At 72.3% G+C, this 57,671-nt stretch carries 44 protein-coding genes and 1 riboswitch (2 of these 45 only partly in view); of the genes, 24 read left to right on the plus strand and 20 right to left on the minus strand.

Annotation, left to right across the window (positions count from 1 at the left end; all coding sequences use genetic code 11):
• A protein-coding gene (locus ACIHCL_RS25905; protein ID WP_399865277.1) for a transglycosylase family protein crosses the window boundary here: on the minus strand, nucleotides 1-520 show its start. It extends 1,010 nt beyond the left edge of the window; 520 of the gene's 1,530 nt are visible here — the first part of the coding sequence; it begins with the start codon at nucleotides 518-520; its stop codon lies beyond the left edge, outside the window.
• Between the two features lie 468 nt (nucleotides 521-988).
• On the opposite strand from ACIHCL_RS25905, the gene gndA reads away from it, so the two are divergent.
• The 3 genes from gndA to ACIHCL_RS25920 all read left to right on the plus strand — a co-directional run bounded on the left by gndA (nucleotide 989) and on the right by ACIHCL_RS25920 (nucleotide 4,823).
• Nucleotides 989-2,431 (plus strand): NADP-dependent phosphogluconate dehydrogenase, encoded by a 1,443-nt coding sequence (gene gndA / locus ACIHCL_RS25910; protein ID WP_399865279.1) that lies wholly within the window; start codon nucleotides 989-991, stop codon nucleotides 2,429-2,431.
• Between the two features lie 506 nt (nucleotides 2,432-2,937).
• The gene (locus ACIHCL_RS25915) at nucleotides 2,938-4,026 is read left to right on the plus strand and encodes a Dyp-type peroxidase (protein ID WP_399865280.1); all 1,089 of its coding nucleotides are present in this window, start codon (nucleotides 2,938-2,940) and stop codon (nucleotides 4,024-4,026) included.
• Nucleotides 4,026-4,823, plus strand: coding sequence for a family 1 encapsulin nanocompartment shell protein (locus ACIHCL_RS25920; RefSeq protein ID WP_399865282.1), 798 nt, complete (start codon nucleotides 4,026-4,028; stop codon nucleotides 4,821-4,823). Before ACIHCL_RS25915 ends, ACIHCL_RS25920 begins: the two co-directional genes overlap by 1 nt.
• 339 nt (nucleotides 4,824-5,162) lie before the next feature.
• On the opposite strand, the gene ACIHCL_RS25925 is transcribed toward ACIHCL_RS25920, so the two are convergent.
• From ACIHCL_RS25925 to ACIHCL_RS25950, 6 genes are all read right to left on the minus strand, one after another.
• Nucleotides 5,163-5,399, minus strand: coding sequence for a hypothetical protein (locus tag ACIHCL_RS25925; protein ID WP_399865284.1), 237 nt, complete (start codon nucleotides 5,397-5,399; stop codon nucleotides 5,163-5,165).
• Nucleotides 5,400-5,524: 125 nt separating this feature from the next.
• Nucleotides 5,525-6,151: an aspartate/glutamate racemase family protein gene (locus tag ACIHCL_RS25930; protein ID WP_399865286.1), complete on the minus strand. Its 627-nt coding sequence runs from the start codon at nucleotides 6,149-6,151 to the stop codon at nucleotides 5,525-5,527.
• Nucleotides 6,152-6,217: 66 nt separating this feature from the next.
• A complete protein-coding gene (locus ACIHCL_RS25935; RefSeq protein WP_399865289.1) occupies nucleotides 6,218-6,577 on the minus strand; it encodes a GNAT family N-acetyltransferase in 360 nt (119 codons plus the stop codon).
• Nucleotides 6,578-6,606: 29 nt separating this feature from the next.
• On the minus strand, nucleotides 6,607-7,038 hold the full coding sequence (panD, locus tag ACIHCL_RS25940; RefSeq protein WP_399865291.1) for an aspartate 1-decarboxylase: 432 nt from the start codon (nucleotides 7,036-7,038) through the stop codon (nucleotides 6,607-6,609).
• A gap of 461 nt (nucleotides 7,039-7,499) precedes the next feature.
• Nucleotides 7,500-9,398 (minus strand): multicopper oxidase family protein, encoded by a 1,899-nt coding sequence (locus ACIHCL_RS25945; protein WP_399865292.1) that lies wholly within the window; start codon nucleotides 9,396-9,398, stop codon nucleotides 7,500-7,502.
• A 357-nt stretch (nucleotides 9,399-9,755) separates the two neighbouring features.
• Nucleotides 9,756-11,033, minus strand: a complete 1,278-nt coding sequence (locus ACIHCL_RS25950; RefSeq protein ID WP_399865295.1) for an ATP-binding protein — start codon at nucleotides 11,031-11,033, stop codon at nucleotides 9,756-9,758.
• A gap of 387 nt (nucleotides 11,034-11,420) precedes the next feature.
• Nucleotides 11,421-11,643, plus strand: a riboswitch (cobalamin riboswitch).
• A 168-nt stretch (nucleotides 11,644-11,811) separates the two neighbouring features.
• Between ACIHCL_RS25950 and metE the strand changes: the two genes are divergently transcribed.
• Both metE and thiI read left to right on the plus strand, forming a co-directional pair.
• Complete coding sequence (gene metE / locus ACIHCL_RS25955; protein WP_399865297.1) at nucleotides 11,812-14,130, plus strand: 5-methyltetrahydropteroyltriglutamate--homocysteine S-methyltransferase; 2,319 nt, start codon at nucleotides 11,812-11,814, stop codon at nucleotides 14,128-14,130.
• A gap of 459 nt (nucleotides 14,131-14,589) precedes the next feature.
• The gene (gene thiI / locus ACIHCL_RS25960) at nucleotides 14,590-15,867 is read left to right on the plus strand and encodes a tRNA uracil 4-sulfurtransferase ThiI (protein ID WP_399865300.1); all 1,278 of its coding nucleotides are present in this window, start codon (nucleotides 14,590-14,592) and stop codon (nucleotides 15,865-15,867) included.
• 354 nt (nucleotides 15,868-16,221) lie between these two features.
• Here the strand turns inward: thiI and hypB are convergent, their stop codons facing one another.
• Nucleotides 16,222-17,148: a hydrogenase nickel incorporation protein HypB gene (gene hypB, locus ACIHCL_RS25965; protein WP_399865301.1), complete on the minus strand. Its 927-nt coding sequence runs from the start codon at nucleotides 17,146-17,148 to the stop codon at nucleotides 16,222-16,224.
• Between the two features lie 4 nt (nucleotides 17,149-17,152).
• On the minus strand, nucleotides 17,153-17,482 hold the full coding sequence (locus tag ACIHCL_RS25970; RefSeq protein WP_399865302.1) for a hydrogenase maturation nickel metallochaperone HypA: 330 nt from the start codon (nucleotides 17,480-17,482) through the stop codon (nucleotides 17,153-17,155).
• 177 nt (nucleotides 17,483-17,659) lie between these two features.
• Here ACIHCL_RS25970 and ACIHCL_RS25975 point away from each other — a divergent pair, with 177 nt between their 5' ends.
• The 14 genes from ACIHCL_RS25975 (at nucleotide 17,660) to ACIHCL_RS26040 (ending at nucleotide 31,677) form a co-directional block, all read left to right on the plus strand.
• A complete protein-coding gene (locus ACIHCL_RS25975; RefSeq protein ID WP_399865304.1) occupies nucleotides 17,660-18,715 on the plus strand; it encodes a hydrogenase expression protein HypE in 1,056 nt (351 codons plus the stop codon).
• A 60-nt stretch (nucleotides 18,716-18,775) separates the two neighbouring features.
• Nucleotides 18,776-20,548, plus strand: coding sequence for a nickel-dependent hydrogenase large subunit (locus ACIHCL_RS25980; RefSeq protein WP_399865306.1), 1,773 nt, complete (start codon nucleotides 18,776-18,778; stop codon nucleotides 20,546-20,548).
• A gap of 1 nt (nucleotide 20,549) precedes the next feature.
• The gene (locus tag ACIHCL_RS25985) at nucleotides 20,550-21,563 is read left to right on the plus strand and encodes a NifU family protein (protein ID WP_399865307.1); all 1,014 of its coding nucleotides are present in this window, start codon (nucleotides 20,550-20,552) and stop codon (nucleotides 21,561-21,563) included.
• Complete coding sequence (locus ACIHCL_RS25990) at nucleotides 21,560-22,258, plus strand: DUF5947 family protein (protein WP_399865310.1); 699 nt, start codon at nucleotides 21,560-21,562, stop codon at nucleotides 22,256-22,258. The genes ACIHCL_RS25985 and ACIHCL_RS25990 overlap by 4 nt, the downstream gene beginning before the upstream one ends.
• The gene (locus tag ACIHCL_RS25995) at nucleotides 22,255-22,938 is read left to right on the plus strand and encodes a DUF6084 family protein (RefSeq protein WP_399865312.1); all 684 of its coding nucleotides are present in this window, start codon (nucleotides 22,255-22,257) and stop codon (nucleotides 22,936-22,938) included. The genes ACIHCL_RS25990 and ACIHCL_RS25995 overlap by 4 nt, the downstream gene beginning before the upstream one ends.
• The gene (locus ACIHCL_RS26000; protein WP_399865314.1) at nucleotides 22,935-24,401 is read left to right on the plus strand and encodes a hypothetical protein; all 1,467 of its coding nucleotides are present in this window, start codon (nucleotides 22,935-22,937) and stop codon (nucleotides 24,399-24,401) included. Before ACIHCL_RS25995 ends, ACIHCL_RS26000 begins: the two co-directional genes overlap by 4 nt.
• Nucleotides 24,398-24,517 (plus strand): DUF6893 family small protein, encoded by a 120-nt coding sequence (locus ACIHCL_RS26005; RefSeq protein WP_399865316.1) that lies wholly within the window; start codon nucleotides 24,398-24,400, stop codon nucleotides 24,515-24,517. The genes ACIHCL_RS26000 and ACIHCL_RS26005 overlap by 4 nt, the downstream gene beginning before the upstream one ends.
• A gap of 30 nt (nucleotides 24,518-24,547) precedes the next feature.
• Nucleotides 24,548-25,078, plus strand: a complete 531-nt coding sequence (locus ACIHCL_RS26010; RefSeq protein ID WP_399865318.1) for a hydrogenase maturation protease — start codon at nucleotides 24,548-24,550, stop codon at nucleotides 25,076-25,078.
• 2 nt (nucleotides 25,079-25,080) lie between these two features.
• Entirely contained in the window at nucleotides 25,081-27,663 is a 2,583-nt protein-coding gene (hypF, locus tag ACIHCL_RS26015) for a carbamoyltransferase HypF (RefSeq protein ID WP_399865320.1), read from the plus strand.
• Nucleotides 27,664-27,710: 47 nt separating this feature from the next.
• Entirely contained in the window at nucleotides 27,711-28,007 is a 297-nt protein-coding gene (locus ACIHCL_RS26020) for a HypC/HybG/HupF family hydrogenase formation chaperone (protein WP_399865322.1), read from the plus strand.
• Nucleotides 28,004-29,107: a hydrogenase formation protein HypD gene (gene hypD / locus ACIHCL_RS26025; RefSeq protein WP_399865323.1), complete on the plus strand. Its 1,104-nt coding sequence runs from the start codon at nucleotides 28,004-28,006 to the stop codon at nucleotides 29,105-29,107. Before ACIHCL_RS26020 ends, hypD begins: the two co-directional genes overlap by 4 nt.
• The gene (gene hypE, locus ACIHCL_RS26030) at nucleotides 29,104-30,204 is read left to right on the plus strand and encodes a hydrogenase expression/formation protein HypE (RefSeq protein WP_399865326.1); all 1,101 of its coding nucleotides are present in this window, start codon (nucleotides 29,104-29,106) and stop codon (nucleotides 30,202-30,204) included. The genes hypD and hypE overlap by 4 nt, the downstream gene beginning before the upstream one ends.
• On the plus strand, nucleotides 30,205-30,921 hold the full coding sequence (locus ACIHCL_RS26035) for a DUF6390 family protein (RefSeq protein WP_399865328.1): 717 nt from the start codon (nucleotides 30,205-30,207) through the stop codon (nucleotides 30,919-30,921).
• Nucleotides 30,922-31,023: 102 nt separating this feature from the next.
• Nucleotides 31,024-31,677 (plus strand): dienelactone hydrolase family protein, encoded by a 654-nt coding sequence (locus ACIHCL_RS26040; RefSeq protein ID WP_399865331.1) that lies wholly within the window; start codon nucleotides 31,024-31,026, stop codon nucleotides 31,675-31,677.
• Between the two features lie 181 nt (nucleotides 31,678-31,858).
• Here the strand turns inward: ACIHCL_RS26040 and ACIHCL_RS26045 are convergent, their stop codons facing one another.
• From ACIHCL_RS26045 to ACIHCL_RS26055, 3 genes are all read right to left on the minus strand, one after another.
• Nucleotides 31,859-33,181 (minus strand): MFS transporter, encoded by a 1,323-nt coding sequence (locus tag ACIHCL_RS26045; RefSeq protein WP_399865333.1) that lies wholly within the window; start codon nucleotides 33,179-33,181, stop codon nucleotides 31,859-31,861.
• A gap of 151 nt (nucleotides 33,182-33,332) precedes the next feature.
• Complete coding sequence (locus ACIHCL_RS26050; protein ID WP_399865335.1) at nucleotides 33,333-34,703, minus strand: 2-oxo acid dehydrogenase subunit E2; 1,371 nt, start codon at nucleotides 34,701-34,703, stop codon at nucleotides 33,333-33,335.
• A 38-nt stretch (nucleotides 34,704-34,741) separates the two neighbouring features.
• A complete protein-coding gene (locus ACIHCL_RS26055) occupies nucleotides 34,742-36,928 on the minus strand; it encodes a thiamine pyrophosphate-dependent enzyme (RefSeq protein ID WP_399865338.1) in 2,187 nt (728 codons plus the stop codon).
• A 344-nt stretch (nucleotides 36,929-37,272) separates the two neighbouring features.
• Between ACIHCL_RS26055 and ACIHCL_RS26060 the strand changes: the two genes are divergently transcribed.
• From ACIHCL_RS26060 to ACIHCL_RS26070, 3 genes are read left to right on the plus strand one after another with little or no spacing between them, the layout of a single operon-like run.
• A complete protein-coding gene (locus ACIHCL_RS26060; RefSeq protein ID WP_399865340.1) occupies nucleotides 37,273-38,052 on the plus strand; it encodes a GntR family transcriptional regulator in 780 nt (259 codons plus the stop codon).
• Nucleotides 37,982-38,791 (plus strand): SDR family NAD(P)-dependent oxidoreductase, encoded by an 810-nt coding sequence (locus ACIHCL_RS26065; RefSeq protein WP_399865342.1) that lies wholly within the window; start codon nucleotides 37,982-37,984, stop codon nucleotides 38,789-38,791. Before ACIHCL_RS26060 ends, ACIHCL_RS26065 begins: the two co-directional genes overlap by 71 nt.
• A 53-nt stretch (nucleotides 38,792-38,844) precedes the next feature.
• A complete protein-coding gene (locus ACIHCL_RS26070; protein WP_399865345.1) occupies nucleotides 38,845-39,648 on the plus strand; it encodes an SDR family NAD(P)-dependent oxidoreductase in 804 nt (267 codons plus the stop codon).
• Nucleotides 39,649-39,775: 127 nt separating this feature from the next.
• Here the strand turns inward: ACIHCL_RS26070 and ACIHCL_RS26075 are convergent, their stop codons facing one another.
• From ACIHCL_RS26075 to ACIHCL_RS26095, 5 genes are all read right to left on the minus strand, one after another.
• Complete coding sequence (locus ACIHCL_RS26075) at nucleotides 39,776-40,006, minus strand: phosphopantetheine-binding protein (protein WP_399865347.1); 231 nt, start codon at nucleotides 40,004-40,006, stop codon at nucleotides 39,776-39,778.
• Between the two features lie 5 nt (nucleotides 40,007-40,011).
• Nucleotides 40,012-40,644 (minus strand): isochorismatase family protein, encoded by a 633-nt coding sequence (locus tag ACIHCL_RS26080; RefSeq protein WP_399865349.1) that lies wholly within the window; start codon nucleotides 40,642-40,644, stop codon nucleotides 40,012-40,014.
• 11 nt (nucleotides 40,645-40,655) lie between these two features.
• A complete protein-coding gene (locus ACIHCL_RS26085; protein ID WP_399865448.1) occupies nucleotides 40,656-42,374 on the minus strand; it encodes a (2,3-dihydroxybenzoyl)adenylate synthase in 1,719 nt (572 codons plus the stop codon).
• A gap of 32 nt (nucleotides 42,375-42,406) precedes the next feature.
• The gene (locus ACIHCL_RS26090; RefSeq protein ID WP_399865352.1) at nucleotides 42,407-43,621 is read right to left on the minus strand and encodes an isochorismate synthase; all 1,215 of its coding nucleotides are present in this window, start codon (nucleotides 43,619-43,621) and stop codon (nucleotides 42,407-42,409) included.
• Nucleotides 43,622-43,767: 146 nt separating this feature from the next.
• Nucleotides 43,768-44,565 (minus strand): 2,3-dihydro-2,3-dihydroxybenzoate dehydrogenase, encoded by a 798-nt coding sequence (locus ACIHCL_RS26095; RefSeq protein ID WP_399865450.1) that lies wholly within the window; start codon nucleotides 44,563-44,565, stop codon nucleotides 43,768-43,770.
• A 209-nt stretch (nucleotides 44,566-44,774) separates the two neighbouring features.
• Between ACIHCL_RS26095 and fhuB the strand changes: the two genes are divergently transcribed.
• Together fhuB and fes are read left to right on the plus strand one after the other, a co-directional pair.
• The gene (gene fhuB, locus ACIHCL_RS26100) at nucleotides 44,775-47,090 is read left to right on the plus strand and encodes a Fe(3+)-hydroxamate ABC transporter permease FhuB (protein ID WP_399865354.1); all 2,316 of its coding nucleotides are present in this window, start codon (nucleotides 44,775-44,777) and stop codon (nucleotides 47,088-47,090) included.
• Between the two features lie 138 nt (nucleotides 47,091-47,228).
• Nucleotides 47,229-48,488, plus strand: a complete 1,260-nt coding sequence (gene fes / locus ACIHCL_RS26105; protein WP_399865357.1) for an enterochelin esterase — start codon at nucleotides 47,229-47,231, stop codon at nucleotides 48,486-48,488.
• Between the two features lie 139 nt (nucleotides 48,489-48,627).
• Here fes and ACIHCL_RS26110 read toward each other — a convergent pair whose 3' ends face one another.
• The 3 genes in view from ACIHCL_RS26110 to ACIHCL_RS26120 are tightly spaced (at most 53 nt apart) and all read right to left on the minus strand, a layout consistent with a single transcriptional unit that may run on beyond the window.
• On the minus strand, nucleotides 48,628-50,103 hold the full coding sequence (locus ACIHCL_RS26110; RefSeq protein WP_399865452.1) for a DHA2 family efflux MFS transporter permease subunit: 1,476 nt from the start codon (nucleotides 50,101-50,103) through the stop codon (nucleotides 48,628-48,630).
• A 53-nt stretch (nucleotides 50,104-50,156) separates the two neighbouring features.
• On the minus strand, nucleotides 50,157-50,369 hold the full coding sequence (locus tag ACIHCL_RS26115) for an MbtH family protein (RefSeq protein ID WP_399865360.1): 213 nt from the start codon (nucleotides 50,367-50,369) through the stop codon (nucleotides 50,157-50,159).
• Between the two features lie 7 nt (nucleotides 50,370-50,376).
• Nucleotides 50,377-57,671 carry the 3' portion of an amino acid adenylation domain-containing protein gene (locus ACIHCL_RS26120; RefSeq protein ID WP_399865363.1) on the minus strand. It continues 22 nt past the right edge of the window, so 7,295 of the gene's 7,317 nt are visible here — the last part of the coding sequence; its start codon lies beyond the right edge, outside the window; the stop codon is at nucleotides 50,377-50,379.

Genomic DNA, 57,671 nt, shown 5'->3' on the forward strand with positions numbered 1-57,671 from the left:
CGGGCACGGTGGTCGGCGTGGTCGGCGCGGAGGTCCGCTGCGCCGGGCGCTTCGGTTCCCCCGACTTCCCAGGAGCCTGTGCGCGAGCGCCGCCCACATGACTGCTCCGCTCCGACTGCGGGGCGATGTCGGGGCTCTTCCCGTCCGTGGTCAGCCCGGCCCGGGTCGAGCAGCGCGGCCAGGCGCCCGGCCCCTGCCCTTCGAGCACCTTCTCGGCGATGGCGATCTGCTCGTTCCTGGTGGCCAGGTCGGCGCGCGGGGCGTAGACCGTGCCGCCGTAGGCCGCCCAGGTCGACCGGGAGAACTGCAGCCCGCCGAAGTAGCCGTTGCCGCTGTTGATGTGCCAGTCGCCGGTGGCCTCGCAGGCGGCCACCTTCTCCCAGACATCCGGCGACGCGGCACCCGCCGGGGCGGCCGCGAGGAGCGGCAGCGCGAGACCCGCGCCACCGGCGGTGACGGTGAGCGAGGCACGGTTCAGCCGACTGGGCCGATATCTGCGGTGCCGTCCGTTCGCGGCCATGTTGTGGCTCCCCCACTGGCAGTAGGACACGTCGCAAGCGCCCAACTTATGTGCAGGCAAAGGTAGATGACAAGAGTGCCCGGAACGCCCCACCCGCCACTGCCGGTTGGTGGTGCCACACCCGTTCCGGGCGCGGACCGAGCGACCCTCCCGTCCCACCACGTCATCGAACAACCCGCGCCGAGCCGATGGAAACCACCGGGTGCGCAGCCGCCACCCCCCACTCGTTCGGTTGTGAGAACCGCACGTCCCGTCCGCCATCCCCACCGCAGCGCCCCGTCTTCTCCGTGCTGTGGCCGGGAAGGGCTGTCGCGAGCCGGTGCAACGTTCGGCCACGGCACCGGCCGCTGCAGGCATTTACCCAAATGCAGAGGAAGACCCGGACGGCCCACATCGAACGGGCCCTTCCGTCGCCCCGCGCCCATACTGGGAAGCCGGGTTCCCGACACGGATTGCTGGAGCACACTGATGAGCGGTACCGCGCAGATCGGCGTCACGGGGCTCGCGGTCATGGGCCGCAACCTCGCTCGCAACTTCGCCCGCAACGGCTTCCAGGTCGCGGTGCACAACCGGACGACTTCGAGGACGGAAGCCCTGGTCGAGGAGTTCGGCGACGAGGGTTCCTTCGTCGCCGCGCGTACGCCGCAGGAGTTCGTCGCGGCGCTGGAGCGTCCACGCCGGGTGTTCATCATGGTGAAGGCCGGCGATCCGACGGACGCCGTGATCCAGGAGTTCGCCCCGCTCCTCGAAGAAGGCGACGTCATCATCGACGGCGGCAACGCACACTTCGAGGACACCCGCCGCCGGGAAAGGCAACTGCGCGAGCGCGGCATCCACTTCGTGGGCGTCGGCATCTCCGGCGGTGAGGAGGGCGCGCTGCACGGACCGAGCATCATGCCGGGCGGCTCTGCGCGGTCCTACGAGTCGCTGGGGCCGATGCTGGAGAAGATCGCGGCGAAGGCACCCGACGGCAGCCCCTGCACCACCCACATCGGCCCCGACGGCGCGGGGCACTTCGTGAAGATGGTCCACAACGGCATCGAGTACGCCGACATGCAACTGATCGGGGAGGCGTACGAGCTGCTGCGCAGGGTGGCCGGCTACTCCCCCGCGCAGATCGCCGAGACGTTCCGCCGCTGGAACACCGGCCGTCTCGACTCCTATCTGATCGAGATCACCGCGGAGGTCCTCGCCCACACCGACGCGGTCACCGGAAGACCGTTCGTCGACATCGTGCAGGACCGAGCGGAGCAGAAGGGCACCGGCCGCTGGACGGTGCAGATCGCACTCGACCTCGGGGTTCCCGTCTCCGGGATCGCGGAGGCCGTCTTCGCCCGCTCGCTGTCCGGCCACACGGATCTGCGCGAGGCGGCGAGGGACCTGACCGGCCCGTCCGCCGCACCGCTCGACGAGGCGGCGGCCGCCGAATTCGCCGACCGGGTGGAGCAGGCCCTGTACGCGTCCAAGATCGTCTCGTACACGCAGGGTTTCCACCAGATCAGGGTGGGCAGCGAGACGTACGACTGGAACATCGGCCTCGGCGCGGTCGCGGGCATCTGGCGGGCCGGGTGCATCATCCGGGCCGCGTTCCTGGACCGGATCCGGGCGGCGTACGACGCCCGCCCCGACCTGCTGAGCCTGCTCTCCGACGAGCGGTTCGCCCAGGAGATCGGCGCGGCGCAGGGCGACTGGCGCTCGGTCGTCGCCGAGGCGGTCCGGCAGGGCGTGCCGACACCCGGGTTCGCCGCCGCGCTGGCGTACTACGACGGGCTGCGCGCGGACCGGCTGCCCGCCGCACTGACCCAGGGGCAGCGCGACTTCTTCGGTGCCCACACATACCGGCGCACGGACCGCCCGGGCTCCTTCCACACGCTCTGGAGCCAAGACCGGTCGGAGGTCGCGGCGGGCTGACTGGGAGCTCCCGCCCCACGGGCCGCTGCGACAACTCCGCACAACGACGCCCCGGGCCGCGCGGCGACGGTGCCCGACGGGGCGCCACACGATCCGACGCGACCGCTCCGTGCGACACACCGACACACGATGCGGCCGCTCCGTAAGACGGCTGTCCTGTACCGCGGCTGTCCTGTACGACGGCACGCCCGTCATGCGACGAGGGCGCGCCGCATGACGGCCGGGCGCTCCGGCGGGTGCGCCGTCACCCGTCCGGACGCCTCCGGGGTGCGGCACCGCCATGGGTGTGCGTAAGTGGCAGCGGACGACTCCGTGCGCACGGGTCCGAAGCCCCGCGCCCACGCGTCCCGTGAAGCCGGAACCTCATCCGCCGGAGGCACCCCGTATCCGCTCGTACGCCCGCGCCCGTAGCGGGCCGAAGCGCCACCGCCACGTCCACCGCCCGCCCTCCGTGCCGGCACCCGCTCCGGCGCGGCGGGAGCCGACCGCCCCGCCTGGAGCCCCGCATGCCCGATGCCCCGCCGGACCCCGCCGCCCAGCCCGTCGTCGCACCGCTGAGCAGCGCCGCCCTGATCCTGGTCGCCACGGTGGAACCGGGTGGTGAGGCCGTGGTGCGCGAGGTGCTGCCGGATCTTCCGGCGATCGCCCGCTCAATCGGGTTCCGGTTCCCCGATGCCCGGCTGGCCACCGTGACCGGTTTCGGCTCCGATGTCTGGGACCGGCTGTTCGCGGGGCCTCGGCCCGCCGGACTCCACCCGTTCCGGGAGCTGCGTGGTGCCCGGCACCACGCGCCCGCCACTCCGGGGGACCTGTTGTTCCACGTCCGGGCCGAGCGGATGGACGTGTGCTACGAGTGGGCGTCGCAGTTGCTCGACCGGCTCCGTCCGGCGGTGGGCGTGGTCGACGAGACCCAGGGGTTCCGCTACTTCGACCACCGGGATCTGCTCGGTTTCGTCGACGGCACCGAGAACCCGGTCGGCGCGGACGCCCGGTCGGCGGCCCTGGTCGGCGCCGAGGACCCCGACTTCGCCGGCGGAAGCTATGTGGTCGTGCAGAAGTACGTGCACGACCTGGCGGCCTGGAACAGGCTGAGCACCGAGGAGCAGGAGCGGGTCATCGGCCGTACCAAGTTCTCCGACGTCGAACTCCCCGACGAGGTCAAGCCCGCCGACTCGCACGTCGCCCTCAACACGATCACCGAACCGGACGGCACCTCCCGCGAGATCCTCCGCGCCAACATGCCGTTCGGCAGCTTCGGGCAAGGCGAGTTCGGTACGTACTTCATCGGGTACGCCGCGGACCCGGACGTGACCGAACGCATGCTCCGCAACATGTTCCTGGGCGATCCGCCCGGCGTGCACGACCGCATCCTCGACTTCTCGACGGCGGTGACCGGCACTCTGTTCTACGCCCCGGCCGCCGGGTTCTTCGACTCCCCGCCGCCGTCGCCCACGGCCGCCGCGACCGCGCACGGCGCACCGTCCGAAACGGTGCCCCGGCCGGTGCCCGCGCCGACGCACGCACAGGACCCGGCCGCGGTCCGGCCGGACGACGGATCGCTGCACATCGGCAGCCTGCAGGAAAGCGCCCAGTGATGAACAACCTCCACCGCGAACTCGCCCCCGTCACGGAAGCCGCCTGGGCCCAGATCGAGGAAGAGGCCCGGCGCACCTTCAGCCGCCATGTGGCGGGCCGTCGCGTCGTCGACGTCACCGAACCGGCCGGCCCGGAGCTGGCGGCCGTCGGCAGCGGTCATCTGCGCGAGATCGATCCGCCGACACCCGATGTGATCGCGCGGGTCCGTACCTCGATGCCCGTCATCGAGTGGCGGGTGCCGTTCACCGTGACCCGGGCGGCCGTGGACGACGTCGAGCGCGGTTCCGACGACAGCGACTGGCAGCCCGTCAAGGAAGCGGCCCGCACCTGCGCGTTCGCCGAGGACATGGCGATCATCGACGGGTACGCGTCGGGCGGCATCACCGGGCTGCGAGACGGCTCCTCGCACAGCCCGCTGGCTCTGCCGGCCGACGCCCGCGACTATCCGACCACCGTGAGCCAGGCACTGACCCAGCTCCGCCTGGCCGGTGTCGACGGTCCGTACCGGCTGCTGCTCGGCGCCGACGCCTTCACCGAGGCGACCGAGACCTCCGACCACGGGTATCCGGTGGCCACCCATCTGGCCCGGCTGCTCGACGACCGGATCCTGTGGGCACCCGCCGTCAAGGGCGGTGCGCTGCTGTCGACCCGCGGCGGCGACTTCGAGCTGCGCCTGGGCCAGGACCTCTCGATCGGCTACCAGGGCCACGACGCGACGGGCATCCGGCTCTATTTCCACCAGTCGTTCGTCTTCCGGATGCTGACCCCGGAGGCCGTGGTACCGATCATCGCCTGACGTGCCGGGCCGGGGGCCGGAACCAGCCGGCCCGGCCGTCGACGCGTTCGCGCAAACGGCCCGCCGCCGTGCGGAGCGGGCCGGTGCGGATCCGGGGGCCGCCGCGACTCGTACAGATCCGGGGCCGGGAGAGCGGCGCGCGGACCGGCCCCATGAGACACCGGACCGGGCTCGCACCAGGACGGCCATGGCTGCGGCCGGTCCGAGACCACCGCACACAGGTACGGGACACAGCCCGGACCGGGGCGGCGGTGGACACGCACCGGACCGGGTCCGCACAACCGGCCGTCGCGCTCCGGGCACCGGACGTCGGAACCCCTGATGGCCGGTGGCCGGGCATCACCCGGCGGTGGTCAGCCCGGCGGGCGCGGCGACGGCTCCGGTTCCGGCACGGGCTCGGGGTTCGGCGCGGGTGGCTGCGGGATCGGGTCGGGTGACGGGCCGGGCGGTACGGGCCCGGGCGGCGGCGGTGGCGGCTGCGGAGCCGGCGGCGGCTCGGGCATCGGCCCGGGGGTGGGCGCCGGTGGTACGGGGTCGGGGTACGGATTGGTCATCGCGGGTCTCCGAGCGGTTCATGGCGGTCTGCTTCCACCGTCCCTCGGAGCGGCCACCCGCGCCCGGTGAGCCCCTGCGTAAGGGTTCCGAATGACCCGTCCGGGTCGGCACCGGACACGGCGTGGCGATGTCCTGGCCTCGATGGTTCAGCACCCGGCGGCGGCTGCGGCGGCCAGGCCCGACCGGGGGCTGGACAGCACCGGGATCCGGGTGGTCGCGCGGGCGGCGGCGTCCGCCATGGACGCCTGTGCCAACACGATCACGTCGGCGTCCGCAACCGCGTCGGCCGCTGCCGCGACAAGATCCAGAAAGCCGGTGCGGTCACCGGCCGTGAAACGCTCCCAGGCTCCCGCCACCAGGACGGAACGCACGTCCACGCCCCGCTCCCCCGCTTCCTCGGCGAGCAGTCCGAGGGTCGGGGCCAGGGTCGCGGCCAGCGCGGCGAGCACCACCACCCGCCCCTCCCGCACGGCGGCCGCCGCCATCGGCCGGTCGACCCGCAGCACCGGAACGCCGACCCGCGCCGCAGCCGACTCGGCGACCCCGCCGATCGTCGAACAGGTGCAGAGCACGGCCGAGGCGCCCACGGCGACGGCATCCGAGAGCAGCCGATGTATCTCGTCCGACACCTCCTCGGGCCCGGACTCCCGAGCCCTGATCAGCAGGTCCTCGTGCACGAGATGGCGCAGGACGAGCCCGGGATGGTCCGCGTCGCGGAGGGCGTCGAAGACCGGGACATGGACCGGGGAGGTGTGCAGGAGCGCGAGCGTCACCTGCCGGACGGTACGGCCCCGCGCAAGGGGCCGGCAACCGTCGCGGACCGGTGACCGATGGGCCGACTACAGCTCGGGGTGCGCCTGGAGCTGCTCCTTCGCCCGCTCGACGAGTTCGGCCGACGGAACGGGCGCCAGGTCGGGGTGGCGCAGCGCCCACTTCGCCGCGTACGAGCAGAGCGGGACGACCGGAACCTCTTCCCTGGCCGCCATGACATAGAACTCCTGCACGAGGGCGCCGGCGACGCCCTTGCCCTCGTGGCCGGATTCGACGGCGGTGTGCACGGCGACGAGCGCGGCCGGCTCTCCGTCCATCACGAAGTACGCGATGACTCCGGTGGCTTCGCCGTTCTCGTACGCGAGCAGCTTCCCGCTCGCACGGTCGTCGCGGATCTCGATGTCGGCCCGGCTGGTTCGTTCTGCCACGGCGGACTCTCCCTCGGTGGTGGGACGATTCACGCTCGGCGCCGCGCGGGGACCGCGTGCGGACTCCGCTCGGTGGCGGCACCCGGCACGGGCTCGGAGGCATCGGCGCCGAGCCCGACGATACGGTTGCCCGCGTCGACATGCACGATGCGCGGGGTCAACGCACGCGCCTCGGCGTCGTCGACCTGCGCGTAGCTGATGAGAATGACCAGGTCACCGGGGTGTACCAGGTGCGCGGCGGCGCCGTTGACGCCGATGACACCGGAGCCGCGTTCCCCCTCGATGACGTACGTCTCCAGCCGGGCGCCGTTGTCGATGTCGACGATGTGCACCAGCTCGCCGGGAAGCAAGTCCGCGGCCTCCATCAGGTCGGCATCGATGGTGACGGAACCGACGTAGTGCAGGTCGGCGTGGGTCACAGTGGCCCGGTGAATCTTGGACTTGAACATGGTACGCATCATCGAGGTACTCCCGGTTCAGGCTCCCTGCCTGCGTTTTTGCAGGTCAAGGGCAGTGTCCCTACCTTACAACGAGTCCCGTGCCCGGGCAGCGGCGTTCCCCAGGATTTCCAGGACTCATGCTGACCACTCACCAACCTTTCTGACGCATCATCAGGCGATTGCAGGAGAGTTTCGCCCGCCCTTGCCGACGGGTCCACGGTCGACGACCGTAGTTGATGACTATTCGGCTCGGTGGCCTTCGTCGGTCAGCCTCCGGCGGCGATGGCCCGGGGATCGGACCGACCGAACCGGGCTGGGATCGGTGGAAGGACGATCGGGCGACGATGACGATGAAGCACGTGCCCTGGGGTGTCGGGTGCGTCGGGTGCGTCGGGTGCGTCGGGTGCGTCGGGTGCGTCGGGTGCGTCGCGAGTGTGCTCGCGTGATCCCCGGCATCGCCCGGAGCAGCGAAACCGCCGCCGTCATCCGACCGTGAGGGGGCGCATCATCTCGTTGTCCTCGTGTTCCAGCATGTGACAGTGCCAGACGTACCGGCCCGGCCGGTCGAACGTCGCTTTCAGCCGTGTGACGGCGCCGGGGTGCGCGACCACGGTGTCCTTGAAGCCCCTCTCCCACGCTTCGGGGGGTTGCGCGGGACGACCAGCCATCCGTCGGCCGAGGACCTGGAACTGCACCTCGTGGATATGGATCGGGTGGGCGTCCGTCGTGAAGTTGTGGATCTCCCAGATCTCGGTCGCCCCCAGCGCCGGATTCTCGGTGACGGGGTCGTGCCAGTGCATCGGCACGGCGGCGCCCTTCGCGTCCAGGGTGCCGAGCAGCATCTCCCGGGAAGCGACATGCGGCAGCGTGGCCGAACTCTGCTCGCTGAGGGAGACCTGCCGGACTCGGCCCGCCTCTCCCAGCGGTTCGAACGGCGGCAGCGTCAACTGTGCGGGAGGTACGGTCGTGTCCCGCGTCGTGAGGGTTCCTGTCTCGAACTTCATGATCTGCCCGGTGGTGGCCGGGTCCGCCGGGGAGAAGTCCGTCCCCGCCTTCCCGCCCTGGAACGCCTTGTCGGGCCCCTCGTTGACGAGATACAGCTCCGTTCCGGCCGGAACGGAGGTGAAGTCGACGATGACATCGGCGCGTTCGGCGGGGGCGATGAGCAGTTGGCCGAGTTGGACCGGCGACGGGAGGAAGCCGCCTTCGCTGCCGATCTGCCAGAACGGGAGGGCCGAGGGCGCGGGCCTGCGCGCGAGTGGGTGGGTGACGATCTTCAGGATCAGGTAGCGCGCATTGCACCCGTTGAGGATCCGGAAACGGTATCGGCGGGGCTCGATCCGGAGGAACGGCCAGGTCCTCCCGTTGGTCACCATCGTGTTGCCGAAGAACTCCGGGTTCCAGATCGGGGAAATGTCGCTGTGCGGGATGTACGGTCCGCCGAATCCGTCGAAGGCACTGCGTCCGGACGGGTAGGAGAGGCTGCCGTCGGCATGGAACGAACGGTCCTGGATGACGACGGGTATCTCGTAGTACTTCTGCCCGGGCGGATCGCCTGGCCGGGGGGCCGGTCCGGGCAGCACCCCCTCGGGAAGGTCCGCGTGGCCCCCTCGCAGGAGGTAGAACCCGGCCAGCCCCGCATAGACGTTCAGGCGTGTGATGCCCATGGCGTGATCGTGGAACCAGAAGGTCGAGGCCCGCTCCGCATTGGCGTACTGGAACACGGCTTCGCCCCGGTTCCAGACCTCTCCGTAGCGTTCTTCGAACTTTTCCTTGAACTCCTCGTAGAAGGAACCGACTTCGGTATATCCGGCAGGAAGGTCGAGCGCGTCGGGAAGGTACCAGGCTTCGGTGTACCCGTCGCTCTCCTCCCTGTTCTTTCCGCCGTGCAGATGCGTCACGATCGGCACCGGGCCGGTGTACGGTCCGGGCGTCGAGCGGAACGTGGGACGCGCGTCCCGGCCCCGGGTTCCGCCCGGAGGGTTCGCCCAGTGCAGTGTGGGGTCGACCGGCAGCAGGTGCGGCAGATACCGGCCGTCACGGCCCCGCAACTGGTTCTGCCACCTGACCCGCACGGGCGTTCCCGACCGGGCCTCGATGGTGAAAGCGGGGTAGTGGAAGGAACCGGGATGCCCGGTGGAGCCGTATCCCCACACGGTTGTCGCGGGCAGGCCGGGCGGCAGCACCTGCTGTTGGAACTGCCGCACACCGATGGTGTAGTGGTCGACGGGAGCGCCTACCGCGCCGCGGACCGTCGGCATGGCGGGCGGGACGACGAGGGGTGCGACGTACTTGCCCACCTTCCGCGGGTCGAGGACGCTCCTGTCGGGCGCCACCCACAGCCGTGGTGGGGCGGTGGCGGCGGGAAGGAGCGCGACCATTCCGCCGACCGTTGTCTGAACGAACCTGCGTCTCGTGACCACCCGTATCCTCCGGTACTCGTCGGATCGGCTCCTTCACCGCCGCTTTCTCGGCCCGGCCCCGCGGCCCCCGAACCACCGGCTCGTGCCAGGCCACATCAGGCTGCCGCAGGCGGCCCGGACACGCGCTGCCGGAATACTCCGGGCGAAGGAACTTCCGGGCACCGTCAACGCCCTTCGGCAGGCTGTGAGGCTTGCCCCGCACGGCCTCGTCCCACCGATCGGGCCTCGGCGAGTGCATGCGGCGCGACTGGCCCGATGAAGTGACCACCGGGTCGTGCCGCGATCCGTCATCGGTGGCCCGACTCTCCGGCGGCCTCAGAACCGGCTGTGCTTCTCGATGTCTTCCGTGAACTCCTCGATCGCCCGTGCGGTGAGCGTGGGCCGTGTGTCGGCGATGGCGGCCAGGTAGTCCTCGGTGGTCGCCGGTCGGCCCTGACGGTGCACGACTTCCCGCTCGAACGCCGTCTGCGCTCCCTTGCGCGCCGCGAACTCGATGTCGGCCGGGGTGAACAACTCGCTGGCCGCCACCAGTTGGGCCAGGTCGACCCAGCCGTCCGCGTTCCCGAGATAGCGGGCCCAGATCGCCGCGCGGGCGGTCGGGTCGGGGGGCCCGATGGGGATGACGCAGTCGAACCGGCCGGGGCGCAGGAAGGCCGCGTCGAGGGAGCGCACCGAGTTGGTGGCACAGGCCAGCAGGCGGGAGTCCTGCTCGCGGAAGACGGGGATGAGTTTGAGCAGTTCGTTGGTCACCCCGTGGCCGGGATCGACCGCCTTTCCGGAGCGCGCGCCGGCGATTTCCTCGACCTCGTCGATGAAGAGCAGCACCGAGTCCAGTTCCGCCAGTTCCGCGAAGGTCTCCCGCAGTGCCGCGGCCAGCCCGTCGCCCGTGTCGGCCGCGAGCCGGGACGGGAAGAGCTCCACGAACGGCCAGCCGAGCCGTGAGGCGACCGATTTGGCGAAACTCGTCTTCCCGGTCCCGGGCGGGCCGAAGAGAATGATGGCCTTGGGCGGCACCACGCCGTAGCGGTCGGCCAGTGCCGGTTCCTCGAGCGGAAGCACCACACGGCGTTCGACGACCTGCTTCTCCCGGTCCATGCCGGCCATGGCGTCCCAGAGGTCCCCCGGCAGCATGCGCCCGCCCAACGCCGCCAGGACATCGGTGTTCGCGGCTCCGGGCGGTTCGATCTTCTCGTAGTAGGTCAGGTCGTCGCGGAGCCGGTATCCGGCGTTCTCCAGAGCCTTCGTCCCGGTGGCACCCGCGGGCAGCAGTGCGCTGACATGGCGGACGCCCTGTGCGTGCAGGCGCCGCTCCAACTCCGTGAGCAGTGCACTGCCGGCCCCTCGCTCACGCCAGTGGGAGGCCAGGGCGACGAGGAGGACCCATCCTCGTCCCCCGTGCGCCTGAGCCACGGCCATGCCCACGAGTTCGTCGCCGACCACCGCGACCACCGACGGCTGGCCGGCCTTGGCCGCGGCCATCACCTCGGACACCGGAAAGACCGGGTCCCGGCAGGCCGAACGGGACTGGTCCCAGACCTGGATCGCCTGGTCGAGATCGCCCTCGTGATAGTCGCGCAGATGCCAAGCGGGCATCGCCACCACCTCATCCGGCCCAGAGGTGCCATTGTCCCCTGCCCGGGCCGGGCCTGCTCATCGGCCGCGGATCCGGTGGCGCGGACGCCTACGGACCGGGTACAGGTCGTCACGGCGGGACTCGCCCGCGCGCCTCCCGCACCCCGGTCCGCCCGGCATGGAACGCTCGCACGCACGGCCGCACCGGGTGGCGTGCGGCCCCCGGCGGTGCCCTCGGCGGTGGTGGCGGCAGCCGCCGCGCCGACGGCCGGGGGGCGACGGCCCGCGTCTCGGGTGCGGGTGGAAGGGCGAGCGCCGCCTCCCGCCGCGTGGTGTCCCGGGCTCCGGGTGTCCCACTTCACCATCCGGATGCTGGACATGGCGCCTTCCTCCCGTGCGACACCCCGTAAGCTGCCCGGTGCAGCTGGTTCACCCCGTCCGCCAGGCGGGGTGTCGCAAGAGGGAACCCGGTGGGAATCTGGGACTGCCCCGCAGCGGTGAGCGGGAACGACCGCCGTCATACGCACTGGACCCGATGCAGAGGGTCCGGGAAGCGACGGCCAGTAGGTGTCCTCGCACGACGAGGACGTGCCCGCGAGTCCGAAGACCTGCCAACTGCCCGCGCGCGAACGACTCGTGCGTGGACATCCCGGTGACCTCGAGGGCGGGTCGGCGTACATACCAGACGGGACGACCGTGCCTATGCCGCGCGGGGTCGTCGTGGTCAGGTTCGTCATTCCCTTCGCGCTCTCGTCCCGTCTCCGGGATCTCAGGGATTCATCTCGCGAAGGAGATCTCCGTGACAGCGAAGTCCGCAGCCGCGGCAGCACGGGCCACCGTGTACGGCTACCCCCGCCAGGGTCGGAACCGTGAACTGAAGAAGGCGATCGAGGGCTACTGGAAGGGCAGCGTCACCGCCGACGCCCTCCGTGCCACCACCGCCGAACTGCGCCGCACCAACTGGCAGCAGCTCGCCGACGCAGGCATCCATGAGGTGCCCACCGGCGACTTCTCGTACTACGACCACGTCCTCGACACCACCGTCATGGTCGGCGCGATCCCCGAACGCCACCGCGCCGCCGTCGAGACCGACGCCCTGGACGGCTACTTCGCCATGGCTCGCGGCACACAGGACGTGGCCCCGCTGGAAATGACCAAGTGGTTCGACACCAACTACCATTATCTGGTACCGGAGTTGGGGCCGCACACGGTGTTCACCGCCGATGCGTCCAAGCAGGTGGCGGAACTCGGCGAGGCTCTGGCGCTCGGCCTCGCCGCACGGCCCGTGCTCGTCGGCCCGGTCACCTACCTTCTGCTCGCCAAGCCCGCCCCGGGCGTGCCGGCGGACTTCGACCCGCTCACCCTGCTGGACCGGCTGCTCCCGGTGTACGCCGAGGTCCTCGCCGACCTGCGCGCGGCTGGTGCCGAGTGGGTGCAGCTCGACGAGCCCGCCCTCGTCCAGGACCGCACCCCGGCCGAGCTGGACGCCGCCGAACGGGCCTACCGCGGCCTCGGTGCCCTCACCGACCGGCCGAAGCTGCTGGTCGCCTCCTACTTCGACCGGCTCGGCGAGGCACTGCCCGTGCTCGCGAAGGCCCCGGTCGACGGGCTGGCGCTGGACTTCACCGAGCGGGCGTCCGCCAATCTGGACGCGCTCGCCGCCGTCGGCGGACTGCCCGGCAAGCGCCTGATCGCCGGTGTCGTCAACGGCCGCAACATCTGGGTCAACGACCTGTCCGCGTCACTGACCACACTCGGCACCCTCCTGGGGCTGGCCGACCGGGTCGACGTGTCGGCCTCCTGCTCTCTCCTCCACGTGCCGCTGGACACGATGGCCGAGCGGGACATCGAGCCGCAGATCCTGCGCTGGCTGGCCTTCGCCGAGCAGAAGACCGCCGAGATCGTGACCCTCGCCAAGGGCCTGGCCCAGGGCACCGGTTCGATCGCCGCCGAACTCGCCGTCAACCGCGCCGATCTGGCGTCCCGCGCCGGTTCGCCGATCACGCACGACCCGGACGTCCGGTCCCGCGAGTCGACCGTCACGGAGGCGGACGCCCGCCGTTCCCAGCCGTACGCCGAGCGGGCAGCCGCCCAGCGCGCCCACCTCGGACTGCCGCTGCTGCCGACCACGACCATCGGTTCCTTCCCCCAGACCGGTGAACTGCGCACCGCCCGCGCCGACCTGCGCACCGGACGCATCGACACGGTCGGCTACGAGGAGCGCATCAGGGCCGAGATCCAAGAAGTGATCTCCTTCCAGGAGAAGACCGGCCTGGACGTCCTCGTGCACGGCGAGGCCGAACGCAACGACATGGTCCAGTACTTCGCCGAGCGGCTCACCGGCTACCTCGCCACGCAGCACGGCTGGGTCCAGTCCTACGGCACCCGGTACGTGCGTCCGCCGATCCTGGCCGGCGACATCTCCCGCCCCGAGCCCATGACCGTGCGCTGGACGACGTACGCCCAGTCCCTCACCTCACGCCCGGTCAAGGGCATGCTCACCGGACCGGTCACCATGCTCGCCTGGTCCTTCGTCCGCGACGACCAGCCCCTCGGCGACACCGCTCGCCAGGTCGCCCTCGCCCTGCGCGACGAGGTGAACGGCCTGGAGGCGGCCGGGACTTCCGTCATCCAGGTCGACGAACCCGCACTGCGCGAGACCCTGCCCCTGCGCGCAGCCGACCGGCCGGACTACCTGGCGTGGGCCACCGAGGCGTTCCGTCTGACGACGAGCGGTGTGCGGCCGGACACCCAGATCCACACCCACATGTGCTACGCCGAATTCGGTGACATCGTCCAGGCCATCGACGACCTCGACGCCGACGTCATCAGCCTGGAGGCCGCCCGCTCCCACATGCAGGTCGCCCGCGAACTCGCCGCCCACGGCTACCCGCGCGAGGCCGGGCCGGGTGTCTACGACATCCACTCGCCCCGCGTGCCCGGCACCGAGGAGGCTGCCGCGCTGCTGCGCACCGGTCTGAAGGCGATCCCGGCCGAGCGGCTGTGGGTCAATCCCGACTGCGGCCTGAAGACCCGCGGCTGGCCCGAGACCCGCACCTCCCTGGAGAACCTCGTCACCGCCGCCCGTACGGTCCGTGAGGAGCTCTCCGGCTCCTGATGCCCGCCGCAGCGGCCGGGGAAGGGCCGTCCACGTTCCTTCCCCGGCCGGTCGACGCCGGCGCGTGCGCCGCCCCTGGTCACCGGGCCGAATCAACTGATCGTGCCGCCGGGCAGGAGAAGGTGCGAGACTTCACGCATGAGCTGCCGGAGGACCGTACCGGCTGGAACTCCGGCACTCCGGCACCTTGTACGAGCCGCTCGGACTGATGGACGACGTGGCCGTCCTCGTCCGCTACGACGCCGAAAAGACGCTGATCGACTTGGGTTATCCTGCCCGCTTCGGCGCAGAGGAGACAGAGGTCGAGCGGAGGAGACAGAGGTCGATCCGGAGATCCTGGCCGCGCCGTCCCCGGGCACCGACGAGAACCCCGACTTCTTCTCCGGCCCCGGCTCCTCCTATGTCATGGGCAGGGCGGAGGACACCACCGACGACGACTGGGATTTCTGAGAGGTTCATATGTCCGACAACCCCCGTGTGCCCGCCGCCCGGGCCTCCGCAGGCGATTCTTCGGCTTCCTACGGCCCCTGCGTGCTGCTCAAGCACGGCGAGATCTTCCTCAAGGGCCACAACCGCCACCGCTTCACCAAGCAGCTGCACGACAACCTCCGGGTCGCGCTGCACGGTGTCGGTGGCTCGACGTGGATCAAGCTGGCCCAGAACGTCACCGTGCTGGGCGGCCAGGTTCCGCAGGAGGCGCTGGTGGAGCGGGCCCGGCGGGTCATCGGTTTCAATTCCGTCGCGCCGGCCGTGCGGGTGCCCAGCACGCTGGACACCATCACCGCGGCGGCAGTCGACGCCCTCGGTTCGGTGTGCGGCAAGCGCCCGGTGCGCTTCGCCGTACGGGTGCGGCGGCGGGACAAGAAGTTCCCGCTGACCTCGTCCCGGATGGAGGCGTACCTGGGGGCTCGTGTCCTGGAGGCCGTGGCCGGCCTGTCCGTCGACCTCACCGCACCCGACGTCACCCTCGCCGTCGAGATCGACCGCAAGGAGACGTATCTGTCCTGGGAACGGTATCCGGGGCTGGGCGGGCTGCCCGTGGGCTCCAGCGGCCGGGCCCTGGTGCTGCTCTCCGGCGGTTACGACTCGCCCGTCGCCGCCCACCGGGCCATGCGGCGGGGTCTGGCGTGCGACTTCGTTCACTTCAGCGGCGCCCCATACACGAACCCGTCGTCGGTGTACAAGGCGTACGCGCTGGCCCGCGAGCTGAATCGCTACCAGCAGCCCGGCGATCTGCACGTGGTGGCGCTCGGCAAGGCCCAGAAACAGCTCGCCGTGGCGGGCGCCGGGCGGCTCCAGGTCGTCGCCCAGCGGCGGCTGATGGTCCGCACCGCCTCGGCACTCGCCGTCCGCACCGGCGCCCAGGCGCTGGTGACGGGCGACAGTCTGGGGCAGGTGGCGAGCCAGACGCTGGCCAACCTGGCCGCGGTGGACGAGGCGGCGACGCTGCCCGTGCTGCGACCGCTGATCGGCTGGGACAAGCAGGAGATCATCGACGAGGCCCGGTCGATCGGCACCGCCGAGATCTCGGTCCTCCCCGACGAGGACTGCTGCAGCCTGCTCGCCCCGCCCCGCGTGAGCACCCGGGCCCGGCTGCCCGAGCTGCGGACGGTGGAGCGGCGCCTCGACCTGGACGAGGTGGTCGAGGCACTGCTCGGGGCGGCCCGGGTGCTGCGGCCCGGCCAGGACGACCAGGAGGAGCCGACGACCGTCGGCAGCTGCCCGGCACCCGCCTGACCCCCCTCCTCTCGTTCCACGGTCCTCCCGACACGACCGCCTCCGGCACCGGCCGCCGGCGGGGGTGGTCGTGGCGGGCCAGGAGTGGATGAGCGCGCTGTGGACCAGCTGCTCGGTGATGTGGGCGGTCCAGCCGGTGATGCGGCTCATCATGTGGAGCGGGGCGAAGACGGGGGTGCCGAAGCCCGTGATCTTCCGCTCGGCGACCTGCGCCCCGTCCGGCCGCTGCTCGGCCTGCCGCGGGGGGCGTCCCGAACAGAGGCGCACGGGCGTCACCTCCCGGCCGTCCACCGCCGGCGCGCCCGTGCCCGTGCCCGACGGCCGGGCCGCCCGGCCCCGACCCCGGCCTCCGGTTCATCCCGGATGGTGCGCCCGCTCGTCCAGCCAGTCGTACCAGCCCGACAGTCCCTCTCCGGTGGTCGCGGAGACCTGGAGCGTCTTGAGGTTCGGACGGACGGATCTGGCGTGCTTCTCGCATTGATCGGGATCGAAGTCGACATAGGGGAGCAGGTCGATCTTGTTGATGATCATGAGATCCGCGACCGCGAACATGTGGGGGTACTTGATGGGCTTGTCCGTGCCCTCCGTGACCGAGATGATCACGACCCTGCTGCGCTCGCCGAGGTCGAAGAGGGCGGGGCAGACCAGATTGCCCACGTTCTCGACCAGGAGCAGCGATCCTGCCGGTGGGGCGAGGGTGGTGAGCGCGCCGCGCACCATCTCCGCGTCGAGGTGGCATCCGGCACCGGTGTTGATCTGCACGACGGAGCCGCCCGCGCCTCCGATCCGCTCGGCGTCGAGCGTCGTCTCCTGATCTCCCTCGATCACCGCGACCGGACGACCGCGGCCGGTCAGGACCCTGATGGTGCGTTCGAGCAGAGTGGTCTTACCGGCGCCGGGTGAGCTCATCATGTTCACCGCCACGATGTCCCGTTCGGCGAGCCACGCGCGGTTGAGCGCGGCCAGGTCCTCGTTCTTGGCGAGCACTTTCTGTTCGAGCGTGATGGTCTCGCCGTCCCCGGCCACCCCGTCGACGGCCGGGGCGGGCACGGAATCCCGCATGACAGAGTCGCCGTCGAGACCGCCGCCGGACACCCGGGTGTGGCCGTGTCCGCCGTGGTCGTGCCCGGCGTGGTCGTGCCCGTCGTGGCCGTGCCCGGCGTGGTCGTGTTCGTGACCGTGCCCGCCGTGCGGGTGTCCGGGCGGCCGGGTGAATCCGGTGATCCGGGGGCCGCCGCCGCCCTGGCCACCACCGTCCGCGCAACCGCAGGTACCGCACATGCCGTCAGCCCACTCTCATGGAAACGATCTGCAATTCCCGGCCCGACGTGACGTCCACGTCGGAACTTCCGCACGGACACAGCAATACAAGATCGTCCAGGGGGAAGTCGTTCTCACACGCCCGACAGTGCGCCCTTCCGGGCCTGTGGTCGATCTCCAGGAGCGCACCTTCCGCGACCGTGCCCGAGGCGGTCAGGTCGAAACAGAACCGCATCGCGTCGGGCACCACGGCGGTCAGTACTCCCACGCGGACCCTGACGGCCCGCACGGGCCTTCCGCCGGCGCGCTCGCACACCGCGTCCACAATTCCCTGAGTGATTGACAGTTCATGCATTTCCGCCCCGTTCCAGAGTTCACTCGCATGGATGCGGCCACGAAGTGGGAATGGTCCGGCTTCGAATAATCTCGCGTTGACAGACCATCTCGAATGCCTCTAGATGGTAACGATCCGCATGACATCACACCCATCATTTTTGACACCGGGAGATTCGACACCGGAAGGCAGCGGGTTATGCCGACAGAAGCAGCGGTAAAGGCGGAGAACACCCTCATCCACGTACTGTGGATCAACGCAGGACTGGGCTGCGACGGCGATTCGGTCGCTCTGACCGCCGCCTCGCAGCCCAGCATCGAGGAAATCGCGCTGGGGGCACTTCCCGGCCTTCCCCGGATCGCCGTGCACTGGCCGCTCATCGATTACGAGTGCGGCCCCCAGGGAGGCGCCGACGACTTCCTGGAGTGGTTCTTCAAGGCCGATCGCGGCGAACTGGACCCGTTCGTCCTGGTCGTCGAGGGCTCGATCCCCAACGAGCGTCTGCACGACGAGGGGTACTGGGCGGGCTTCGGCAGCGATCCCGCCACCGGTCAGCCGGTGACCACCAGCGAATGGCTCGACCGCCTGGCCCCCAAGGCCACCGCGATCGTCGCGGCCGGAACCTGTGCCACCTACGGCGGCATCCACGCCATGGCGGGCAACCCCACCGGCGCCATGGGGGTTCCGGACTACCTGGGCTGGGACTGGAAGTCCCGGGCCGGAGTGCCGATCGTGTGCGTCCCGGGCTGCCCCATCCAGCCGGACAACCTGTCGGAGACGCTCACCTATCTGCTCTACATGGCCACCGACCAAGCCCCGATGATCCCCCTCGACGAGGCGCTGCGTCCGGTCTGGCTGTTCGGCCAGACGGTGCACGAGGGGTGCGACCGGGCCGGCTACTACGAGCAGGGTGATTTCGCGACGGAATACGGCACACCCGAATGCATCGTAAAACTCGGCTGCTGGGGTCCCGCCGTGAAATGCAATGTTCCCAAGCGGGGCTGGATGAATGGGATCGGCGGCTGCCCCAATGTCGGTGGGATCTGCATCGGCTGCACCATGCCGGGATTCCCCGACAAATTCATGCCGTTCATGGACGAGCCTCCGGGAGCCCGACTCTCCTCACGGGCCGTGAGGCCGTACGGCTCGACGATGCGGCGGCTGCGGAGCATCACCACGCACACGCTGGACCGCGAGCCGAAGTGGCGAAAGCGCGGCAAGAGACTGACGACCGGGGCCACACGCACCTGGTGACCGCACATGCATGACCCGGCTCAGCCGGAAAAGCACCGATACGGAAGAAGAGGCGGCCCCATGACGGCGATCAGCCAGGGCAAGGACGAACTGGTGGAGATGGCGTGGGACCCCATCACCCGGATCGTCGGAAGTCTGGGCATCTACACGAAGATCGACTTCAAGCAGAAGACCGTTGCCGAGTGCCACAGCACCAGTTCGATCTTCCGTGGCTACTCGGTCTTCATGAAGGGCAAGGACCCGCGCGACGCCCACTTCATCACGAGTCGCATCTGCGGAATCTGCGGCGACAACCACGCCACCTGTTCCTGCTACACGCAGAACATGGCGTACGGGGTGAAGCCGCCGCACCTCGGCGAGTGGATCGTGAATCTCGGCGAGGCCGCCGAGTACATGTTCGACCACAATATCTTCCAGGAGAACCTGGTCGGGGTCGACTACTGCGAGAAGATGGTCGCCGAGACCAATCCAGGCGTGCTCGAACAGGCCAATCGGACGCCTTCCCCGCACGCGGGCGACCACGGCTACCGGACCATCGGCGACATCATGCGCTCGCTGAACCCCTTCACCGGGGAGTTCTACCGCGAGGCCCTCCAGATCAGCCGCATGACCCGCGAGATGTTCTGCCTGATGGAGGGGCGGCACGTGCACCCCTCCACGCTCTACCCGGGCGGGGTGGGCACGGTGGCGACCGTCCAGCTCATGACGGACTACATGACCCGGCTCCAGCGGTACGTGGAGTTCATGAAGAAGGTCGTGCCCATGCACGACGACCTCTTCGACTTCTTCTACGAGGCACTGCCCGGGTACGAACAGGTCGGCAACCGCCGTGTCCTCCTGGGGTGCTGGGGCTCCTTCCAGGACCCGGAGCACTGCAACTTCTCGTACGGCGACATGAGTTCCTGGGGCCGGAAGATGTTCGTGACCCCCGGGATCGTCGTCGACGGGAAGCTCGTCACCACCGACCTGGTGGACATCAACCTCGGCATCCGCATCCTGCTCGGTTCCTCGTACTACCAGGACTGGGAGGAGCAGGAGATGTTCGTGACGCACGATCCGCTCGGCAACCCGGTCGACCGGCGCCATCCCTGGAACCAGCACACCAACCCGCAGCCGCAGAAGCGCGACCTGGACGGCAAGTACAGCTGGGTCATGTCGCCGCGCTGGTTCGACGGCAAGGACCATCTCGCGCTCGACACCGGCGGCGGGCCGCTCGCCCGGCTCTGGACCACCGCGCTGGCGGGGCTGGTGGACATCGGTTACGTCCGGGCCACCGGCAGCAGCGTGAAGATCAACCTTCCCAAGACGGCGCTCAAGGGTCCCGTCGAGCTGGAGTGGCATATCCCCCGGTGGAGCAACACCATCGAGCGCAACCGGGCACGCACCTACTTCCAGGCGTACGCCGCCGCCTGTGCGCTGCACTTCGCCGAGAAGGCGCTCGTGGAGATCCGGGCCGGCCGCACCCGGACGTGGGAGCGGTTCGAAGTGCCGGAGGAGGGCATCGGCTGCGGTTTCACCGAGGCCGTGCGCGGGGTGCTCTCGCACCACATGGTGATCAGGGACGGCAAGATCGCCAACTACCATCCGTACCCGCCGACTCCATGGAACGCGAGCCCGCGCGACGCCTTCGGAACGCCCGGCCCCTACGAGGACGCGGTGCAGGGCCAGCCGATCTTCGAGGAGAACGACCGGGAGAACTTCAAGGGCATCGACATCATGCGCACGGTGCGCAGCTTCGACCCCTGTCTGCCGTGCGGCGTGCACATGTACCTCGGCAAGGGCAAGAAGCTGGAACTGCTGCACTCCCCCACCCAGTCCGCGGGCAGTGAGTGACATGGCGCAGCGGCAGGCGGCCGGAATCCCGTCCCCCGGGACCGGACGGACGACCGGCGAGGAGGCCTGGCGGACGACCGGTGAGCGCGTCGAGAGCCTGATCTCCGCGAGCGCGGCGGGCGGCTCCGCCGCCCGTGAGCGCAGCGAAGAACTCGTCCGGCTCGTCACCGACTTCTACGGCGCCGGCCTGGAGCGGCTGCTCGACCTCGTCCACGAGCACGGTGGGCTGGACGACGCGGTCCTGTCCTCCCTCGCCGGCGACGACCTCGTGGCCGGCATGCTCCTGGTGCACGGGCTGCACCCGTACGGCGTGGCGGACCGGGTCGAGAGCGCGCTGGAGAGCGTGCGCCCGTACCTCGGCTCGCACGGAGGCGACGTCGAACTGCTCGGCGTCACGGAGGAGGGAGCGGTACGGCTGCGGCTGCTGGGCACCTGCGACGGCTGCCCGTCCTCCTCCGCCACGCTCGCACTCGCCGTGCGCGGCGCGGTCGAGGCGGCGGCGCCGGAGATCACCGCGATCGAGGTCGAGCCCGCGACCGCCGGGGATCCCGCGCCGGGCGCCTCCGCGGCACCGGAGTCGCTGGTACCGGTGGACTCCCTGTACTCCCGGCTGCGTGAAGCCGGCCCGTCCGATGGGGACGCCGACGGGGCGGGCGCGATCTGGGAGCCGGTGCCGGATCTGACCACCCTGGGCCCCGGCGAGGTCCGGCGCCTGAGTGCGGGCGGATTCCCCCTGGTGGCCTGCCGGATCGGCTCCGAGCTGTTCGCGTTCCGCGACCGGTGCGCACGGTGCGGGCAGCCCCTGGAGGGCGCGACCCTGGCACGGCGCCTGGGCGGCGGAGGGGGTGACGGGGTCCTGCGGTGTTCCGGCTGTCGCGCCCACTACGACGTGCGGCGGGCCGGCGTCTGCCTCGATGCGGACGCCGACGGGGCGCACCTGGATCCGCTGCCACTGCTGGCCGAGGGCGCCTCGGCCTCGGTCGCCGTGCCGTCCGCGCCCGTGGCCGCCCCGTGAGCGCGCCCGCGGGACGTGTCGGTTCCCCGGTCGCCGCCCTGCTCCGGATCAGCCGTGACCGGCCCGCACCGGTCGTCGGCAAGTGCTGCGACATGTGCGCCGTACCGGTCGGCGACGAACACCGGCACGTGGTGGACCTGGAGAGCCGTGCCCTGATGTGCTGCTGCCGGGCGTGCCATCTGCTGTTCGCGGGCGAGGGGGCACGGCAGCGCTACCGTTCGGTCCCCGACCGGTATCTGCGCTTCGAGGAGCTGCCGCCGGACGCGCGGGCGTGGGACGCGTTGCAGATTCCGGTGGGCCTGGCCTTCCTGTTCCGCAACTCCGCCCAGGACCGTACCGTCGCCTTCTACCCCGGCCCGGCCGGGGCCACTGAGTCCGAGCTTCCGCTGGACGCCTGGGCCGCTCTGGTGGAGGCCGCCCCCGGGTTGGCGACGGCGCGTCCCGACGTCGAGGCACTGCTCGTCCGTCGGACCGGCGGGGGCGGCCGTGAGGACGTGACCTCGTGTCACCTGGTGCCGATCGACGCCTGTTACGAACTCGTCGGACGGCTGCGCACGCTGTGGCGCGGCTTCGACGGCGGCCGGGAGGCGCACGCCGCGCTGGACGCCTTCTTCGAGCGGGCCGACGCCCGCAGCAGACCCGTGAGCGCGCGGCGAGCGGCCTCGCGGTCGCCGGGAACGGGTGGTCCCCCATGAACCGCCCCGCGTCCGGCGGAATGGAGTTCTCGGTGCGCGACGTCGTGGCCGAGCCGTACACGGCGGCGCCGCAGCTGACCGCGCGGCTGAGGATCGAGGACGGTACGGGCGAGCGGATCCACGCGATGGTGCTGCACTGCCAGGTCCGCATCGAGCCCCGGCGCCGACCCTACGGTCGTGCCGAACAGGAGGGTCTCAGGGGGCTGTTCGGCGGGCGGGAGCGCTGGCCGGAGACCCTGCGCCCGTTCCTGTGGATGCAGTGCGACACGACGGTGCAGGGGTTCACCGGCTCCACCGAGACGGACCTCGCCCTGCCCTGCAGCTACGACTTCGATGTCGTCGGCTCGCGCTATCTGCACGCGTTGGAGGACGGCTCGGTGCCGATCAGCCTCCTCTTCTCCGGTACGGTCTTCACCGGTTCGGGCGGCCGTGCCGGTTTCGGTGTGCGGCAGGTGCCCTGGGACTGCGAGGCGCGCTACCGGCTGCCGGTCGACGTGTGGCGGCAGCTGATCTCGTTCCACTTCCCCCGCTCCGGCTGGATCAGACTGGAACACGACGTGCTCGCCGACGTCGCCGGTTTCCGGGCCCGGCGCGGGCTGATCAGCTGGGACGAGACGGTCCGTACGTTGCTGTCCGAAGCGGACGGCGCCGCCGACGATCTCGATGAGGTGATCCGGTGACCCGATCGGCTCGCACCGCTCCGGCGGATCCCGATCCCGTGCGTCGGATCGCCGACGCGGTGCTGTACGAGGGCTATCTGCTGTACCCGTACCGCGCCGGTTCCCCGAAGAACCGGTCCCGCTGGCAGTTCGGCGTTCTCGGGCCGCCCTCCGCGGCGCCCGGGAGCTTCGCCGAGGACCCCGGCATGGCGATGGAATGCCTGCTCTCCGTCCCGCCCGGCTCCTCGGCCGGGGCGGGGGTGACGGTCCGGCTGCGCTTCCTCCAGCACCAGGTGCGCCAGGTGGGCAGGCGCCTGCCGGACGGCGGCCATGTCGACGTCGATGAACTCACGGTGGACGGTGTGTCGTTCCTGAGCTGGGACGAAGCGGTCGAACGGGAGATCGACCCGGGACCGGTACCGCTCGCCGGACCCACCGACCGCGTGTTCTCGGTCCCCGGCGGCGAGGAGAGCGAACCGCTCACGGACACGAGCGGGATGACGGTCGGTCGGATCGTCCGGCGTCGCGAGCCGCTGAGCGGAAGGATCCGGGCCCGTACGACCGAGGACGACGGATTCCTGCGCCTCACGGTATCGGTGGACAACGAGTACACCGGGGCGGCCGCCGACAAGCGGTCCGCGATCCACGCCTCCCTGCTCGGCACGCACCTGCTGCTCCGGGCAAGTCACGGCGCGGAGTTCGTCTCCCTGCGCGAGCCCCCGCGGGAGGCGGCGCCCGCCGCGTCCCGGTGCGCCCAGCGCAGGTGCTGGCCGGTCCTGGCGGGGCCGAAGGGCTCCGCGGACACCGTCATCGGCGCGCCGATCATCCTCTACGACCATCCGGAGATCGCCGAGCGGAGTCCGGGCGCCCTGTTCGACTCCACCGAGATCGACGAACTCCTGACACTCCGAGTCATGACCATGACGGAAGAGGAGAAGGCGGTGGCCCGTGCCACCGATCCCCGCGCCCGCGAGATCGTCGACCGCTGCGACACGATGACTCCGGAGGACCTGGGGCTGCTGCACGGACTGCTCCGGGACCCCGGGGCCCCGCCCGCCTCCGAGGCGGGCGCCGCGGACGGGGCCGGGGAACGGCGGGATGCCGGGCCGGACGGTCTCCCGGCCGACGACGTCCCCTGGTGGGGCCCCGCAGCCGATGCCGACGTCTCGCCGGAGTCCGACGCCGTCGTGATCGACGGGGTGCGCGTCGCCAGGGGGAGTCTGGTGCGGGTACGCCCCACCCGCCGCGCCGACGCCCAGGACCTCTTCTTCGCCGGCCGGGTGGCGCGGGTGACGGCCGTGCTGCGCGATGTCGACGGCGGAACGCACGTGTCCCTCGTCCTGCTCGACGACCCGGCGGCCGACCTGCACGACTGGTACGGCCGCTCCTTCTGTTTCGCCCCCGACGAAGTGGAGCCGCTGCCCGACGGCGGTCCCGGACGGGGCGCCCCCGATCCAACGGCCCAAAAGGAGAGCCCATCGTGAAGTCGCTCGGAATGGTCACCACGGGGGTGGTCGCCACCCTCGCGGTGGTCGCCGTCGTCATCGGCGTGCGATCGATCCCCGACATCCGCAGATATCTCAGAATGCGCTCCATGTGAGCCCGCCGCGCACCGAGGAGGAGGGCTGACGTGGCCGGAGGAGTGCTCGTGGCGGGCGTCGGCAACCTCTTCCTCGGGGACGACGGCTTCGGCCCGGAGGTCGTGCGCCGACTCGCCGCCGATCCCGGTGAGCCGCTTCCCGACGGGGTCCGGATCGTCGACTACGGCATCCGGGGCATGCACCTCGCGTACGACCTGCTCGACGGGTACGACGCGCTGGTGCTGGTCGACGCCTGCCCGGGTGGTGGTCCGCCCGGCAAGCTGACGGTGCTGGAGGTCGGCCCGGACGACCTCGAAAACGGTGCATTCGACGCACATGGCATGAATCCGGTTGCAGTGCTGTCAAATTTGGATCATCTAGGCGGTACGCTTCCGCTGACCCACGTCGTGGGCTGTACGCCCGCGGACGTCGGCGAGGGAATCGGTCTCAGCGAGGCCGTCGCCGCGGCCGTCCCCCGGGCGGTGGAAACCGTGCGGGCACTGGTCCGCCGACTTTCCCCGGCCACGGCCGCACCCTCCCAGGAAGCAGCCATCGCGCCCGAACCGCCCCGGAGGTCCTGATCATGTGTCTCGGTATCCCCGGACGCGTCGTGGAGATCGTCGAGGGGTACGCGGGTCAGCTCGCCCTCGTCGATGTGGAGGGCGCCCGGCGCCGCGTCAACATCGGCATGCTCGACGCGCCACCGGCCGCCGACGACTGGGTGCTGCTCCACATGGGCTTCGCCACGCAGGTCATCGACGAGGCCGGGGCGGCGGCCGCGCTGTCGGGGCTGGAGCTGATGGGCAGCGGCCCCCGGGCGGACGACGGCGGCGCGGACCGCCGGCGGGGGCGTCTGCGGCGCCGGTTCGAGGTGCGCGGCGTCGTGCAGGGCGTGGGCTTCCGCCCGTTCGTCCACGTCAACGCCACCGATCTGGGGCTCGTCGGCTCGGTGGCCAACACCGGCGACGGGGTGGTCGCGGAGGTCGAGGGCGACGCCGACGCGGTGACGGAGTTCGCGCGTCGACTGCGGGCCGGACCACCGCCGCTCGCCGTGGTGGAATCCGTGACGGAGACGGACCTCCCGCTCTTCGGCGGCGACGGATTCACGATCGCCGAGTCCAGCACCGCCGACCGGGTCCGCACGCTGGTCTCCCCCGACACCGCGGCCTGCCGGGACTGCCTGGCCGAACTGCGCGATCCGGACGACCGCCGGCACCGCCACCCCTTCATCACCTGCACCCACTGCGGGCCGCGGTTCACCATCGTCACCGGCCTGCCCTACGACCGCGCCGCGACGACCATGGCGGGGTTCGGGATGTGCGAGACCTGCCGCGCGGAGTACCGCGACCCGCACGACCGCCGCTTCCACGCCCAGCCGGTCTCCTGCCACGCCTGCGGTCCACGTCTCGAACTGGTCCGGAAGGACGACGCGCCACCCCTGCACGGCGACGAAGCGCTGCGCTCGGCCCGGCGGTTGCTCGCCGAGGGGCGGATCATCGCCGTCAAGGGCCTCGGCGGCTACCACCTCGCCTGCGATGCCCGCGACGAGGCCGCCGTCGACCGGCTGCGCCGCCGCAAGCGCCGGGGCGGCAAACCCTTCGCCGTCATGGTCGCCGGCCTCGACGTCGCCGCACGGCTGGTGACCATGACGGCGGACGAGCAGCGGCTGCTCACCGGCGCCGTGAAGCCCATCGTGCTGCTCCCCCGCCGCACGCCCGCGGGTGCGGCCGGGGTCGCGGACGCCGTGGCGCCGGGCAGTCCGGACCTGGGCGTCATGCTCCCCTACACACCGCTGCACGTTCTCCTGTTCGGTCTCGACGGCGACGCACCCGGACCCGACGTACTGGTGATGACCTCCGGCAACCGCTCGGGCGAACCGATCGTCACCGACGACGCGGAGGCACTGACCGGACTCGCGCCGCTGGTCGACGCCTGGCTGCGGCACGACCGGCCGATCCGGGTGCCGTGCGACGACTCGGTCATCCGCGTCGTCGCCGGTGCCGAACTGCCCCTGCGCAGATCACGCGGGTACGCGCCGCTTCCTCTCACCCTCCCGTTCGAGGTCCCGCCGACGCTGGCGGCCGGTGCCGATCTGAAGAACACCTGCGCGCTGGGCGAGGGCTCCTACGCCTGGGTCAGCCAGCACATCGGGGACATGGACGATCTCTCCACGATCGAGGCGCTGACCCGCACGGCGGACCACCTCGCACTGCTGACCGGTGTCGAGGCCGAACGGTTCGCGGCCGACCACCACCCCGGATACCGCAGCGGCGCCTGGGTCCGCACCCGCGCCGCGGGGCGGCCCGTGCGCACCGTGCAGCACCACCACGCGCACATCGCGTCCGTGATGGGCGAGCACGGGCTCGGGACCGGCGAGCGGGTCATCGGCTTCGCCTTCGACGGCACGGGCCACGGCGCCGACGGGGCGGTGTGGGGCGGTGAGGTGCTGATCGCCGGCTACCCCTCGTACCGGCGGGCGGCGCACCTGGCGTACGTGCCGTTGGCCGGGGGCGACGCGAGCGTGCTGCGCCCGTATCGGATGGCCCTCGCCCACCTGCACGCCGCGGGCGTCGCCTGGGAGGACGGGATGCCGTCGGTCGCGGCCTGCTCGGCGACCGAACGCGGGGTACTGGCCCACCAGTTGGCGACGGGACTCGGCTGTGTCCCGACCTCCAGCATGGGCCGGCTCTTCGACGCCGTGGCGTCGCTGGCGGGCGTGCGGCACGAGGTGGCGTACGAGGCCGAGGCCGCGATGGCGCTGGAGGGCCTGGCGCGGGCGGCGCCGCCGGAGCCCGCCGGGAGTGCCTACGCCTTCGGCGTCCGGACCGTGCCGCCGGACGGTGAGCCGGTGGTCGCGGATCCCGGTCCGGTGGTCCGCGCGGTGGTGTCCGATGTGCGGGCGGGGGTTCCGGCGGAGCTGGTCGCCGCGCGCTTCCACACGGCCGTCGCCCTCCTCGTCGCCGACCTCGCCGAGCTGTGCCGGAAGCGGACCGGGATCGGCGTGGTGGCGCTGGGCGGCGGCGTCTTCCAGAACGCCGTCCTCCTGGAAGCGGCCCGGTCCGCTTTGTCGGCAAGGGACTTCACCGTCCTCCGGCCCCGTCTGCTGCCGCCCAACGACGGCGGCCTCGCCTTCGGGCAGTTGCTGGTCGCGGCGTCGTCCGGCTGACGTCTGCGAGCGAAACCCACCCATGACCCTCAGAGAAGGAAGACCCCATGTGTCTGGCAGTACCGGGGCGTGTGCTCCATACCGCCGACGTCGACGGCGTCCCGATGGCGGAGGTCGACTTCGGAGGCGTACGCAAGGAGGTCTGCCTCCAGTACGTCCCCGACGCGGTGACCGGCGAATACGTCATCGTGCACGTCGGCTTCGCGATCCAGCGGCTCGACGAGGCATCGGCCCGGGCGACCCTGGCCGACTTCGAGCGGCTCGGGCTCCTGGAGGAGGAGTTCGGCGACGGTTTCGCACAGGCCGCCGCGCAGCAGTTCCCGACGGAAGGAGCCGACCGGTGAAGTACCTGGACGAGTTCAGCAATCCCCAACTGGCCCGTCGCCTGCTCGACCAGATCCACGCGACCGCCACCCGGCCGGCGGTGATGATGGAGGTCTGCGGGGGCCAGACCCACTCGATCATCCGCCACGGCATCGACCAACTCCTGCCCGACTGCGTCGAGATGATCCACGGCCCCGGCTGCCCCGTGTGCGTGACGCCCCTGGAGGTCATCGACCGGGCGCTGGCCATCGCCTCCCGCCCGGAGGTCGTCTTCTGCTCCTTCGGCGACATGCTGCGAGTGCCGGGCAGCGGCCGGGACCTGTTCTCCGTGAAGAGCGCGGGCGGTGACGTGCGTGTCGTCTACTCCCCGCTCGACGCGCTGAGACTGGCACGGGAGAACCCCGACCGGGAGGTCGTCTTCTTCGGCATCGGCTTCGAGACGACCGCCCCGGCCAACGCCATGACGGTGCATCAGGCGCGACGCCTGGGCGTGCGCAACTTCTCCCTGCTCGTCTCGCACGTCCTGGTGCCGCCCGCGGTGGCGGCCGTGATGGAGTCCCCCGCCTGCCGGGTGCAGGCGTTCCTGGCCGCCGGGCACGTGTGCAGCGTGATGGGCACCTCGCAGTACCCGTCGCTGGCGGAGAAGTACCGGGTCCCCATCGTCGTCACCGGCTTCGAGCCGCTCGACATCCTGGAGGGCATCCGCAGGGTGGTTCTCCAACTCGAGGAGGGCAGGCACGAGGTGGAGAACGCCTACCCCCGTGCCGTGCTCGACGAAGGGAACCTTCCCGCCCTCGAAATGCTGCGGGACGTCTTCGACGTCACGGACCGGACCTGGCGCGGCATCGGGATGATCCCCGACAGCGGCTGGCGGCTGTCCGAGAAGTACGCCGACTTCGACGCCGAGCGCCGGTTCGACGTGGCGGCGATCCGCACGGCCGAGTCGTCGGTGTGCCGGTCGGGCGAGGTGCTCCAGGGACTCATCAAGCCGCAGGCGTGCCAGGCGTTCGGCGGGGAGTGCACCCCGAGGAATCCGCTGGGCGCCACCATGGTGTCCTCCGAGGGAGCGTGCGCCGCGTACTACGCGTACCGACGACTGGAACTGGTCGATGCCACATGACCGAGACGACGAAGCACCTGCCTCCCCCCGCCGGCCCGGACAGCGTTCTCGACTTCGAGGGCCCGGTCTGCCCGGCCCCGTTGCGCGGGACCCCCACGGTCGTGATGGGTCACGGCGGCGGCGGATCGATGTCCGCCGAGCTGATCGAGCACCTGTTCCTCCCCGCGTACGGACCGGCCGCCGCGTGCGAGATGGGCGACTCCGCGGTCCTCACCGTCGAGGACGGCCCGCGGCTCGCCTTCTCCACCGACTCGTTCGTGGTGAGGCCGATGTTCTTCCCCGGCGGGTCCACCGGCGACCTCGCGGTCAACGGAACGGTCAACGACCTGGCGATGTCGGGTGCCGTGCCGCTCTATCTGTCCTGTGCGTTCATTCTCCAGGAGGGGACCGCCCTGAGCGATCTGGAACGCATCGCCCGGGACATGGGCGCGGCGGCGCGGGCCGCCGGGGTCCGGCTGGTCACCGGCGACACCAAGGTCGTCGACCGCGGCAGTGGCGACGGCGTCTACGTCACCACCTCGGGGATCGGTGTGGTCCCCGACGGTGTCGAGATCGGGCCCGGCCGCGCGAGGCCGGGGGACGCCGTCCTCATCAGCGGTGACATCGGGGTCCACGGCATCGCGGTGATGAGTTGCCGGGAGGGTCTGGAGTTCGGCACGGCGGTGGAGAGCGACACCGCTCCCCTGCACGGGCTCGTCGCCGCGATGCTCGCCACCGGAACCGATGTGCGCGTCCTGCGCGATCCCACGCGCGGTGGCCTCGCGGCCTCCCTCAACGAGATCGCCCGCGCCTCGGGGGTCGGAGTCGAGCTGACCGAGCACGAGCTGCCGGTGCCGGAGGCCGTGCGCGATGCGTGCGGTCTGCTGGGGCTGGACCCGCTCCAGGTGGCGAACGAGGGGAAGCTGATCGCCGTCGTGCCCGCCGAGTCCGCCGACGAGGTGCTGTCGGCGCTCACCTCGCACCCGCTGGGCCGGGCGGCCCGCCGGATCGGCACCTGCGTGGCCGACCATCCCGGCACGGTGGTGGCCCGGACGGGTCTCGGCGGCTCCCGGGTGATCGCCCCGCCGCTCGGCGAGCAGCTCCCCAGGATCTGCTGAGTGAGCGCGCACGGCACCCTCCTGTTCGCCCGGTACGCCTATCCGCCCAACGCGCTCGGCTACTGCGGCCCCGCCGACGCCTCGGCGCTGCTGCGCCCCGAGGAGACCGCGGTCGTGGAGCGGCACGCCCGCCGGTTCGAGGGCGCCTGGTGCTATCTCGAACTGCTCGCCGAGGCGGCCGGTCTCTCCGACCCGCTCGACGAGCGCGTGGTCGAGGCGTACTGGATCGGCAACGAGCTGCTGGACCGGACGGACCCCGCGGCCCTGCTGGCCCGGCTGCGCGACCGCTTCCGCGGCCAGCAGGGGGGCACCTGGCACGACGCGTCCGACCGCGCCCGCGCCCATCACAGCTTCCAGGTCTTCGAGGTGTACCCCTGGACCCGTCTCCTGGTGGCCTCGGGCCATCCGACGGCGCTGTCCGTCCTCGACCGGTGCCGCATCCGTACCGGCGTGGTCCGTTCGGTCGACGGCGAGTGCGCGGTGGTCGAGTCCCGGCCGCTGCGCTGGACGGGTGGCCGTCTGGTCCACGGGGCGCCCCGCCGGGAGTCCGTGCGCTGGTCGACGGGGGGCCGCTCGCTGATCCCGGGGCTCGCCCCGGGGGATGTGGTGGCGCTGCACTGGGACTGGGTGTGCGATGTCCTCACGGAGCCGCAGGCGGCCCGCGTCGAAGCGGCGGAGGCCCGCCAACTGGCGAATCAGGGGCTGACCACCGGCTGATGCCGCCGCCCGTCGGGCGGTCGGCGGGAATCGGCGGGCGGCGGGCCGCAGCCGCCGCGGATCGGACGCCGGGGGCGTTCTGGAAGGGAGAAGGTGACGACGATGGCCTCGGAAGAAGCCGTTTCCGTACCGGTCGACGGGTCGGTGATCGCCGGTGATCTGGCGGTCGGGCCCGAGGCCGTGGGCGTGGTGCTCTTCGCCCACGGCAGCGGCAGTTCGCGCCACAGCCCGCGCAACCAGGCGGTGGCCGCTCATCTGCGGGAGGCGGGGCTGGGCACGCTGCTCCTGGACCTGCTGACCACGCGGGAGGAATGGGAGGACGCGGCGACCGGCCGGCACCGGTTCGACATCGGTCTGCTCGGCCGCCGTGTGGTGGCGGCGGTGGACTGGCTCGCGGGGCGCCCGGAATCGGCCGGGCTGCCGCTGGGACTGTTCGGGGCGAGCACCGGTGCCGCGGCCGCGCTGCTGGCGGCGGCGGAGCGGCCCGAACGTGTCCGGGCGGTGGTGTCCCGAGGGGGCCGCCCCGATCTGGCCGAGGAGGCCCTGCCCCGGGTGCACGCCCCGGTCCTGCTGATCGTGGGTGGCGCCGACCGGGAGGTACTGCGGCTCAACGAGGAGGCCGCCGGGCGGCTGCGCGCTCCGCACCGGGTCAGGGTGGTTCCGGGGGCCACACATCTCTTCGAGGAGCCGGGCGCCTTGGAGGAGGTGGCCGAGGCGGCGCGCCGCTGGTTCCTGCGCCCGGGGGAGGAGGAGTGAACCACGGCGCGGCGCCCCGGTCCCTCCGGCCGGCCGCCGTGTCCGGGGTGCCTGACCGCCGCCGACGTGCCGCGGTGTCCGGGCGCCCGGCCGGGGCCCGGAACCGGGCCGGCCGTGTCCGAGCCTCGGCGTGGCCCGGACACGGCCGGTCTTCGGACTCCGGGGTGGGGCGGAGCCGCTCTCAGGACTTCGGGGAGAAGCGCAGCCGCGTGGCCGCCAGCGCCCCGATGGCCAGCAGGACGATGGATACCCACAGTCCGGAGAGGTGGTTGCCGGTGGCGTCCTCGGCGTAGCCCATGATGTACGGGCCGACGAAGCCGCCGGTGATGCCGACGGTGTTGAGCAGGGCCAGTCCGCCCGCGAGCGTCTTTCCGGCGAGCCGGGTGGCGGGGAAGTTGAACAGCAGGGGCTGGACGACGAAGAACGCCAGACCGGTGAAGCAGAAGCCGAGCAGGGCGATCACGGGGCCCGCGAGCGCCGCGACGATGAGCCCGGTGAACATCATCAGCAGGCCGACCACCACGAAGTTCCGGGAGCGCCGGGGCGTGGTCGCGCGCGGCGGCACCAGGATGGCGCCGACGGCCGCGGTGAGCCACGGAAGTCCGGTCAGCAGGCCGATGGTGAACGGCGAGAGGTGGCCCCAGCCGCCGATGATGCCGGGCAGGAAGTAGACCACGGAGTACAGCGCGACCTGGTGCGTCCAGTTGGCGAAGATCGCCAGCAGCATCTGCTTGTCGCGCAGCACGGTCAGCAGGGAGCCGGACTCGTTGCCGGCCGCCTTGGCGCCCTCGCTCTGCTCGCGGGCGACCGCGTCCTGGACCAGCCGGGCCTCCTCGGCCGTCAGCCACGGCGCCTTGGCCGGGCCGTCGGGCAGGAAGCGGAAGACGATGAACGCCAGGAAGACGCAGGGGAGGCCCTCGATGACGAACATCCACTGCCAGCCGTGCCAGCCGCCGATTCCGTCCATCTCCATGAGCAGTCCGCCCAGCGGGTTGCCGATGACGCTGGCGATGGAGGCGCCGAGCAGGAGCAGGCCGATGGCCCTGCCCCGGGTCTCGGAGCGGAACCAGTACGTGAAGTAGAGCAGGATGCCCGGCAGCAGGCCCGCCTCGGCGGCCCCGAGGAGCAGCCGCATGGCGTAGAAGGACTTCTCGCCCTGCACGAAGGCCATACAGGCCGAGATGATGCCCCAGGTCAGCATGATCCGGGTGATCCACCAGCGGGCGCCCACACGGTGCATGATCAGGTTGCTGGGCACCTCGGACGCCGCGTAGGTGAGGAAGAACAGCCCGGCGCCCAGTCCGTAGGCCGCGGCGGAGATGCCGAGGTCGACCTCCAGCCGTTCCTTCGCAAGCCCAATATTTGTGCGGTCAAGGAACGACATGATGTAGGCGGCCAGCAGCAGCGGCATCAGCCGCCGCATGTTGCGGCGGTCCAACTCGCCGAGCGCGTCGCTCGGGGCGTCGGGTGGGGTGGCCGCACCTGGGGTGCGGGATCCGGTCATAGACATCGGTGTCCTCTTGAAGTGCTCTGGCAGCCTACGGGCGCGGGCTGCGGACGAGGGGGCAGGGGCCTGGGGCCCATGAGGTGGTGGGGCCGCGGGCGGCCCCTGGGCTGGTGCCGCACGGGCGGCCCACGGCGGCCGGGAAGGTGTTTCAGACAAGGAGCCGGACCGGGTTCTCCACGGCCTCGGTGAAGGCCGCGAGCCAGCGTGCCGCCACGGCGCCGTCCACCGGGCGGTGGTCCACGGACAGGACCACGCCGAGCACCTTGGCCACGGTGACCGCGCCGTCGCGGACCACCGCCTCGTCGCGTGCGGCGCCGACGGCCAGGATCGCGGCCTGCGGCGGGTTGATGATGGCGGCGAACTCCTCGACCCCGTACATGCCGAGGTTCGACACGGTGATCGAGCCGCCTTCGAGGTCGGCGGGGCGCAGCGCCCCGGAGCGCGCCTGTTCCGCGTACGCGCGGGTCCGGGCGGCGATCGCGGACACCGACAGGTTCTCGATGCCGCGCAGCACCGGGGTCACCAGTCCCGTTTCGGTGGCGACGGCGACCGACACGTCGACGCCGCGGAAGCGGCGGACGGCGTCCGGCCGCCAGATCGCGTTCATCTCCGGCACCTGGGTGTGCGCCGTGGCGACGGCCTTGATCAGCAGGTCGTTGACCGAGACCTTGACCGGGCTGACGGCGTTGATCCGCTGCCGCAGGGCGAGCAGTTCGTCCACGGCGCAGGTCGCCCGCAGGTAGAAGTGCGGGGTCTGCTGTTTGCTCTCGGTCAGGCGCCGCGCGATGGCCCGGCGCATCCGGCTGTGCGGGATGTCCTCGTGGTCGCCGGTGCCGGTGGCGGTGGCGGTGGCGACGGTATCAGTGGTGCCGGTGGCGTCGGTGGTGCCCGTGGGGTGGGCGGCCGACGGCTGGGCGGCGGGGGCGGGGGCCTGCGGTGCCGCTTCCCGGGTGTCGCGGGCCGCGACGGCGGCCTCGACGTCCCGGCGCACGACCCGACCGCCGGGTCCGGTCCCGGTGAGCAGCGTGAAGTCCAGGCCGGCCTCCCGGGCCAGCCTGCGGGCCAGCGGGCTGCTGAAGACGCGCCCGCTCCGGTCCGGCTCGCCCGCCGTCGGGGCGGTGGTCCGGGATGCGGCGTCCTGGGGTGCGGCGGACGGCTCAGGGGACGCGGGTGCCGACTCCTCCGGAACGTCGCGGCGGACGGCCTGCGGGGCCTGGCCGGGCGCCGCTACGGCGACGCCCAGTTCGGCCAGCAGCGCGTCGAGGTCGCCGATCTGCTCGCCCTCGGCGCCGAGCACGGCGATCGGGTCGCCGACCTCGATCTCCACCCCGGTCTCGTAAAGCGTCTTGAGCAGCACGCCGTCGCGCTCGGCGGAGACGTCCACCTCCGCCTTGTCCGTCTCGATGGAGACCAGCGCGTCGTCCGTCGTGAACGGGGCGCCCTCGGCCACCAGCCAGGCGGACAGCACCGCCGTCGGCGAATCGGCGGCCACCGCGGGCATGCGGAACAGTTCAGCCATGATCAACCCTCCTGGGTGTCGTGTTCGTACGGGGAGGGTCAGTTCTCGGTGACCCGCTGGAGCGCGGCCACGGCCTCTTCGGTCCGAGCGATGGCGGCCCGCTCCAGCACCTTGCTGATGCTGGGCGAGGACTCACCGGCGTGGACGCGCTGGACGGGCTGGTCCAGCCAGTCGAACCAGCGGCGCTGGATCTCGTCGGCCAGCCACCCTCCGTAGGAGGTGCCGACGGGGCCCTGCTCGGCGATGAGCACGTTGTTGGTCTTGCGAATGCTGGCGCCCAGGGTGTCCCAGTCCAGGCTCGCGCGGTCCAGCCAGCGCAGGTCGATGACCTCGGCGTCCAGGCCCAGTTGTCCGACGGCCTCCAGGACGTAGTTGGTCATCGCCAGGTACGACACGACGGTGATCGCGGATCCGGTGCGGCGCACGGCCGCCTTCCCCACGGGCAGGCAGTAGTCGAAGTCGTCGGCCGGGCCCTGGCCGACCGTGTTGTACAGGTCGGTGTGTTCCAGCACGACGACTGGGTCCTTGCAGGTCAGCGCGGTGTTCATGAGGCCCACGTAGTCGAAGGGCGTGGACGGCGCGACGATCCGCCAGCCGGGGGCGGTGGCGAAGATCCCGGCGGGGTCCATGGAGTGCTGGGAGCCGTAGCCGGTGCCCATGGCCACCTTGCTGCGCAGGACGAGCGGGACCCCGGTCCCCTGCCCGTCGCCGCCGAACATGTGCCGCGCCTTGCCGATCTGGTTGAAGATCTGGTCGGCCGCGACCCACATGAAGTCGGCGTACATGAACTCGACCACCGGCTTGTACCGGCCGTCGAGCGCGATGCCGCCGGCGAGACCGGCGAAGGCGTTCTCGCTGATGGGCGTGCCCAGGACCCGGTCCGGGTGGGCCTCGGCCAGGCCCTTGGTGGCGCCGTTGGTGCCGCCCTTGAGACGGTGCACGTCCTCGCCCATGACGACGACGGAATCGTCCTCGGCCATGCGGCGGCCCATCACCTCGGCCACCGCGTCGATGAACTTGCGCTGCTCCAGACGCCCTTCGAAGGAGTCCGTGTCGGCGAGGCGTACGCCCTCGAACTCACTGAGGTCGCCGCGCACGCCGACGTCACGGAAGGACGGATCGGGCCACTCGGAGGGCTTGATGCGGCGGGTGCCGGGCTTGCCGTCGGGGTCGGGCTCCAGCAGTTCGCCGCCGACCTCGGCCATGAGCGCCTTGGCCCGGGCGGTGCACGCCTCGATCTCGTCGGCGTCGAGGATCCCGTTCTCGACGAGCTGACGGGAGACGAGGGCCAGCGGGTCGCGGCCCCGCCACTCCTTCTCCTCGTCCTTGGTGCGGTAGCCGAACGCACTGCCGGGGAACGGTCCGTTCTGGTGGAAGTACCGGTAGACCTCGGCCTCGACGATGGTGGGGCCGTTGCCCGCCCTCATGTGGTCCACGGCCTCGCTCATGGCCAGGTACACGGCGAGCGGGTCCATGCCGTCCACACGCCAGCTGGGGATGTTGAAGCCCAGTCCGCGCGCGGAGAGCCGGGGTTCCGCCGTCGCCTCGTCGACGTGGGTGGAGACGGCGTACTTGTTGTTCTCGATGAAGAAGCAGACCGGGAGCTTCCAGGCCGCGGCGAGGTTCATCGTCTCCAGCACCGAGCCGATGTTGACCGCGCCGTCCCCGAAGTAGGTCACCGAGACCGCGTCGGTGCCGGCCTGCCGCGCCGACCAGGCGAACCCGGCGGCCTGCGGCACGCCACCGCCGACGATGGCGTTGGTGCCCATGGCCCCGGCCTCGGCCCACTGCAGGTGCATGGATCCGCCCCGGCCCCGGCAGTAACCCCTGGACAGGCCGCAGATCTCGGCCAGGCTGCGGAGGAGGACGGTGCGTACCTCCTCGTCGACGGACCCGCGCAGGTCGATGCCGTCGGGCGCGACGTACCCCAGCGCCTTGGCGAGGAACTGGTGGTGCCCTCGGTGCGAGCCGCCGACGAAGTCGGCACCGGTCAGCGGGAGCACGGAGCCCACGGCGCCGCCCTCCTGGCCGATGCTGGAGTGCGCCGGACCGTGCACCAGCCCCTGCCCCGCGAGGTCGAGGACGTACTCCTCGAAGGACCTGATCAGCAGGGTCTGGGTGAACATCGAAGTCAGCAGCCGCGGGTCCGCGGTGTGCCAGTCCTTCTTGGTCGCCGTCACCTCGGTCCAGGGTGAGGCGGGGGCCAGTTTCCGGTGTGTGGGCATGAGCACTCTCCTGTGTGGTTCGGTGAGCACTGTCGCAATGATTGGATCCATAACCAATACCCGTTACCGGAATGTGACCTTCAAGTTCCCGCTGTATCCATTGACTGCACGCCTTCCGGGAGCGCACTGTGAAACTCATGGTGAGCAAATGGATCCATTCGGCGGTGATGAGGAGGCAGCATCCGCCCGACCCAGCCGGCATGCGGCTCCTCCGACCCGCCGCGTGCCCAACCCGACGGGAAGCGGTGCGCGGCCGGCTCCGCGGTAGGGCTGTGGCAGCCTTCCGTGTGAACACGCTGTCGCACCACCGCACCGCACCGTGCTGCACCGCACCAGGGAGAGCCATGTCTCGGAAGCCGTCCAGCGGATCCCGCACCTCGGGGACCGGATCGTCCGGGGCCGGCGCGGCCGCCGTCGCGAGCCAGCGCGTGGCCGACCATCTGCGCGCCGCCATCCTGAGCGGTGAGCTGCGCCCCGGCGCGAAAATCATGCAGGAGCAGGTCGCCTCGCAACTCGGCACCAGCCGGCTGCCGGTGCGCGAGGCGCTGCGGATACTGGCGGCCGAGGGCCTGACCGTCGTGAAGTCCAACAGCGGGGCCTGGGTCTCCCGGATGGACATGGCAGAGTGCGAGGGCGTCTACAAGATCCGTGAACGCCTGGAGCCGCTCGCCCTCAGCGAGAGCGTTCCGAACCTCTCCGCCGAGCAGGTCGCCGAACTGGAGACGATCGCGCGGCAGATAGAGCTCACCACCGACGTGGACCGGTTCCTGACCCTCGACCGCGAACTGCACCTGCTCACCTACGCCGGCTGCCGCGTCGCCCAGATCACCGACATGGTCGACCGGTTCTGGAACACCACACAGCACTACCGCCGCGCCTTCACCCGACTCGCCGGCGACAGCGGCTGGGAGCTGATCCACGCCGAACACCGCCTGATCATCGAGGCGATCAAGCGACGCGACACCATCGACGCCGAACGCTTTCTCACCGGCCACATCCGCCGCACACGGCTGGAGCTGGCACAGCACCCCGAACTGTTCACCGAGGACGACCATGACACCGACCACACAGCAGACGCGGCAGACGCAGGAAACGCGGGAGGCGCGGCGCACTCCGTCGGCTGACGCCCGCCCCTTCGAGGGCCGGACCCTCCTCCTCTCGGGCGCGGGCGGCGGCATCGCCCGAGAGGTGGCCCGCCAGTTCCACGCCGCAGGTGCCAACCTGGTGCTGGGCGACCTGAACGCCGCCGCGCTGGAGGAGTTCGCCGCGACACTCGACCCCACCGGCGAGACCGTGATCACCCGCGTGCTCGACGCCGCCTCACCGAAGAGCAACAACGCGTTCGTCGCGACCGCCGTGGAGAAGTTCGGCTCGGTCGACTTCCTCGTCCCGGCCGCCGGGATCTACCCCGAGCAAACAGTCGCCGACATGACCGACGAGCAGTGGAACACCGTCATCTCGATCAACCTCAACGGTGTCTTCTACCTCACGCGCGCCGTGCTGCCCCACCTCAACGAAGGCGGCAGCATCGTCAATCTGACGTCCATGGCCGGTCATCGCGGCAGCATCCGGCACGCGCACTACGCCGCGACCAAGGGCGCGCTGCTCGCCTTCTCCCGCAGCCTCGCCTGGGAGCTCGGTTCCAGGGCCCGGATCAACATGGTCTCGCCCGGGATCATCGAGACGTCCATGACCCGCGACTACGTGGCCACGCGAGGCGACACCGCGCTCGCCACCACTCCCCTGGGCCGCCTGGGCCGGCCGGAGGAGGTGGCCTCCGTCGTCACCTTCCTGTGCTCGCCCGCCGCCAGCTTCGTGCAGGGCGAGGTCATCCACGTCAACGGCGGCATGCACATGGCCTGAGCAGGCACGGGCACACCGGTGGGGGAACGCGCGAGAAGGAACGGAACGAGAAGATGACGACGGAAGCGGCGATCTACCCCGACCTGCGCGGCAGGTCCGTGTGCGTCACCGGCGCCGCGCGCGGCCTGGGCCTGGCCCTGGCGGAGGCGTACGCGCGCGCGGGTTGCCACGTCCTGCTGATGGACATCGACGGCGACGAACTGGGCTGGGTAGGGCCCGAGTTGGCGGCGGAACGTCCGGGCCAGGTGATCGCGACGGCCATGGCGCCGGTGAGCGACGAGGACGCCGTGACGAAGGCCCTCACCGGCTTCGCGGCCCGGACGGGAGGGCTGTCCGTCATGGTCGCCAACGCCGGGGTGTCCGCCAACGCTCCCTCGCTGGATCTCGGACTCGACCGCTGGAACACCGCGTTGGACGTCAATCTCACCGGTGTCTTCGTCTGTGCGCGGGCCGCCGCACGCGTCATGCGCGAGGGCGACGGAGGCGTCGTTCTCACCACCTCGTCCATGTACGGAGTGACCGCCGGCCCCGAGCGCGCGGCGTACTGCGCCACCAAGGCGGGCGTCGCCGCCCTCACCAAGGTCCTGGCCGTCGAGTGGGCCCCGCACGGCATCCGGGTCAACGCGCTCGCGCCCGGCTATGTCGAGACGGAGCTGGTGGCCCGGCTCGCCGAGGACGGGCGGCTGGACACGGAGGCGCTGCGCCGCCGCACTCCGCGAGGCAGCCTCGGCCGCCCGGAGGACATCGCCCATCTCGCCCTGTTCCTGTCGTCCGGGGTCTCCGCGAACATCACGGGCCAGGTGCTGGTGAGCGACGGCGGCTGGACCGCCGACGGCTACGCGGTCACGCGGTCCTGATCGGCCGACAGGCCATCAGGCCGACCGGGTCACCGATGAGTTGACGCGTCCCCCGGATCCGGCCGATGCCACGGGCGCCGGGGCGAGCACACTCGCCCCGGCGCAGCCGCTCCTCCGGCAGGCGCCGTCAGGCGGTGACGTGCAGTAGCACGGCCCACTCCTCGATGGCCGGCCGCTCGGCGAGGTCGGCGACGGCGATGTCGGCCCCGTGGGCCTCGCGCCAGCGCCCGACGAGCGTCATCAGGCGGACGGAATCGAGGCCGTAGTCGACGAGGTTCTCGTCGTCGGGGATGTCGTCGACGGGCTCGCCGAGGACGTCGGCGATGTCGTTGCGCATTTCTTCCAGGGTCAGGGCCACTGCGCTCAGATCCCTTCGAAAACGGTGTCGGTGGTGGTGACGACGGCGCACCGGCCGGCGGCCCACGTCAGGGCCATGGCGTGGTCCTCGGCGGAGAAGTCCGCCACGGCGTCGGCCACGACGAACGCCTCGATGTCCCGCATCCAGGCGTCGCAGGCGGTCATCAGCACTCCGATGTGGGCGTAGACGCCCGTGACGACGAGCTGGTCGCGGCCGAGCCCGGCCAGCCGGTCCGCCAGATCGGTGCGGGCGAACCCGCTGTACTTCCACTTGGTCACGACGGTGTCGTCCGGGCCGGGGGCGACGGGCTCGGCGATCGCCTCGGCCGCCGGGTCGGCAGGCAGGCCGGGGCCCCAGAAGTCCTGTTGCAGTCCGCGCTGGGCCGGGGTCTGGCCTCCGGGCTGGGCCGTGTAGAAGACGGGGATGCCCAGGTCGCGGGCGCGTGCCCGCAGGGCGGCGACGTTGGCCAGGAGTCGCGGGATCAGGTCCGTCCCCTCGTCGTAGGCGGAGAGGAAGTAGTTCTGCAGGTCGTGCACGAGCAGGACCGCACGGGCCGGGTCGACCTTCCAGTCGACCCGGTTCGCGGGCAGAGCCGCCGCGTCCGGCATGGGGTAGGAGGTGATCTGGGGCAGGGCCATGGGGTGTCCGTTCAGTCCTGTGCGGGGGTCGGTCGCCGGTGGCCGGCGCGTTCGGCCGCGGTGGGTGCGGGGTCGGTGGGGCCGCCTCGTACGGCGGCGGCCCGGAGGTCCTTCTTGGAGATCTTGCCGACGCCCGTCTGCGGGAACTCGGCCACGAACTCGACGCGGTCGGGCACCTTGTAGCCGGCCAGCCCCCGGCCGCGCACGAAACGTTTGATGTCCACGGGCTTCAGCGGTTCGGCCCCGTCCCGCAGGATGACGTAGGCGAGGCTGCGTTCGCCGAGGTAGGGGTCCGGCTCGCCGACCACGTTGGCGTCGTGGACGCGGGGGTGGGCGAGGATGTGGTTCTCGACCTCCTCGGCGGCGATCTTCTCGCCGCCCCGGTTGATCTGGTCCTTGGCCCGGCCCTCCACGATCAGGTGCCCGCTCGTGGTGCGGCGGACGATGTCGCCGGTGCGGTAGAAACCGTCCTCGGTGAACGCGCGGGCGTTGTGCCGGGGCGCGCGCCAGTAGCCGCGGATGGTGTACGGGCCGCGGGTGAGCAGGTGGCCGGAAGCGCCCTCGGGCACCTCGTCGTCGGCGTCGTCGACGATGCGGATCTCGTCGTCCGGCGAGATGGGCCTCCCCTGCGTGGTGACGATGGTCTCCGCCGGGTCGTCGAGGCGGGTGTAGTTGACCAGCCCTTCGGCCATTCCGAACACCTGCTGGAGCGTGCAGCCGAGGGCCGGACGCACCCGGCGGGCCGCCTGTTCGCTGAACTTGGCGCCGCCGACCAGCAGCACGTCCAGGCTGCTCAGGTCGTGCGGGGTGCCGGGTGCGGCATCGGTCCAGACCAGGGCCAGCGGCGGGACGAGGCCGGTGATGGTGACCCGTTCCCGTGCGATCAGGGGGAAGGCCGTCTCGGGGCCGGGCTGCGGGCAGAGCACGACCCGGGCGCCCGCGTACAGCGCGCCGAGCGTGCCGGGCGAGGAGAGCGGGAAGTTGTGGGCGGCGGGCAGTGCGCACAGATAGACGCTGCGCTCGTCCACCGCGCAGATCTCGTTGGAGCCGCGCAGCGAGTAGATGTAGTCGTCGTGGGTGCGCGGGATCAGTTTGGGAACGCCGGTGCTGCCGCCGGAGAGCTGGAGGAAGGCCAGGTCACCGGGTCGGGGGCCGTCGACGTCGACGGGTGCTGCGTGCACCGCCTCCAGTGCCTCGAACGCACCGGCGTCCGGGCCGGCCACGAACACGTGCCGCAGGGTGGGGACTTCGGCGCGGACCGCGGCGGCCAGCTCGCGGTAGTCGTAGCCGTCGTGCTCCCCTGCGATCACATAGGCGGCGGCCTCGGTGAACTCGCAGAAGTAGCGGATCTCGGTCTCCCGGTGCGCGGGGAGCGCGAAGACGGGCAGAGCGCCGATCCGGAACAGAGCGAAGATCACCTCGAAGAACTCGGCGATGTTGGGCAGTTGCACCACCACCCGGTCGCCCTTGGCGATGCCCCGGGCCAGCAGTCCGGCGGCCAGCCCATCGGCGCGGGCGTCGAGTTCGGCGTAGGTCCAGCGGCGGTCGGTGCCGCCGCCCGGGTCGACGATCGCGACGCGGTCGGGGTGGGCGGCGGCCCGCTCGCGGAGCATGGCGCCGAAGGTCTCACCGCGCCAGTGTCCGGCGGCCCGGTAGCGTTCGGTGAACTCGGCGGGCCAGCTCGGAGCCGGGTCCGGGGGCGCGGCGGCCTCCCGGGCCGCAGCCGGCACGGTCGTCGGGTCCGGGGTCGGGATCCCTCCGCTCACAGCCGGGCCCCCACGGCACCGAGGAAGGTGCGGAACTTCGCGGCCGTCTCGGCGGTCTCCGCCGCGGGCTCGGAGGCGGCCACCACCCCGGCTCCCGCATACAGGCGCAGTGAGGTCGGTTCGGCCTCGGCGCAGCGGATGGTGACGACCCATTCGCCGTCCCCGTCGGCGTCGCCCCAGCCCACCATGCCGGTGAAGAAGCCGCGGTCGAAGGGCTCGCTCTCCCGGATGACGTGCCGGGCGGTGTCGGTGGGGGTGCCGCAGACGGCGGGGGTCGGATGCAGCGCGCAGGCCAGTTCGAGCGCGGCGGTGTCCGGGGAGCGGAGGGTGCCGGTGACGGTGGTGGACAGGTGCCACATGGTGGCGGTGCGGACCAGGGTCGGCTTGGCGGGCACGGTCAGGCCGGTGCAGTAGCGGGCGACGACCTCCTGCACCGCGTTGACGACGACGGCGTGCTCGTGCAGGTCCTTGGCCGACTCCAGGAGGGCCGCGGCGCGGCGGACGTCCTCGGCGAGGTCGTCGCTGCGCGGTACGGATCCGGCGAGCGGGTTGGCGACCACACGGGTGCCGTGCCGGGACACCAGCAGTTCGGGGCTGGCACCGAGCAGGGTGCGGTCGGGGCCGGTGGGCAGGGCGAAGGTGTAGCCGGAGGGGTCGCGGCGGGCCAGCCGCTGGAGCATCACCGGGAGGTCGAACGGGCGGGCGGCGTCGACCCGCAGGGTACGGGCGAGGACGACCTTGCTGAACTCGCCCTTCCACATGCGTTCGACGACGGCGGCCACGGACGCGCCGTACTCCTCGGGCGACGGCTCCTGATGGATCATCAAATCGCTTGTGTCGGCCGGTGCGGGCGGGTCGGCCGCGAGGGCGACCAGCGGGTCCGCGGTCAGCGGCGGCGCGGTGTGCAGGGCAGCCGGTACGGCGAGCGCGGCGGGGGCGTCCTGGTCGAAGGGTATGGCGCCCATGACGACGGGGGCGACGTGACCGGCGGCACGGGCCGCGGCGAGAGCGGCGGCCACCCGCAGGGCCGGGGGACGTTCGTCGTGCGGCACCTCGCCGTGCACTCCCTGGCCGAGGAGCGTGCGCGTCGGGGTGGCGAGGAACCGGTCGCCCGGGGCGAAGGAGTTGAGCAGACCGGTGGCCACCCCCACGGCGGGGTGGGCCGGTTCGGCGGTGGCAGGGGGTGCGGCGACCTGGGGTGCCGTCGACACGATGACTCCGTTTCTCGCATGCCCGGCCGCGGGCGCGGACGTGCGGTGCGGGTGAGCGGGGAGGGTGTGCGGGGAAGGTGCGCGGAAAGGGGGTCGGGTACGGGGGATTCGGCCGGAACGGTTGCCGGCGCCGGTGTCCGTCCTGGTCAGCGGAGGGTGGCGCCGCCATCCACGTAGAGCTCCTGCATGGTGATGTGGCGGGCCAGGTCCGACACGAGGAAGAGGACCGCGTCGGCGATGTCGGACGGCTCGGCGATCCGGCCGAGCGGGATTCCCGTGCGGTAGACCGCCGGGTCGCCGTCCAGCACACGGGTGAGGGCGTCCGGGTCCCGCCACAGGGCACGTTGCATGGCCGTGTCGGTGGAACCGGGTGCGACCACGTTGCACCGGACGCCGCTGCGGGCCAGTTCCAGCCCGAGGCACTTGGTGTACATCGCGGCGGCGGCCTTGGACGCGGCGTAGGCACCCAACTGCGTCCGGGGCACCCCGGCGGCGTTGGAGCCGACGGTGACGATACTGCCGCGCCCCCGGGCCGCCATGCCGGGTGCGACGGCCCGGGCGGTGTGGAAGACGCCCGTCGCGTTCACGGCGAACGTGTCCCCCCAGTCCGCGTCGGACAGTTCGGCCGCCGGGCCCGGTCGCAGGATCCCGGCCACGTTGACCAGGATGTCCAGCGGTCCGTGCCGGACGGTGACCGCCTCCACCACGTCGTGCACGGCCGCGGCGTCGGTGACGTCCATGGCGTACGGCGTGATGGCTCCGGCTCCTTCCGCCGCGCCTTCGGCGTGCTCGGCGGAAGGCGTGTGTTCGGACGCGAGCGCCTCGATGCCCCCGGCACGCCGGTCGGTGGCAGCCACATGAGCTCCTTGGGCGGCGAGCGTACGGGCGACGGCCGCGCCGATGCCCTGGCCCGCCCCGGTGACCAGGGCCCGGCGGCCGGCCAGAAGGCCGTTGCCGCCGGGGAGTTCACACCGGACCCGGCCCTTCGGTCCGGGCGCGGACGCGGCAGCCTCGGATATGACGTCGGACAAACCTGACCCCCAATTCATAAGGTTAGCCTAACCTTATTGGGACTCGACCGACAGTCACCCCGCAGCCCGGAGGCGACCAGGGCGACCCCACCCCCTTCCTATGGTTAGGCTAACCTCACTTCATGCAGACGCGGGATTCCGAGGTCCGAAGGCCACACGGCCAAGTAGGCGAGAAAACAGGGACGTTGACGGCCGAGGCCGACGAACACACCGTCGCGTCCGCAAGCCGACGGGACCGCCTCCCCGCGTCCGGACCGTCCCGTCACCGCACCGGGCTCGTCGTCGGCGGGTTCGCAGCCCTCGTCGTTCTTCTCTGCGCCGTGTCGCTGTGCGTCGGCGCGGGCGAGGTGGGCCCGGGCGGGGCTCTGGACTATCTCCTGAACCGTCACGGGGCCCGCGCGGACAGCCGGCTGTCCCTGGTCATGGGCGATCTGCGGCTGCCCCGTACACTCACCGCCGTTCTGGTCGGCGCGGCCCTCGGCGTCGCCGGTAGCCTGCTCCAGGCCGTCACCCGCAATCCACTGGCCGAAACCGGACTGCTGGGCGTCAACGCGGGGGCCTCGCTGGGGGTGGTGGCCGGGATCGCGCTGTTGGGCCTGGACTCCGGTTACGCCTATCTGGTCTGTGCGTTCATCGGCGCGGTGACCGCCAGCGGGCTGGTCCTGCTCATCGCCGGACGGGGGCGCGGCGGCTCCCCCATGCGGCTGGTGCTCGCCGGTTCCGCACTGGGAGCGACGTTCGGTGGACTCACCAGTGTCATCGTGGTCAACTCGGCCGAGACCTACGACCGGTTCCGGTTCTGGGTGCTGGGCTCACTGGCGGGCACGGAGGGGTACGGCGAGTTGTCCCGTCTGCTGCCGGTGCTCGTCGTCGGCTTCGTGGTCGCGCTGCTGGTGACCCGACCGCTGTCGGCCCTGGCCCTCGGCGACGATCTCGCCCGCGGCCTCGGCCACCGCCCGTCGGTCGTACGCACCACGGTGGCGATCGCCGTGACCCTGCTCACGGCCGGAGCCGTCGCGCTGGCGGGGCCCATCTCCTTCCTCGGGCTCCTCTCCGGATTCGTGGCCCGGGCCCTGGCCGGAACCCGGGCCGCGGCACGGCTCGTGCTGGCCGGGCTCATCGGCGCCGCGGTGCTGACCGTCGCGGACGTGGCCGCCCGGGTGGTCTCCCGCCCGTTCGAGGCACCCGTGTCGGTGATCGTCGCGCTCCTCGGCGCGCCCGTCCTCATCGGCATCGTGCGCTCGCGACAGCTCGCCGCGATGGGCATGACCGAACCGGCTGCCGGGACGGCCCCTCCCGGACGGAGCCGGTCCCTGGTGCCCGCGTGGCTCACGGGAGTTCTGCGACGCCCGCGGCCCGGCGGGCGGACGGACGGGCCGACGGCAGCGGCGGGCGGGGGGCTTCCCCCCGGGACGATCGTGCTGCGGCGCGGTCCGTTGTCGCTGCCGATGCACCGCCGGCCGGCCCTCGCCGTGCTCGCACTCCTCGCGCTGGCGGTCGCGGCCGTCGTGTTCTCGGCGTACGCCGGCCAGAGCGACATGGGTGTGGATCGTACGTTCCGTGCCGTGTTCGGGCAGGGCGATCGCTTCGACGTGCTGCTCGTACAGAAGTTCCGGCTCGGCCGGATCGTCGCCGGGCTGACGGCCGGCGCGGCCCTCGGGCTGGCCGGCTGCCTGACCCAGACACTGGCCCGCAACCGGCTCGCCACCCCCGAACTCCTCGGCGTCAACGACGGCGCCACCGCGGCCGTGCTGCTCTCCGTCTCGCTCAGCGCCACCGGCACCTTCGGCGCCTGGTGGGCCGGGCCGCTCGGCGCCCTCGCCGCCGTCGTCGTCGTGACGACCGTCTCCGGCGGTCTCGGACAGCGCGGCTACCGGGTGCTCGTGGTCGGTCTCGCCATGTCGGCGCTGGCCTCCGCCGTCACCCAGGTGGTGCTCTCCCGACGATCCCTCAGCTCGGCCGGTTCCCTGTACGTGTGGACCTCCGGAAGCCTCAACGGGCGCGGCTACTCCGTCGCCGTGCCGGTGCTGATCGGGCTCGCCGTGCTCGTGCCCGCCGCCCTCGTCGTGGCCCGGCACCTGTCCGTGCTGCGCTTCGACGACGCGACGGCCGCCTCCGTGGGCATCCGTCCGGACCGGGTCCGGCTGGTGTGCATGCTGCTGGCCGTGGCCCTGGCCGGTCTTGCGGTGGGCGTGTGCGGGCCGGTGGCCTTCGTCGCGCTGGCCTCCCCCGTCATCGCCGCGCGGCTCGCCGGTCCGCTCAGGGTGCCGTTGATCGGGTCGATGCTGACCGGAGCGGTGATGGTGGTGGTCGCCGACACCCTGGGGCGGATCGCCTTCTCCGGCTCCGAACTCCCGGTGGGCGTGGTGACCACCGTCCTCGGCGGGCCCTTCCTGCTGTGGGTGCTGCTGGGCCGCTCGGCCGCGACCCGGGTCTGAGCCGTGGACGGACGGCGCCAGGGGGAGGGCGCGGCCGGGGCGCGTACCGGCGGATCGCGCCCCTGGCCTTCCCGCCCGACCGGACTCCCCTCCCGACCGGCATTCTCTTCCGACCGACGCAACGAAAGGCGGACGACCGTGACCGCTCTCCCCAGCCCCGCACTGAGCGCCCTGCGCGACGGGGTCCGGGCCCGGATACCGGGCGCGGAGGCCGAGTTCTGGCTGCGAGCCGGACGGAGCGGCACGCCGCTCGTCGAGCCCGACCCCGAGGGCGATCCGGCCCACCGCCTCGTCACCTTCCTGTGGCGGGAGGACACTGCGGACCGGCCCGCCTCCGACGTCCTGCTCCTGGTGCACACGGTCACCGACCGGGACCGGCACACGGGTGATCTGACGCGCCATCTGATGCGCCGTGTCGAGGGCACCGGCGTCTGGGCGCTCTCCCACCGGATGCGCGCCGACCACCGCGCCTCGTACCAGTTCCTGCCGGGCCGGGGCCCCCGCGAGGAGCTGCTGCGCACCGACCGGATCTCCTGGCGGGCGGCCCTGGACCGGGCGGTGCCGGATCCGCTGAGCCGGACCCCGGTCCTGCCGCCGTACGGCGGACGCCGCCCCGCCTCCGTCCTGTCCCTGCCCGACGCCCCGCCCCAGCCCTACGCCGGTGGGGACGGCGCTGCCCCGCCGCGCGGGACGACCCTTGAGCGGGAGGTGGACGGCCGCCGGGTGAGCGTCCATCTGCCGCCGGGGCACGGCGATTCGGCGGAGCCGTACGCCGTCGCGGTGCTGCTCGACGGGGAGATCTGGGGGCCGGTGCTCGACGCGGGCTCGCTGCTGGACCGGATGCACGCGGACGCGGCACTGCCGCCGACGGTGGCTCTGCTGGTGGACACGATGGAGCACCGGATGGACGACCTGAGCTGCAACGGGGCGTTCGTCGACTGGCTGGCGGACACCCTGCTGCCGTGGGCGCGGGCGGAGTTCGGCGCGGCGTCCCGCCCGGAGCGGACCCTCGTCGCCGGGCAGAGCGCGGGCGGGCTCACCGCCGCGTACGCCGCGTACCGACGCCCCGACCGGTTCGGCCTCGCCGTGTCCCAGTCGGGATCCTTCTGGTGGCCGGAGAACGATCCGGAGCGCGCAGAGGAGTGGCTCACACGCCGGTACGCGGCCGACGAGCGCCGACCGGTCCGGCTGTATCTGGAGGTGGGCCTCCAGGAGTGGATGCTGCTGGCGGAGAACCGGCGGCTGCGCAACGTCCTGCGGGCCCGGGGCTACGACTTCGTCTACCGGGAGTTCAACGGCGGCCACGACTACGCCTGTTGGCGCGGCGGTCTGGCCGACGCGCTGACGGCGCTGCTGGGCGGCGCGGACACGGCGGGCGGCGAGGGCGCCACGCCGTAGAGCAGTGTCCGGGGTCGCGACGGGGCGACCGAAGACGCCGCGAGGCGTCGAAGGACCGAAGGGCCGGACGGCACAGAAGAACCGGAAGGCGCCCCGCGGCCCCCGCCGCGGAGCGCCTTCCGGTGTACGGCCAGCTGGCTCAGGGCGCCGGGGTCCGCCGGGGAGCCTCCGCTCCCCCGTCCGGCACCACCCCCGAATCCCCGTCCCACGACGGCTCCTCGTCCGGGTCGTCCGGCGGCGGTTGCGGGGCGGTGCGCGGCAGTCGCAGGGCGAGCACCGCCGACAGCGCCACCAGCGCGGTCGAGGCCCACACCGCCGTACGGAAGGGCCCCGCGTCCATGGCCGTCCCCGCCGGGTGCGCGCCGCCGCCGACCAGCGCCGCGCACAGCGCGATGCCGAGTGCGCCGCCCAGGGTGCGGACGATCTGGAAGAGGCCCATCGCCTGGCCCATGTCGGACGGGGTGATGGTCTCGAATCCGGCGAGCTGCACGGTGAGTACGGCGGTGCCCAGCACCAGCCCGATCAGGAACATCAGGACGCGCACCGCCCAGGCGTTCTCCGCCGTGCCCGGCACCGCCAGCGCGCCGAACACCACGGCAGCCGCGAGCAGCGCGGCCACGACCAGTCGGCGCGAACCGAGCCGGGGCCGCAGGCGGTCCACGGCGTGCGAGGCCAGCATGAGGCCCAACGCCTCGGGGAACACGCTCAGTCCGGCGTCCAGCGCGCTGCCGCCGAGGGCCGCCTGGAACAGCAGCGGCACCACGAACAGCACGCCCATGAGCCCGGCGGCGGTGAGCGCGGCCAGCGCGGCGGCCGGGCCGTAGTAACGGTCGGCGAACAGCCGCAGGCCCAACAGCGGTGCCGGGACGCGGCGTTGTTGGACGACGGTCGCCACCAGCAGGGCGGCGCCCGCGACCGCGCTCACCGCCACGGCGGGATCGGACCAGCCCCGCACCGGGCCGAAGCCGAGCGCATAGGTGAGCAGGCCCAGGGCCGGAGTGGCGAGCCAGAACCCGGCCCGGTCGAACGGCCCCGCGGTGCCCTCCACGTGCTCGCGCAGCCCTGCCGCGCCGAGCAGCACGGCGGCCACGCCGACCGGTACGTTGACGAAGAACAGCCAGTGCCAGGAGAGGTGTTCGGTGAGCAGACCGCCGAGCGGCGGGCCGAGGGCGGGCATCAGTGCCGTCGGCACGATCAGCACCTTCGACAGCCCGACCCGCTCCGGCGGGGTGAACGCCCGGAACAGCAGGGCCATCCCCACCGGGGTCAGCAGCCCGCCGGCCAAGCCCTGCACCGCGCGCGCCACGACCAGGGCCGGCAGGTTCCAGGCCAGTCCGCACAGCGCGGACGCGGCGGTGAAGACGGCCAGCGAGCCGAGGAAGACCCGCTTGGTGCCGTACCGGTCGCCGAGCCAGCCCGCCACCGGCAGCGTGAGCGCCAGCGCGACCAGGAACGCCGTCTCCACGGTGTTGGCCGCGCTCACCGGCCGCCCGAAGTCCTCGGCGATGGTGTAAAGGGCCGGGTTGACGATGGTGGAGTCGAGGCCGTTCATGCACATCGCGGCCAGGTAGACGAGGACCACGGCGAGCCGGGGACGGATGCGCGGCAGCGGCAGCGGGCGGCCCGGTCCGGTGCGGGGGTCGGGGACGGTACGGGAGTCGGGCGCGGTCACCGGGGCAGCAGCCCGGTGTCGTGCGCGGTGACCCAGTCCAGCGCCTCCTGGCGCGGGCACGGCCCGTGCACCACGGTCCAGCCGGCCGGCAGGTCGGCGAAGTCCGGCCAGAGCGAGTGGTGGCGCCGTTCGTCGACGAGGACGAGGAAGGTGTCGTCCTCCCCGTCGGCGTCGAAGGGGTTGACGGGGGCGTCGGCGTTCACAGCCATCGGGGTGTCACTTCTCCAGGTCGGTCAGGCGGTCGGCGACCACGCGGGCGATGTGTGCGATCGGTTCGGGCAGGGTCATGTCCTTGTGGGAGCAGGCGACGTCCGTGTTGTCGATGCGCCCGCCCACGTACGGGGCCCAGGTGTCGGGGGTGAGGTCCTCGTCGATGGTGTCGACGGTGGCGCGGAAGAACAGCACGTCGCCGTCGAAGCGCCGGTGGTCGAAGCCCCGCACCAGGTGGTTGGTGTTGAGGTAGATCTCCGCCAGTGCCTCCAGCGTCGCGGCGCTCAGCGCGGCGAGCGGGCTGCCCTCGCGCTGGAGCACCTCGATCACCTGGGCGGTGGTGAGTTCCTTGCCGTCCAGGACGTCGGGGCCGTGACCACCCATCGCCAGCAGGGACTCCATCGCCTCGGCGTGATCGGGCACGGGGAGCCCGCGGAAGCCCTCGGCGGGGTAGGCGTCGAGCACGGCGAGCAGTTCGACGTCCTCCCCCAGGTCCTGGAGGTGGGTGGCCATGGCCTGGGCGATGATGCCGCCGGTGGACCAGCCGAGCAGGCGGTACGGTCCGGCGGGCTGGACCTCCCGCATCCGGGCCACGTAGTGCGCGGCGAGTTCCTCCAGGGTGGCGGGCAGCGGCTCGCCCGCGGTGGCGTGGCCGACGCCCTGGGCCTGGAGGCCGTAGATCGGCACGTCGGCGGGGAGATGGCGGATGAGTCCGGCGTAGCACCAGCTCAGTCCGCCCGCCGGATGGACGCAGTAGAGCGGGGCGCGGTCGCCGTCGCGGGCCGGGCGGAGCGGCAGGAGCACGTCGAGCGGATCGTCGCCGCGGCCACCGTCCACCGATGTGGCGAGCGCGGCGTCCAGGGACGCGGGCGTCGGGGACCGGAAGACGGTGCCGATGGAGACGTCGGCGCCGAGGGCGGCCTTGACGCGTGCGGCGAGGCGCACGGCGAGCAGCGAGTGGCCGCCGAGGTCGAAGAAGTTGTCGTCCACGCCGACCCGGTCCGTGCCGAGCACCTCGGCGAAGACCGCGCACAGCTGCTCCTCGCGCGGTCCGCGCGGGGCGCGGCCGTCGGTGGTGGCGGGGCGGCCGGGGGCGGGCAGGGACGTGCGGTCCAGTTTGCCGTTGCCGGTCAGCGGCAGGCGTTCCAGCTCGACGACGGCGGAGGGGACCATGTGCGCGGGCAGGTCGCGGGCGGCGTGCTCGCGCAGGGGTGCGGCGAGGTCCCCGTCCTCGGGGGCGCCGGGGGCCGGTACGGCGTAGGCGACGAGCCGCTTGTCGCCGGGGACGTCCTCGCGGACCACCACGGCCACGTCCGCCACCCTTGGGTGGGCGGCGAGGACCGCCTCGATCTCGCCGAGTTCGATGCGGAAGCCCCGGATCTTGACCTGGTGGTCGGCGCGGCCGAAGTACTCCAGGGTGCCGTCGGCGCGCCGCCGTGCGAGGTCGCCGGAGCGGTACATCCGGGCGCCGCTCTCCCCGAACAGATGGGCGTACGGGTCGGCGACGAAGCGGGTCGCGGTGAGGTCGGGCCGGCCGAGGTATCCGGCGGCCACGCCCTGTCCGGCGACGTACATCTCCCCCGTCACTCCGGGCGGCACCGGCTGGAGCCGTTCGTCGAGCACATAGACCCGCAGGTCGGGGATGTTGACGCCGATGGCCGAGGAGGTCGCCCCGGCAGCCGTGGCCCGGTCCAGCGGGAAGTGGGTGACGTGCACGGTGGTCTCGGTGATGCCGTACATGTTGACCAACCGGGGCGCGTCGTCGGCGTGCCGGGTGTACCAGTCGTCGAGGCGGCCGAGTTCCAGCGCCTCGCCGCCGAAGACCACGTAGCGCAGGGAGAGTTCGTGCCCGGGGTCCTCGCGGTCCGCGGCGGCCAGTTGGTAGAAGGCGGACGGCGTCTGGTTGAGGACGGTCACCCGTTGCTCTGCCAGCAGCCTCAGAAAGGCGCCCGGGTCGCGGCTGGTCAGGTGGGGTACGACGACGACCTTGCCGCCGTGGAGCAGCGCCCCCCAGAGCTCCCAGACGGAGAAGTCGAAGGCGTAGGAGTGGAACAGGGTCCAGGCGTCGTCCGGCCCGAAGCCGAACCAGTGGTCGGTGGCGGTGAGGAGTCGGGTGACGTTGTGGTGGGTGACCACGACGCCTTTGGGGCGGCCGGTGGAGCCGGAGGTGTAGATGATGTACGCCGGGTCGTGGGGGTTCAGCGGGCGGACCCGGTCCTCCTGGCGCAGCGGGGTGCCGTCGTACGCCGCGGCGGCGGCGCCGTCGACGGTGATGAGCGGCAGGTCGTGCTCGGGCAGTCCGGGCGCGGTGGCGGTGTCGGTGACGACGGCGGCGGGGCGGGCGTCGGCCAGCATGTACGCCAGCCGGTCGGCCGGGTAGTCGGGGTCCAGCGGCAGGTACGCGGCGCCCGCGAGGGAGACCGCGAGCAGGCCGGTGACCAGGTCGAGGGAGCGGGGCAGGGCGAGGGCCACGACGGAGCCGGGGCCGATGCCGCGGTCGGCCAGCAGCCGGGCCAATCGGTGGGCGCGGTCGGAGAGTTCGGCGTAGCCGAGGGTGGCGTCCTCATGGCTGACGGCGATCCGGTCGGGGTACCGGCGGGCCGCCTCCTCGTAGCGCTCGGCGAGCGTGGCGGGGGCGGCGGTGAGCGGGGGCCGTGCCTCGCCGCCGGCCGGGACGGGGGCACGGTCGGCGGCGGCCGGGCCGTCGGGGAGGTTGGCGTCGACCAGGGCGCGGTGGCGTTCCTCCGCGCTCAGCAGCGGCAGCAGGCCGATCGGGGTGTCCGGGGCCTTCGCGGCGGCGGTCAGCAGTCGCCCGAGGCGGTCGGAAAGGGCCTGGGCGGTGGAGCGGTCGAACAGATCGGTGCGGAACTCCAGGAAGCCGCCGATGCCACCGCCCGGCCGTTCGCCCGCGTTGAGGGTGAGGTCGAACTTGGCGGTGCCGGAGGTCATGGTGGACAGCCGGGCGGTGGCGTCGGGCCCGAGCGGGAACGCGGCGTCCGGTACCGACTGCCAGGCCAGCATGGTCTGGAAGAGGGGGTGACGGGCCAGCGACCGGGCCGGGTTGAGGGCTTCGACGAGGTGGTCGAAGGGCAGTTCTTCGTGCTCGAACGCGTCCAGTGCGGTGGTCCGCGCACGCGCCAGTAGTTCCCGGAAAGTGGGGTCGCCCGAGGTGTCGGTGCGTAGCACGACGGTGTTGGTGAAGAAGCCGACCAGCGCCGCGGTGGCGTCGTCGTCGCGTCCGGCGACGGGGGTGCCGAGCGGGATGTCGGTGCCGCAGCCGTGCCGGGTGAGGAGGGCGGCCAGTCCTGCCTGGACGGCCATGAAGACGCTGGCGCCGGTGGCGCGGGCGATCCGGTCGAGCGCGGCGTGGGCGTCGGCGTCCACCGTGAACGGGACGGTGTCGCCGTCGGTGCCGGCCACGGGCGGGCGGGGCCGGTCGGTGGGCAGGTCGAGCTGATCGGGCAGCCCGGCCAGTACCCCCTTCCAGTGCTCCAGTCGGGCGGTGGCGAGCGGGGTGGGCGCGGAGGGGGTGCCGAGCCGGCGCACCTGCCGGGCCGTGTGGTCGGCGTACCGCAGGGGAAGCGGGGCGAACTCCGGTTCACTGCCGTTGAGTCGGGCCCGGTAGGCGGTGGCGAGGTCGTCGGCCAGCGGGGTGGTGGAGGCGCCGTCCCCGGCGATGTGGTGCAGCACCAGCACAAGGGTGTGCCGGTCGTCGGACTCGGTGAACAGGGTGGCGCGCAACGGGATCTCGCGGGCCAGGTCGAAGGCGTGGCGGGCGGCGGCGGTCAGGTTCTCGCCGTCGGTGGCGCGGTGCAGGCGGGGCCGTGCCCCTGGATCGTCGGGGGCGAGGACGTGCTGGCGGGGCAGGCTGTCCGGGCCGCCGTCGGGGACGGGGTAGAGGGTCCGCAGGATTTCATGACGGATCGTCAGGTCGCCGATGGCGGTGGCGAGCGCGTTCTCGTCCAGCGGTCCCTCGACGGTGAGGACGAGCGGGATGTTGTACGTCGGGCTGGGCCCTTCCAGTCGGTGCAGGAACCACAGCCGCTGCTGGGCCGGTGACAACGGCGCCCCGTCGGTGCGGGGTTCGGGTTCCGGTGCGGCGTCGTCGACAAACGCGGCGTCGGGGCCGTCGGCGCGGCGGGCGCGGACCAGGGCGGCGAGGGCGGCCGGTGTGGGATCGCGGAACACATCGGCGACGGAGGCCGCTACGCCGAACCTCTCGCGCAGCCGGGCGGCGAGCCGGGCCGCGAGCAGCGAATGGCCGCCCAGGTCGAAGAACGAGGTTCCGGGCGCGGGTGCCGCGCCCGGGCCGAGCAGGTCCGCGAAGAGTCCGGCGACGACGCCGGTGTGCGGGGCGTCGGCCGCCTCGTCGGGGTCGGCGACCTGCGGGGCGAGGGGGGCGGGGTCGGGCAGAGCGCGGTGGTCGAGCTTGTCGTTGGCGGTACGGGGCAGCGCGTCGAGCAGGGTCACGGCTGCCGGGACCATGTGCGCGGGCAGCCTGGCGGCGAGGTGGTCGCGCAGGACGGCCCAGGAGGCGTCCGCGTGGGGGCGGAGCACGGCGTAGGCCAGCAGCCGCTTGCCGCCGGCCGCGTCACGGGCGATGACGGCGGCCCGGTCGACGGCGGGGTGCGCGGCCAGCACGGCCTGGATCTCGCCGAGTTCGATCCGGAAGCCGCGGATCTTCACCTGGTCGTCGGTGCGGCCGAGGAATTCGATGGTGCCGTCCGCGCGGCGGCGGACCAGGTCGCCGGTGCGGTACATCCGGCCGCCCGGATCTCCGTGCAGGGCGCCGAAGGGGTCGGCGACGAACCGCTGCGCCGTCAGGTCGGGCCGGCCGAGGTAACCGCGGGCGAGGCAGGCACCGGCGACGTACAGCTCGCCGGGGAAGTCGTCGGGGGACGGGCGCAGGGCGGTGTCGAGGACGTAGAGGCGGGTGGCGCGCACGGGGCTGCCGTCGGAGCCGGGGCCGGTCCAGTGGCAGGCGTCGACGGTGGTCTCGGTGGGGCCGTAGAGGTTGACCGGGTGGACGCCTTCGGCGGCGGCGAGGCGGCGCCACAGTGGTGCGGGCACGTTCTCGCCGCCGACGACGAGCACGGCGGGCCGGTGGTGGCCGTCGCCGAGCAGTCCCTCGGCGAGGAGCGCCTCGGCGTAGGAGGGGGTGACGTCGAGGTAGTCGACGCGGTGCTCGTCGACATAGGCGGTCAGCGCGGCCGGATCGCGGTAGGTGGCGTCGTCCAGCAGGTGCAGTTCGTGGCCGTGGACCATCCACAGCACGGGGTCCCAGGAGGCGTCGAAGGCGAACGAGGCGCTGTGGGCGACCTTCAGCCGGGCGCGTCCGGTGCGGGCGACGGCGGGGGCGATGTGGTCGGTGCCGTGACCGGCGTACAGGTTGGCGAGGGAGGCGTGGGTGACGACCACGCCCTTGGGGCGGCCGGTGGAGCCGGAGGTGTGGATGATGTAGGCGGCGTCGTCCGGGCCGGGGGCGGCGGCGGGCCGGTCGGTCGGCGCCTGCGCAAGCGCGAGGAGCGTCTCGGGCTCGTCGACGGCGATCACCGGCAGCCCGTGGGCCGGGAGCTGGGCCAGGGCCTCGGTGGTGCCGAGGACGCAGGCGGGGCGCGCGTCCTCCAGGACCGCGAGGGTGCGGGCGGGCGGGTGGCCGAGGTCGAGGGGCTGGCAGACACCGCGCGCCTTGAGGACGGCGAGCAGGGCCGTGACCATGGCGGTGGAGCGGGGCAGGGCGAGCGCTACGGGTGTCTCGGGGCCGACGCCGTTCGCGGCCAGGTGGTGGGAGAGCCGGTTGGCGGCGGCGTCCAGTTCGGCGAAGGTGAGGCTGTCGGCGCCGCAGCGGACGGCGGTGGCATCGGGGGTGCGTGCCGCGCACGCGGCGAACTCCGCGGGCACGGTGGTGGGGTGGGGCGGTTCGCAGCGCCCGGCGGTGACACGGCGGATCTCGTCCGCGGTGAGCAGGTCCAGGGCGGCGAGCGGCCGGTGCGGATCGGTGAGCAACAGGTCGGTGAGGCCGTCCAGGCAGCGGCGGAAGGTGGCCGCGTGCCGTTCGGCGTCGGCTGCGGTGTAGCGGCCGGTGTTGGCCTCCAGTACGAGGGCGAGGCCGCCGTCGGGGCCGGGCCAGGCACCGAAGGCGAGGTCCTCGACCGGTCCCGCGGCGAGGTTGCGTACGGTGCCGGTCAGGCCGTCGAAGTGCAGCGTGCCACCGTCGTGGGGCTTGATGTTGACCATCGGTCCGGTGAGCGGGGCGACGGGAGCGGTCAGGCCCAGGTCGCGGCGCAGGTCGGCCTGCGGGTAGCGCTGGTGGCGGCGGACCTGGCGGATCTCCAGCACGATGCGGCGCAGGAGTTCGGCGGTGGTGTCCCTCGGGCGGACGGCGACGCGCAGCGGGAGCACGTTCACGGCCATGGCCGGGGTGCGCAGGGCGGCCGGTCCGCGGCGGTTGGTGACCGGCAGTCCGAGGACGACGTCGTCCGTCCCGGTGAGCCGGTGCAGGTGGACGGCGGTGGCGGCGACGACGAGTTCGGCCCAGGTGGCCTTGGCGGACGCGGCGGCGCGGGTGAGTCGGTCCAGCGCTCCGGCGGGCAGGTCGGCGACGTGCCGCGACGAGCCGCCGGGGGCGGTGCGCGCCTCGGGGCCCGGCGCGTGCGCGGTGGGTGGCACGGGACCGGTGACCGCGACGGGCGGTGCGAGGCCAACGGGGACGGCGGCGGCCAGCCGCGCGTTCCAGAACTCCCGGTCGACGGCGTACTGTTCGCCCGCCAGGTACTCCCGCTCCTCGTCGACGAGCTCGCGCAGCGGGGCGAACCGGCTCCCCGGCGCCGTACCGCCACCGGCCGTGTACAGCTCCGCGACGCGGCGGCCGATCAGGTTCAGCGCGTAGGCGTCGACGGCGATGTGGTGGACGCGCTGATACCACCAGTAGCGCGTGTCGCCGACGCGCAGCAGCGCCTGACCCATCAGCCCGTCCTCCGCCGCGAGATCGGCGGGCCGGGACAGGTCCTCTCGGATCCGTCGCTCGGCCTCCTCGGCCGGGGCGGCGAAGCCCCTCAGGTCCGCCCGGCTCAGCCGGAACACATGGTCCGGGTCGGCGTACTGGGCGGGTGTGCCGTCCGCCTCGGTGAACCGCAGGCGCAGCGTCTCGGCCTCGGCGACCGTGCGGCGCAGCGCGCGTTCGAAGCGGTCTTCGTCGAGGGCTCCGTCGATCTCCACGATGTCCGCCGCGTGGAACTCGGTGCCGCCCGGGGCGAGCTGTTGTGCGTAGTGGATGCCGCTCTGCGCGCTGAGCAGGGGGA

The organism is Streptomyces sp. NPDC052042 (genome assembly GCF_044548345.1).
GTDB lineage: Bacteria > Actinomycetota > Actinomycetes > Streptomycetales > Streptomycetaceae > Streptomyces.

What these genes read in the sequence shown, in the direction of transcription:
- ACIHCL_RS25975 (WP_399865304.1), top strand. Translation starts at nt 17,660, where the DNA reads ATGCCGACAGAAGCAGCGGTAAAGGCGGAGAACACCCTCATCCACGTA.
- ACIHCL_RS26080 (WP_399865349.1), bottom strand. Translation starts at nt 40,644, where the DNA reads ATGGCCCTGCCCCAGATCACCTCCTACCCCATGCCGGACGCGGCGGCT.
- ACIHCL_RS26070 (WP_399865345.1), top strand. Translation starts at nt 38,845, where the DNA reads ATGACGACGGAAGCGGCGATCTACCCCGACCTGCGCGGCAGGTCCGTG.
- ACIHCL_RS25995 (WP_399865312.1), top strand. Translation starts at nt 22,255, where the DNA reads ATGAACCGCCCCGCGTCCGGCGGAATGGAGTTCTCGGTGCGCGACGTC.
- ACIHCL_RS26020 (WP_399865322.1), top strand. Translation starts at nt 27,711, where the DNA reads ATGTGTCTGGCAGTACCGGGGCGTGTGCTCCATACCGCCGACGTCGAC.
- ACIHCL_RS25985 (WP_399865307.1), top strand. Translation starts at nt 20,550, where the DNA reads ATGGCGCAGCGGCAGGCGGCCGGAATCCCGTCCCCCGGGACCGGACGG.
- ACIHCL_RS26055 (WP_399865338.1), bottom strand. Translation starts at nt 36,928, where the DNA reads ATGCCCACACACCGGAAACTGGCCCCCGCCTCACCCTGGACCGAGGTG.
- ACIHCL_RS25915 (WP_399865280.1), top strand. Translation starts at nt 2,938, where the DNA reads ATGCCCGATGCCCCGCCGGACCCCGCCGCCCAGCCCGTCGTCGCACCG.
- ACIHCL_RS25970 (WP_399865302.1), bottom strand. Translation starts at nt 17,482, where the DNA reads ATGCATGAACTGTCAATCACTCAGGGAATTGTGGACGCGGTGTGCGAG.
- gndA (WP_399865279.1), top strand. Translation starts at nt 989, where the DNA reads ATGAGCGGTACCGCGCAGATCGGCGTCACGGGGCTCGCGGTCATGGGC.
- ACIHCL_RS26060 (WP_399865340.1), top strand. Translation starts at nt 37,273, where the DNA reads ATGTCTCGGAAGCCGTCCAGCGGATCCCGCACCTCGGGGACCGGATCG.
- ACIHCL_RS25920 (WP_399865282.1), top strand. Translation starts at nt 4,026, where the DNA reads ATGAACAACCTCCACCGCGAACTCGCCCCCGTCACGGAAGCCGCCTGG.
- ACIHCL_RS26045 (WP_399865333.1), bottom strand. Translation starts at nt 33,181, where the DNA reads ATGACCGGATCCCGCACCCCAGGTGCGGCCACCCCACCCGACGCCCCG.
- ACIHCL_RS26050 (WP_399865335.1), bottom strand. Translation starts at nt 34,703, where the DNA reads ATGGCTGAACTGTTCCGCATGCCCGCGGTGGCCGCCGATTCGCCGACG.
- ACIHCL_RS25945 (WP_399865292.1), bottom strand. Translation starts at nt 9,398, where the DNA reads ATGGTCGCGCTCCTTCCCGCCGCCACCGCCCCACCACGGCTGTGGGTG.
- ACIHCL_RS25980 (WP_399865306.1), top strand. Translation starts at nt 18,776, where the DNA reads ATGACGGCGATCAGCCAGGGCAAGGACGAACTGGTGGAGATGGCGTGG.
- ACIHCL_RS25950 (WP_399865295.1), bottom strand. Translation starts at nt 11,033, where the DNA reads ATGCCCGCTTGGCATCTGCGCGACTATCACGAGGGCGATCTCGACCAG.
- hypE (WP_399865326.1), top strand. Translation starts at nt 29,104, where the DNA reads ATGACCGAGACGACGAAGCACCTGCCTCCCCCCGCCGGCCCGGACAGC.
- hypB (WP_399865301.1), bottom strand. Translation starts at nt 17,148, where the DNA reads ATGTGCGGTACCTGCGGTTGCGCGGACGGTGGTGGCCAGGGCGGCGGC.
- ACIHCL_RS25925 (WP_399865284.1), bottom strand. Translation starts at nt 5,399, where the DNA reads ATGAACCGCTCGGAGACCCGCGATGACCAATCCGTACCCCGACCCCGT.
- hypF (WP_399865320.1), top strand. Translation starts at nt 25,081, where the DNA reads ATGTGTCTCGGTATCCCCGGACGCGTCGTGGAGATCGTCGAGGGGTAC.
- ACIHCL_RS26040 (WP_399865331.1), top strand. Translation starts at nt 31,024, where the DNA reads ATGGCCTCGGAAGAAGCCGTTTCCGTACCGGTCGACGGGTCGGTGATC.
- fhuB (WP_399865354.1), top strand. Translation starts at nt 44,775, where the DNA reads ATGCAGACGCGGGATTCCGAGGTCCGAAGGCCACACGGCCAAGTAGGC.
- panD (WP_399865291.1), bottom strand. Translation starts at nt 7,038, where the DNA reads ATGATGCGTACCATGTTCAAGTCCAAGATTCACCGGGCCACTGTGACC.
- ACIHCL_RS26065 (WP_399865342.1), top strand. Translation starts at nt 37,982, where the DNA reads ATGACACCGACCACACAGCAGACGCGGCAGACGCAGGAAACGCGGGAG.
- thiI (WP_399865300.1), top strand. Translation starts at nt 14,590, where the DNA reads ATGTCCGACAACCCCCGTGTGCCCGCCGCCCGGGCCTCCGCAGGCGAT.
- ACIHCL_RS26115 (WP_399865360.1), bottom strand. Translation starts at nt 50,369, where the DNA reads ATGGCTGTGAACGCCGACGCCCCCGTCAACCCCTTCGACGCCGACGGG.